The sequence below is a fragment of the Pseudomonas nabeulensis genome, from assembly GCF_004682045.1.
GTDB classification, from domain to species: Bacteria; Pseudomonadota; Gammaproteobacteria; order Pseudomonadales; family Pseudomonadaceae; genus Aquipseudomonas; species Aquipseudomonas nabeulensis.
In genome coordinates this window covers 57,672-98,882 of record NZ_QUZT01000019.1, presented here as the reverse complement: position 1 = coordinate 98,882, position 41,211 = coordinate 57,672, and the positions used below count along the sequence as shown (strand labels likewise).

The 41,211-nt window shown below is 52.2% G+C and carries 31 protein-coding genes, 5 pseudogenes and 1 riboswitch (1 of these 37 cut by a window edge); of the genes and pseudogenes, 20 read left to right on the top strand and 16 right to left on the bottom strand.

Annotation, left to right across the window (positions count from 1 at the left end):
• Positions 1–268 precede the first annotated feature (268 nt).
• Positions 269–2,998, top strand: a complete 2,730-nt coding sequence (locus DYL61_RS12630) for a winged helix-turn-helix domain-containing protein (protein WP_135308564.1) — start codon at positions 269–271, stop codon at positions 2,996–2,998.
• A 112-nt stretch (positions 2,999–3,110) separates the two neighbouring features.
• A pseudogene (locus DYL61_RS12625) lies at positions 3,111–3,545 on the top strand (MBL fold metallo-hydrolase); the annotation flags it as partial.
• A 93-nt stretch (positions 3,546–3,638) separates the two neighbouring features.
• Here DYL61_RS12625 and DYL61_RS12620 read toward each other — a convergent pair.
• A complete protein-coding gene (locus tag DYL61_RS12620) occupies positions 3,639–3,944 on the bottom strand; it encodes a helix-turn-helix domain-containing protein (protein ID WP_135308563.1) in 306 nt (101 codons plus the stop codon).
• 85 nt (positions 3,945–4,029) lie between these two features.
• Here DYL61_RS12620 and DYL61_RS12615 point away from each other — a divergent pair, with 85 nt between their 5' ends.
• The 9 genes and pseudogenes from DYL61_RS12615 to DYL61_RS12570 all read left to right on the top strand — a co-directional run bounded on the left by DYL61_RS12615 (position 4,030) and on the right by DYL61_RS12570 (position 15,179).
• Positions 4,030–4,557: a hypothetical protein gene (locus DYL61_RS12615; protein WP_238704559.1), complete on the top strand. Its 528-nt coding sequence runs from the start codon at positions 4,030–4,032 to the stop codon at positions 4,555–4,557.
• A gap of 510 nt (positions 4,558–5,067) precedes the next feature.
• Positions 5,068–5,511 carry a hypothetical protein gene (locus DYL61_RS12605; RefSeq protein WP_135308561.1) on the top strand — a complete coding sequence of 148 codons (444 nt, stop codon included), beginning with the start codon at positions 5,068–5,070 and terminating at the stop codon, positions 5,509–5,511.
• Positions 5,512–5,564: 53 nt separating this feature from the next.
• Positions 5,565–6,077: pseudogene (locus tag DYL61_RS12600) on the top strand (IS21 family transposase); the annotation flags it as partial.
• A gap of 579 nt (positions 6,078–6,656) precedes the next feature.
• The gene (locus DYL61_RS12595; protein WP_135308560.1) at positions 6,657–9,356 is read left to right on the top strand and encodes an AAA domain-containing protein; all 2,700 of its coding nucleotides are present in this window, start codon (positions 6,657–6,659) and stop codon (positions 9,354–9,356) included.
• Positions 9,353–10,519, top strand: coding sequence for a hypothetical protein (locus DYL61_RS12590; RefSeq protein WP_135308559.1), 1,167 nt, complete (start codon positions 9,353–9,355; stop codon positions 10,517–10,519). The genes DYL61_RS12595 and DYL61_RS12590 overlap by 4 nt, the downstream gene beginning before the upstream one ends.
• Before the next feature lie 3 nt (positions 10,520–10,522).
• Positions 10,523–12,040 (top strand): phospholipase D-like domain-containing protein, encoded by a 1,518-nt coding sequence (locus tag DYL61_RS12585; RefSeq protein ID WP_135308558.1) that lies wholly within the window; start codon positions 10,523–10,525, stop codon positions 12,038–12,040.
• Positions 12,037–13,632, top strand: a complete 1,596-nt coding sequence (locus DYL61_RS12580; protein WP_135308566.1) for a sigma-54-dependent transcriptional regulator — start codon at positions 12,037–12,039, stop codon at positions 13,630–13,632. The genes DYL61_RS12585 and DYL61_RS12580 overlap by 4 nt, the downstream gene beginning before the upstream one ends.
• A gap of 120 nt (positions 13,633–13,752) precedes the next feature.
• Complete coding sequence (locus DYL61_RS12575; protein WP_135308557.1) at positions 13,753–14,133, top strand: hypothetical protein; 381 nt, start codon at positions 13,753–13,755, stop codon at positions 14,131–14,133.
• Positions 14,130–15,179, top strand: coding sequence for a DNA cytosine methyltransferase (locus tag DYL61_RS12570; protein WP_135308556.1), 1,050 nt, complete (start codon positions 14,130–14,132; stop codon positions 15,177–15,179). Before DYL61_RS12575 ends, DYL61_RS12570 begins: the two co-directional genes overlap by 4 nt.
• A gap of 326 nt (positions 15,180–15,505) precedes the next feature.
• Here the strand turns inward: DYL61_RS12570 and DYL61_RS12560 are convergent.
• Both DYL61_RS12560 and DYL61_RS12555 read right to left on the bottom strand, forming a co-directional pair.
• Positions 15,506–15,877: pseudogene (locus DYL61_RS12560) on the bottom strand (GNAT family N-acetyltransferase); the annotation flags it as partial.
• A 94-nt stretch (positions 15,878–15,971) separates the two neighbouring features.
• Positions 15,972–17,341 (bottom strand): IS3 family transposase gene (locus DYL61_RS12555; RefSeq protein WP_420825071.1). Its coding sequence is split into 2 segments (ribosomal slippage): positions 15,972–16,858 and positions 16,858–17,341, totalling 1,371 coding nucleotides; the frame shifts between segments, so codons are not numbered across the junction.
• Positions 17,342–17,426: 85 nt separating this feature from the next.
• Here DYL61_RS12555 and tnpA point away from each other — a divergent pair.
• The 3 genes from tnpA (at position 17,427) to tnpC (ending at position 19,701) form a co-directional block, all read left to right on the top strand.
• On the top strand, positions 17,427–17,759 hold the full coding sequence (tnpA, locus tag DYL61_RS12550) for an IS66-like element accessory protein TnpA (RefSeq protein ID WP_202978028.1): 333 nt from the start codon (positions 17,427–17,429) through the stop codon (positions 17,757–17,759).
• Positions 17,756–18,091, top strand: a complete 336-nt coding sequence (gene tnpB / locus DYL61_RS31585) for an IS66 family insertion sequence element accessory protein TnpB (RefSeq protein ID WP_158273383.1) — start codon at positions 17,756–17,758, stop codon at positions 18,089–18,091. The genes tnpA and tnpB overlap by 4 nt, the downstream gene beginning before the upstream one ends.
• An 83-nt stretch (positions 18,092–18,174) precedes the next feature.
• Positions 18,175–19,701, top strand: coding sequence for an IS66 family transposase (tnpC, locus tag DYL61_RS12540; protein WP_135308551.1), 1,527 nt, complete (start codon positions 18,175–18,177; stop codon positions 19,699–19,701).
• A 13-nt stretch (positions 19,702–19,714) separates the two neighbouring features.
• On the opposite strand, the gene ppa is transcribed toward tnpC, so the two are convergent.
• The 8 genes and pseudogenes from ppa to DYL61_RS12495 all read right to left on the bottom strand — a co-directional run bounded on the left by ppa (position 19,715) and on the right by DYL61_RS12495 (position 28,578).
• Positions 19,715–20,260 carry an inorganic diphosphatase gene (ppa, locus tag DYL61_RS12535; RefSeq protein ID WP_026067438.1) on the bottom strand — a complete coding sequence of 182 codons (546 nt, stop codon included), beginning with the start codon at positions 20,258–20,260 and terminating at the stop codon, positions 19,715–19,717.
• 2 nt (positions 20,261–20,262) lie between these two features.
• Positions 20,263–20,616, bottom strand: coding sequence for a DUF190 domain-containing protein (locus tag DYL61_RS12530; protein ID WP_135308550.1), 354 nt, complete (start codon positions 20,614–20,616; stop codon positions 20,263–20,265).
• A 10-nt stretch (positions 20,617–20,626) separates the two neighbouring features.
• Positions 20,627–21,010: a fluoride efflux transporter CrcB gene (crcB, locus tag DYL61_RS12525; protein ID WP_010924788.1), complete on the bottom strand. Its 384-nt coding sequence runs from the start codon at positions 21,008–21,010 to the stop codon at positions 20,627–20,629.
• A 142-nt stretch (positions 21,011–21,152) separates the two neighbouring features.
• A riboswitch (Fluoride riboswitch) is annotated at positions 21,153–21,214 on the bottom strand.
• A 180-nt stretch (positions 21,215–21,394) separates the two neighbouring features.
• Positions 21,395–21,517 (bottom strand): annotated as a pseudogene (locus DYL61_RS31580) (GNAT family N-acetyltransferase); the annotation flags it as partial.
• A gap of 504 nt (positions 21,518–22,021) precedes the next feature.
• On the bottom strand, positions 22,022–23,722 hold the full coding sequence (locus tag DYL61_RS12510; protein ID WP_135308549.1) for a serine protease: 1,701 nt from the start codon (positions 23,720–23,722) through the stop codon (positions 22,022–22,024).
• 2 nt (positions 23,723–23,724) lie between these two features.
• Positions 23,725–24,723 (bottom strand): lipase family protein, encoded by a 999-nt coding sequence (locus tag DYL61_RS12505; RefSeq protein ID WP_135308548.1) that lies wholly within the window; start codon positions 24,721–24,723, stop codon positions 23,725–23,727.
• Positions 24,724–24,754: 31 nt separating this feature from the next.
• Complete coding sequence (locus DYL61_RS12500) at positions 24,755–26,062, bottom strand: toll/interleukin-1 receptor domain-containing protein (RefSeq protein WP_135308547.1); 1,308 nt, start codon at positions 26,060–26,062, stop codon at positions 24,755–24,757.
• Between the two features lie 635 nt (positions 26,063–26,697).
• Positions 26,698–28,578 carry an ATP-binding protein gene (locus tag DYL61_RS12495; RefSeq protein WP_135308546.1) on the bottom strand — a complete coding sequence of 627 codons (1,881 nt, stop codon included), beginning with the start codon at positions 28,576–28,578 and terminating at the stop codon, positions 26,698–26,700.
• Positions 28,579–29,428: 850 nt separating this feature from the next.
• On the opposite strand from DYL61_RS12495, the gene DYL61_RS12490 reads away from it, so the two are divergent.
• The 4 genes from DYL61_RS12490 to DYL61_RS12475 all read left to right on the top strand — a co-directional run bounded on the left by DYL61_RS12490 (position 29,429) and on the right by DYL61_RS12475 (position 32,107).
• A complete protein-coding gene (locus tag DYL61_RS12490) occupies positions 29,429–29,785 on the top strand; it encodes a hypothetical protein (RefSeq protein WP_135308545.1) in 357 nt (118 codons plus the stop codon).
• Positions 29,786–30,144: 359 nt separating this feature from the next.
• Entirely contained in the window at positions 30,145–30,423 is a 279-nt protein-coding gene (locus DYL61_RS12485) for a hypothetical protein (protein ID WP_135308544.1), read from the top strand.
• Between the two features lie 227 nt (positions 30,424–30,650).
• Entirely contained in the window at positions 30,651–31,037 is a 387-nt protein-coding gene (locus tag DYL61_RS12480; RefSeq protein ID WP_135308543.1) for a hypothetical protein, read from the top strand.
• The gene (locus tag DYL61_RS12475; RefSeq protein ID WP_135308542.1) at positions 31,034–32,107 is read left to right on the top strand and encodes a hypothetical protein; all 1,074 of its coding nucleotides are present in this window, start codon (positions 31,034–31,036) and stop codon (positions 32,105–32,107) included. The genes DYL61_RS12480 and DYL61_RS12475 overlap by 4 nt, the downstream gene beginning before the upstream one ends.
• A 675-nt stretch (positions 32,108–32,782) precedes the next feature.
• On the opposite strand, the gene DYL61_RS12470 is transcribed toward DYL61_RS12475, so the two are convergent.
• From DYL61_RS12470 to DYL61_RS12455, 4 genes are read right to left on the bottom strand one after another with little or no spacing between them, the layout of a single operon-like run.
• Entirely contained in the window at positions 32,783–34,057 is a 1,275-nt protein-coding gene (locus tag DYL61_RS12470; RefSeq protein WP_135308541.1) for a site-specific integrase, read from the bottom strand.
• 4 nt (positions 34,058–34,061) lie between these two features.
• Complete coding sequence (locus tag DYL61_RS12465) at positions 34,062–34,535, bottom strand: hypothetical protein (RefSeq protein ID WP_135308540.1); 474 nt, start codon at positions 34,533–34,535, stop codon at positions 34,062–34,064.
• Positions 34,536–36,746, bottom strand: a complete 2,211-nt coding sequence (locus tag DYL61_RS12460) for a hypothetical protein (protein ID WP_135308539.1) — start codon at positions 36,744–36,746, stop codon at positions 34,536–34,538.
• A complete protein-coding gene (locus tag DYL61_RS12455) occupies positions 36,739–38,628 on the bottom strand; it encodes a hypothetical protein (protein WP_135308538.1) in 1,890 nt (629 codons plus the stop codon). Before DYL61_RS12455 ends, DYL61_RS12460 begins: the two co-directional genes overlap by 8 nt.
• Before the next feature lie 81 nt (positions 38,629–38,709).
• Between DYL61_RS12455 and DYL61_RS12450 the strand changes: the two are divergent.
• Together DYL61_RS12450 and DYL61_RS12445 are read left to right on the top strand one after the other, a co-directional pair.
• Positions 38,710–38,913: pseudogene (locus tag DYL61_RS12450) on the top strand (MBL fold metallo-hydrolase); the annotation flags it as partial.
• 232 nt (positions 38,914–39,145) lie between these two features.
• Positions 39,146–39,907, top strand: coding sequence for a YiaD family glycine zipper/OmpA-like lipoprotein (locus tag DYL61_RS12445; protein WP_135308537.1), 762 nt, complete (start codon positions 39,146–39,148; stop codon positions 39,905–39,907).
• A 237-nt stretch (positions 39,908–40,144) separates the two neighbouring features.
• Here DYL61_RS12445 and DYL61_RS32070 read toward each other — a convergent pair whose 3' ends face one another.
• Positions 40,145–41,211, bottom strand: partial view of a methyl-accepting chemotaxis protein gene (locus tag DYL61_RS32070; RefSeq protein ID WP_135308536.1) — the 3' portion only. Its footprint extends 574 nt past the window's final position; the window shows 1,067 of its 1,641 coding nt (coding positions 575–1,641); its start codon lies beyond the right edge, outside the window — the gene reads right to left on this strand; the stop codon is at positions 40,145–40,147.

The window sequence follows — 41,211 nt, the reverse complement described above, 5'->3', positions numbered from 1 at the left end:
CGGTGTTGCTCCGCGCTGGTGGCGAAGCCGCCCTAAACCCTGGTGCCGCGGTGCTTCGGACAGACCGCGGTGGATGGATTTGGGGCGGCTTCGCCCCCCAGCGCGGGACAAGCCCGCTCACTACAAAAATGTGCTTGCCCCTGATTCCACATTTTTTGTCTCAGTTCTTTTTCAGTCATTTGTTGCAAAGATCTACAATCCCGCCGCTTTTACCGCTAGTCTGCGGACATCTGTAATGCCGACAACAGCCTTCTACAAGAGCCCGGCGATGACTGATCTGTCCCGAATCCAAGGGCCTGCCAGCGCGGTAATCCCGACCCTGGAAGGTCGCTTCTACAGACCACCGCTGCCTGACGGCTATGTGTTGCGACCGCGGCTGTGCCAACGGCTGAGTGCCGGGTTGGACGGGCGATTGTTGTTGGTCAGCGCACCGGCAGGGTTTGGCAAGAGTTCGTTGGCGGTGGAGTTCTGCCAGGACCTGCCGGCGCATTGGCAAAGCCTTTGGCTGGGCCTGAGTGCGCGGGATAACGACCCCGGTCGCTTCCTCGAACGTCTTTTGGATGGTCTGCAACAATTCTTTCCACAGCTCGGCGCCCAATCCCTGGGTCTGCTCAAAATGCGCCAGCGCCATCAACCCTTCGCCTTTGAAGAGTGGCTCGATGGCCTGCTCGACGAGCTGTCCGTGCACCTGTCCACCCGCACGCCGCTGATGTTGGTGCTGGATGACTACCATCTGGCCCAAGGCCCGGTGCTGGACCGTTGCCTGCAATTTTTCCTCAATCATTTGCCCGATGGCCTGGTGGTGTTGGTCACCAGCCGCCAGCGCCCGGACTGGCATCTGGCGCGGTTGCGCCTGTCGCGGCACCTGTTGGAGCTGCACGAGCAAGACCTGCGACTGACCCATGATGAGTCCCTGGCGGTGCTGGATCGCCATAGCAACTCATTGCGCGGTGAGGCGCTCGACAACTTGATCCGACGCAGCGAAGGCTGGGTGGCCGGCCTGCGTTTCTGGTTGCTGGCCGCTTCCGAGGCGGGCAACGAAGACGCCTTGCCGCAAAGCCTGCACGGTGGTGAAGGACTCATCCGCGATTACCTGCTCGAAGAAGTGATCGACTGCCTGCCGAGCGAGGTGCAGGCGTTCCTGTTCGATACCGCACCGCTGGAGCGCTTTTGCAGCGAACTGTGCGATGGCGTGCGTGAAGCCCACGACAGCGCCGAAATCCTGCGTTTCCTACAGGCTCACCAGGTATTCCTGGTGCCGCTGGACGAGCAGGGGCACTGGTACCGTTATCACCATTTGTTTTCCGATTTGCTGCGCACCCGACGGGCCAGCAGTAACGTATTGCCGACCGCCAGCCTGCACCTGCGGGCGTGCCGTTGGTTCAACGCCCAGGGCCTGATTGACGAGGCGGTTGAGCAGGCACTGCGCGCCGGCCATTTGGATGTGGCGGCCAACCTGGTGCAGAACCTGTCCGAAGAGCAGCTGCTGGCCGAGCAGAATGTCGGCATGCTGCTGCGCTGGAAAATGGACCTGCCCGACAGCCTGTTGATCAGCACGCCGCGTTTGATCGTGCTGTATAGCTGGGCGCTGGGCATGGCCTGTCAGCTGGATGCGGCGGAAGAACTGTCGAGCTACCTCAGCCGCTTCCTGCCGGCACCGTCGGCGACGGCGCAAAAATCGATGCTCGCCCAGTGGTTGGCGCTGAGCGGGATTATCGCCAGGGGTCGAGGTGATCGCGAACTGACCCAGCGCTATTGCAGCGAAGCGCTGGAGAGCCTGCCGCAAAAGCGCTATGGGCAACGGCTGATGTGTTTGTCGACGCTCTCCAATCTCGCCATTGTCGATGCCGATTTGTGGCGTGCCCGTGGCTTGAACCGTGAATCCCTGGAGTTGGCGCAACGCGTCGGCAATCCCTTGTTTGAAGCCTTGGCCCATTACGACCGTGCACGGGTGTTGCAAGCACGCGGCGAGATCCTGCGGTCGTTGGACGAGGTGCGCCAAGGCCTGCAACGCCTGCATGGCCTGGCGCCGCAGCGGCTGTACGCGGTGCGCGCACGCTTGTCGCTGTACGAAGGTTACCTGCTGCTGGTGCGGTGCCAGCCCGAAGCCGGCCTGGCGCGTTTGCGCGCAGGCTTGGCCGAAGCCCGCGCCTGCCGCGATATCAGCGTGTTGATCGGCCATTGCGTGATCGCCAACTTCGAAGGGCGACGCCAGGACTTCCCCAAGGCCTTCGCCGAACTGGCCGAGGCCGAGCGCCTGATGCACATTTGGGACGTGCCGCCGATCTACTACCTGGCGATGATCACCCTGATCAAGTGCGAACTGTGGCTGGCCCAGGGCCGCACCGACCTGGCGGACGCTTGGCTCACCCGTCTGGGCCAGACCTACAACGGTGAACACGCTGCTGCCGCGCCGGAATTTCATCCGCACCTGCCGCAACATATCGGCCTGCAACAGGCCGCACTGGACGCCACGCGCCATCAGCCCGTTGCCGCACTGCACCGTCTGGACGAGCTGGCGCAGCAGGCCCACGACAACGGGCGTCAGATGATCGCCCTCATGGCCCTGACCCAACAAGCGCAACTGTTGCTCGACAGTGGCCATGAAGCCAAGGCGCGACCGATCATTGCTCGCGCCTTGGCGGCGGGCGCGGGTGGCGCGCTGCAACCCTTCCAGCGGCTGCTGGACAATCACCCCGACTGGATGCGCGAGCAGTTGGGCAAAGACCCTCATGGCCTGTTGAACCAGAGCCTGCTGGCACTGCTGCCGGCCGTCGCGGTGCCGCAGGCCACGGCCACACACGAAAGCCTGAGCGTCCGTGAGCTGGCGGTGCTGCAATTGATCGCCCAAGGCTGTTCCAACCAGGAAATCAGCAACCGACTGTTTATCTCCCTGCACACCGTGAAGACGCATGCCAGCCATATCAACAGCAAGCTGGGGGTGGAACGTCGCACGCAAGCGGTGGCGCGGGCGCAGGAGTTGCGGTTGATTGGTTAGGGCTCGCTTGGCTCGGGGCAAGCCAGGGTGGGAGCCCGATCTGTTTTAATAGTGCAATTATTCTGGCGATATCCGCTCAAAAATGCCGTTTCACTTGCACCAGAGGCCTCCCATGAATGCCCCAGCACCGACCCTTATCCGCGAAACCTTCCCCGTCGGCCCCCTGCAGTGCAACTGCACCATCATCGGCGATCCCATTACCAAAAAAGCCATCGTGGTCGACCCCGGTGGCAACCACGAACTGATTCTCGCGCGGCTGGAGGCGTTGGGCCTCAAGGTGGTGAGCATCATCCACACCCATGCTCATCTCGATCACTTCCTGGCGTCCGGCCAGTTGAAGGAGAAGACCGGCGCCACCTTGCACCTGCACAAGGAAGATCAATTCCTCTGGGATAACCTGGAAATGCAATGCCAGATGTTTCGTGTGCCCTACACACCGGTGCCGTCGCCCGATCGCTGGCTGGAAGATGAAGAAGAGTTGGCGTGTGGTTGCGGCGTGGCGTTGCACACGCCGGGGCATACACCGGGGTCGATGAGCTTCTGGTTTGCCTAATGTAGTCAAGCGTTTTTAACGAAAAATGAGCAGGGTGGATTGTATCGCTCTCATCCTAGGTGTAGATGCCAGAGGAGACTTGAAGGCTCAAGAATCCTGTGGGGCGGCACTAACATGTGGATCTGCATCAATCTCATGGCGGATGCGCTTAAAAAGTGAATCAAAGTCAGTTCCGGGTTCGGCTATCAAGAATGTCTGGACAAGTAGGCTTAATGGGTGCACCCCCATTCTTCCCGCAAGCTCTGAAGCTTTTTCAAGGGTGACGTTTCGCAGCCCTCTTTCCAAGGTGCTTAAGTACGTCCTACTGCTAATGATCCCGAAGTCTTCTTGAGTCAATGCTCTCTGAAGCCTGGTCTTGCGCAAAGCTATGGCGAAGGCGTTCTTCAGTTCCATTTGAATGACCTTTCAAAAGGAACGATGAAGCCTTTTTGAATACTATAGGGCTACAATCTATAGTGTTCATTTAGGATCGAAATCTATGTTCCAGCATTCATTCGCCACAAACTGTTTGGCTGCCGAGAGTGATAGTCGTCTCCCATCGACGATGCTCATCGTTGCCGTCTTGAATCTCAATGAGCCCGACCAAACCGTGGAGATGGTTAAGTGTTCTTCCGGACAAGCTCTTGCCGACCTATTCAACGAATTGGATCGCCCCTACGCTGAGCAGGCGATCGTCGGTGTGCAGTTTGCGATTCCACCGCAGCTCAATGGTTCAAAACGCTGGACTGTGGAAGCAGTTTTAGACTTTGCAAGAGTAAGGTCGAGGAGTCACGATGACGAGGCCTTGGATATCTATGCCTATCGTCTCGCTTCAGATGCTCTGTTCACCGACAACGCGTTAGTTGAGCTGGCAGACGTCCTCGAGTGGCGAACCCTGTATGGAGCGTCCAATGGTGAGGGAGCGTGTGATTCTCAGTTAATGGCTCACCAAGCATGGCTTTCCATTGTAATTACTACAATGGTAAATGCGGTGAATCTACCCGATGAAGAAAACGACGTTGCCTGAGATGCTTATCTTGCGATGTAAATACCGTGCTTTATCGTTATACCTCAATAGAGCTAGGCAAAATAAGCGCGAATGGTTAGGCAATCGTAATGGTGAGGCTGTGTCATGCGAAAACAAAAAAATAAGCGAAAAAAAAGCAAGTTCGTCAAACCGCTGATGGCTGGAATATATGCTCAAGAAGCGCGTCTTGTATTGGGAGAGCTTTCGGGTCGCGCGAGCAGATTCCTCAATGCGGTATCGAGTACCAACCAGGATTTGGAACCTATCGGGAGCTTAGCAGGAAAGCCGCCGCGTGTTGGATGATGACAGGCGCGAGAATGTTTATTTAGATAAGCTTACCAACGGCCATTGCGCGAAGGTCCTCGCAGGATTAGCTTGGACTTTATATATTCAGCCCTAACCCGTGATAACAGACGCTACAGCATTCCTCGTTGGGATTGATCTGATGGCCCAATTCTTCAATGCTCAACTGAAGCTCTTGCCCGAGACAAAATTTCAGGACTGGTAAGCATGCTGATACCTCAGAAACCTGTCCGCCCCTCCCTACTGCGTGAAGCGAAGATGCTCGCCATGGGTAAAACTCGGATCTTGAACTCTGGTGATTGGCTGACTGCTCAGGAGGTTGCGGAGCTTGCCCAGCTCAAGACAACCAATGCTCGTTCGCAACCCAACAAATGGAAGCGTGCCGGGAGGATTTTTGCCTTGCGCCATGAGGGGGTCGATTACTTCCCCGCCTATGGGCTGGATCCCTTGACTGGCTACAGGCCGCTGGCTGATCTGGCTGAGGTCGTAGCTATTTTAGAGAGCAAGAAGGATGGCTGGGGAATGGCCTTCTGGTTTGGCTCCTCAAATTCAATGCTAGCCGGCAAGCCCCCCAAAGAAGTTCTCAAAGACTTTCCTGAATCTGTGGTGGATGCTGCAAAAGACGAGGTTTGCAGGATATTTCATGGCTGAACGCCGACTGAATTCGATTTCAGGCCGTATTATTGTAAACGTCTGCCCAACATATCTTGCTCAACTTCATCGTCTTTCTGGGAGATGGGAAATTCACCTCGTTGATAGCCAAGCGTACCGGGCTTTCTAGAAACACCATCCGAAAATGGGTCAGAGCGCCCGAAGCCACTCAGCCGGCGTACCAACGGTGCGCAACCTTCAACAAACTCAGCCCTTTCCACGAGACGCTGGAACAGGCGCTCAAGGCCGATTCGTTCCGGCCAAAACACAACCGCAGGAGCGCCAAAGCGCTTTTCGAGCAGATCAAGGCCGAGGGTTACGACGGCGGCTACAGCCAGCTCACGGCGTTCGTGCGTTCTTGGCGAGGTGAGCAAGGCAAGTCTTTACGCGATTTTGTGCCGCTGACTTTTGCCCTCGGCGAGGCGTTTCAATTTGACTGGAGCGAAGAGAGTCTTCTGATCGGTGGCCTGTTTCGACGTATCCAGGTCTCCCACATGAGGCTGTGCGCCAGTCGCGCGTTCTGGTTGGTTGCGTACCCCAGTCAAGGCCACGAGATGCTGTTTGATATCCGTCGCGAGGAATCAATTTGAGCTCGCAATCGAATGGTGCATACGCAGCTGTCCGGTCGTCACCTCATTTCCCTGCAACGCAACAGATCGGTAGCAGTGATCGGCAGTTAATTTTACATAGGTGGTTTATCAGCGATCTCCGGCAAAATGCCACCAAAAATCCGACCAAGCACTCCCCACCCCACAGCATGGCTACAGGAGGATTTCCAATGCTCCAACGAGTCGCGGCAGGAGAGGTTTAGTGAGTCTTCTGAGCGGATTGTGGGTAACAGAATCTGCGTCTTACAGACGCGAAAAAGAAAGTCATTGAGCGCATGAGCGCCAGACGGTCGGGTAGACCATTACTGATAGCAGACGTTGACCAGTAGACCTCAAATTAAAACGCCTCAGATCCCCTAAGCATGGCAGAGACCGAAAACTCTTCAAAAAGGCCAAATACTGCCAATGTATGGCCAAATATGGCCAAATTAAAAAATAATCAAAAAATAAATAATATATAAATCAACAACTTAAAATATTTAATCAACTGGCACGAGAGACGCTAAGGAAGATCTGCCTCACTAAAGGAGTCGCCCCATGGCCAACCACTGCTACATGTCACTATCCGGTATAGGAAAATGGGACAGCGCGCTTAAACAAACGCTGGCCCAGTGGACCCCTTACCGTCGTTACATCGCCACGGCTATCAACGCCGCCGAGCAACGCTCACCCATCCTTGCCTGGCGTTTACCCAGCGTGGAGGAGCTCAACGTAATTAAGCAGCGCACCTCCAAACGGCAGGTTTCCCATAATAAATCCAAACGGCGCCGTGATCGTATCGAATGCAGCGACAGTCACGTCGGTGAATGGATCATCTTGGAACCTCGCCCTGGTTTCGAAGAAGAGCCTGACTCTACCTATGACGCGTTTCTTGACGCTCGGGAAATCCAAGAACGCGAGCCTCAACGGCGTCGGCGGGAACTGATCTGGGACAAGCGCAACAAAATCGCTGTGCTGGACCGGATCCATGAGCAACAGGCTCTTCAGGTTGAACGCCTTCCTCGCGCGCTTGAGAATGGCGACGAATCGGCTCATGCACTCATTTATCTCAAAGCCAATACATGGCCTTTGGTTTGTCAGAAAAACGCTCTTGAACACCTGGAAAGCTATCCGTCGCCGCGCTTGGGTGCACTCGTGCGGCTAGCCTCTACCCGGGCCGACTGGGAAAGCCCCACCCCCCGCGAGATGGTCGAGGATGGTTGGTTTTTCCTGCGCCCCACAGAAGATGGCACCCTTCGCGACGGTACGGCGGAACAACGCGTCTTCGTCAAACGCGCCCTTGGGACTCCAGACTACGCCGTACTGGAAGGCCCTCCAGGGTCAGGCAAGACCACAGCAATCTGCGAGCTGATTCTGCAACTCACACGCGAAGGCAAGCGCGTGCTGTTGGTCGCATCCACCCATGTCGCGGTCGATAACGTGCTTGAGAGCCTCATTGAATGGCAAGACAAGGCAGATCAGAAGTGGGTCATGCCCTTGCGCATCGGCGATGAGGACAACATTGCATCGACAGCTGTTCGGCCATGGGCCTTGAATCGACTGGTACGAACCTGCAAGGGAGAGATTCTCGATTTCCTGGACGAACCAGGAGCAGGTACCCACCTTGGCGTAAACAGTCGCGCTATGCTCGGCGAAGCCCTGCGCGGTGAAAAAGATTCAACGCTGGCCAGCATGATGCTGGATTCTTCCAATCTGGTCTGTTCGACTACAATTGGCATTCTGCAGCATCCGAGCCTCAAGCAGAAGCTAGGCCTGGAACCCTTTGATTACCTCATTCTGGATGAGGCATCGAAAACCACCTTCAGCGAATTTCTGGTGCCTGCGCTTTATGCGCGTCGTTGGGTGATAGTGGGTGATCGCCGCCAACTGTCACCCTTCGTCGACGAAACAGACTTGGCGGTGAATGTTCGCAACCTGCTGTCTCAGGATGTGGCAAACGCTGCGATGTATGGGTTTCGCGCATCGACATCAGTCAGCAAAAATAGCAGCAATACGGTGATGCTCCTCGAATCGCCAGAACAACGACAACTGATGGTCGAAGAAGCCAATGCGCGCGACGTGCCAGCGGTCGATCTCGATACCCGCGACATGTCGCTTCCATGCTTCGAGCTGGCCGGAGCCCACCTCGTCTGTGCCAGCGGCAAAACCCTGCAAGCGTGGGAACACCGGCTGCCTGGTGACCTGATCCCAAGCAACGCCGTACTGCCACAGATGCCCGACTGGGAAGCCCATCGTAGTAGCTACCCGCAAGCTCCTGAAACACTCCAAGAAGCTCTCAGTTGGGCTGATGAAGTGGCCTGGCGCCAGATCCGGGCCTATGAGCTTCGCCAGAACCCTGAGGAGCAAAAACATCTGCTTGGCGAACTCCATGCCTTACTCCCAAAAGGGACAACGGCACAGCAACGTACTCCAAGCCTGGGTGAGAACCTCGAACAGATGCGCCGCGTGGCCATGACGTCGATTCTGGAAATCCTTCAGGTTGGCGCAGGTTGTCTGCCTGACTGGGATCAGCAAACGGTACTGACCCACGGCTTACCACCACAAGCACTGGAATCACGCAGTGTATCGCTGACATTCCAACACCGAATGCATCCGGACATCTCTGCGTTCCCACGGGACCAATTTTATGCCGAGGACAATTTGCTCAATGACTCCAGCAGTCTGGAGCGAGACTGGAACTACAAGCACTACACGCGTCGTGCGGCTTGGCTAGACATCGCGCCCCGCCAGCAGAAAAAAGGCGGGCGCACACAGGGCAATCGCAACCCGGCAGAGGCAGACCAACTCATCAACGAACTGAATCAATTCATCCAGTGGGCTGAGCACGAACCACGCACCGGAAAAGACTCCGGGAAGCCTTGGAAAGTAGCTGTCCTTACTTTCTATAAGGGCCAGGAACATGAATTACGTGTACGCCTCCAGGCTATGAGTAAACAGCACGCAAACACTCGACAGTTCAGCTTGGGAAACGGTCGGATCGAAGTCTCTCTGTGTACTGTCGATCGATTCCAAGGCCACGAAGCCGATCTGGTGCTTCTGTCTTTCGTAAAATCCGGCTCGGCCGGCTTTCTCAATAGCCCAAATCGCCTAAATGTCGCTCTCACGCGTGCCCGTTACCAACTGGTACTGATCGGTCATCGCTTCTGGATGAACTCCAAAAGCTGTCGTTCTGTACTGCTGCGCAACCTTGCTGCATCGACCCACTACGCCAAGAATCTCGGATGGGACACCCCATGATCCAGCTCAAACGCTCTATTAGTGTGAAATGCTTTGAATCCCAAGCTACGGTGGCGGTGGGTCGCCAACGCCCTGAGTTCCTCGCCATTGCGCAACTGGCAGCCGACTTCGGAAGGCCGATCAATGCACAAGACATTCACCACGAACTACTACGTAACTGCCCGGAAGCCATGGTTCGCCTAGTCCTTAAACGCAGCCTTGATCTGGGCCTGCTCGAAAGCGTGGAACAGGAGGGTTATGCCCAACTTTCCATTGCGGGTGAACAGGCGCTGCAAGTAGGCCAGGTGCTGGTACCTGAGGAAGGTGTCTGGCGTTTTTATCTGACCAATGATCGGCTCATTCCTCACAGTTTGCTACATGCACATCGTCTGGAAACTGACAGCGCCCACAAATCGCGTGACGACAACCGCAAGAAGGCAGAAAAAACCGGGCCGCAGCGTGCATGCCCGTTGCCTGATCTGCTCAAGGCCTGCAAGCGCAGCACGGCAGCCCCATCAATCGTCGACGGTCAGCTGCAGCAAATCCGGGAGTTACCCTCCCTTGGGATCAACGTCCGTGACTGCACACTTGAGTTGGCCTACGAATGGACGCCTGACGGCCCCCCTCTGATCAAGCTGACAGGGGACTTGATAGGCATCGGCAAAAAAGACAAGCAGAAGATTGACGCATCACTGCCTCCCTCAACGAAAGTCGCCGACAGCTACGAGCACCTATGGAAGCTACTGGCAGCATTCGCCAGTCAGGCTGACATCACAGAACTGGACCAGTGGCATGACTACACAGGCCATCTCGTCCTTCCGGCAACACTGGCCGACTTGAGCCCCATTGAACGCAAACAGTTCACGCGTGATCTGGCTATACCTGAGTGGAGACGTGGGTACATCGGCACATTCAATCCCACGGTACTCAGTGCTGTCCCACTCGTACCGGCCTCCGATACCGAAGCTAATGAATGGGCAAAATGGCTGCAATGGGATGCGATCCAAGACGATGTCACACCCGCGGATCTGGATCAGATGGGGGATGACATACGCTCGCAGTTTCTCTACCACGACCTGAAGTTGGCCACGCCCAACGAGCTACTTGCCAAGGCACTCCATGGCAAACGCGACACTCGTAGCCCTTACCTACTTGCCCCCTATGACCTCGGACTCTGGAGCTAACTCATGATCATCGACTCCCTTCACTGCCAGACCGTCGTCGACCGAACCCATGAACCTCTCGGCCCGGGCTGGCTGCGCCGTGCCCCCACTCTTCCCGAGCAACGCGAGCAAGTGTCATCCCATGTCTGGCGTACCGGCGCAAACCTGCAGTTTCGTGACACTCTGGTTCAGGCCATCGAACAGGCAAGCGAGCATGTACTGCTGTGCTCATTCCTGCTTGCAGACACACCGCTGGCAGACGCATTGATCCAAGCGTCTGAGCGGGGTGTGCGCGTCTACATACTCACTGCTTCCGAGCAAAGACTGGACAGCCTGATCCGTGACGAAGATGACTTCGGCAAACGTATGGTCGAGCAACATAAAGCACTGCTCGCCCGGCTTGCCGGCAAAGTACGCCTACGCTCGGCTGAACATGTTCATGCCAAATTCTTAGTGATTGACGCCCTTGCACACAAGGCGCCCCGGGCATGGCTGTCCACCGCCAACCTCAACAAAGCCCTGCAAGAGAGCATCGAACTGGGCGTGCAGTTAGAGGAAAACAACGCGCGCGCCCTGGCCGAATGCTTCAACTGGGCATTCTGGTGCGAAGCCCGGCGCGAATTGCACGGCGCCAACCGGCTAGTGGAGATCAAGGGACCGCCAGCGGTGCCCCGGCGCCCGGGCCACGATCAGGTCCTTGCAACTCTGCAGGGTAGCTTCGACCTTCGCGAGGCCGTTATCACCATGATTCGCAGTGCCCAGTATGAAATTCTGGCCAGTAGTTATGGGCTTGATGCAGACCACATCGTGATTGACGAATTAATTCTGGCAGCAAACCGTGGTGTACGCGTAAGTCTGTTGACGCGCCCCCGTCCGGCTGTCGCCAACGCAGTGGCGAAGCTGGCCGCTGCTGGCATCCAGGTGCTGGCCCATGACAAGCTGCACGCCAAGGCGTTGGTCGCCGACGGGGAGGCCTTGGTCATGACAGCCAACTTCGATGCCTTTGGTCTTGACGAGGGCTTTGAGGTCGGGGTCAAACTTGCGCCCGAGCCCGCAGCAGCCGTGGAGCGAAGCCTGCGTGAGTGGATAGCTTGTTTCCCCTGGATGTACAGGGCTAACGCTACCCGCGGTGAACACCTTGGTGATTTCTGCCCCGCTGATAAAGGCGTGCGGGACGGAATTGTACGCGTCGTAGATTACCTTGAACAAAAATTGGCAGACGTCGAAGCACATGACGCACTGAGCCTAGAAAGTACACCTGGCCCTCAAGTGCAACCTACCGATGCCCCCGGCGAACTGGCGCAAAAGGTAGGCCTTGTCTGGAACGTCAAGGCGCCACGCCTCCCACAGGGCGCCACTGAGATCAAGCCGCCGCACAAAGGCGAGTCTAAGACCGCGGGTCTCGTATCACAGCCTTCCACCGTCCCGGTCTACCAGCACAAAGGCGCCAAATACATTGTTGTGGGTCGCACACAAGAGCAAGAACGGGTCCGTGACCTCGCGCAACAACTGGGCGCACGTCTAGTACTGGAGCGCGTATGAGCCGGCCAGCACGCAAGCTCCCTCAAGTGCTGCTCAGTTGGATCAGCATGAACCACGGTGGAGCGCCGATCGTCACAGCGTTACGACCCGCCTCTTGGCCTCGCTCGTTGTGGCCTCTCTCTCAACGTTTCGACTGCGTATACCTGTGCTGGCGTAACGCGCCAGACAATGACTCAGGCCAAAAGGCGCTGGAGAGAACCCGGCAAGACATCGAAAAGGTGTTCCCCAAAGACCTAAAAATCATAGACATCCAGTGGGACACCAACGCTTCGCCCACGGACCATGACGCCATTTACGACTTCGCTCTGAAAGCGCTGTGGCAGGTCCGTACAAAACATCCCGAGGCGTTGATTACTTTGCATCTGTCTCCAGGCACTCCCGCCAGCCACGCCGTATGGCTGGCTCTAGGATCGACTGGGGCCGTGGAGGGCCCCCTGCAATTGATTCAGACTCGTAAGGAGGACCAAGCGCAGAAATACGAATCGCTGGTACAGGTGACGACCTTCAAACTCGACACTTGGCTTCAACGCTACCGTAGGACGCAGCCCGGTCACGCGGGTATTGACGATGCTGGGCACAACATTGAGCCATTGCGAGCACAAAGCCCGGCTCTGCAAGAAGCGATGAAGTTACTTCAACGCTGGGCGCCCTTGCGCGTCCCAGTGTTGCTGCTGGGCGAGCGCGGAACCGGAAAGACCACGCTGGCAAATCTTTTGCGAGCCATGAGCCAATTTCAGAAGGATGATGTAAAGGATTGGCCCTCCGTGGTGTGCGGTCAGTTCCGGGTCAATCCGCAACTGGCTCAAGCCAAGCTGTTCGGCTACGAAAAAGGTGCTTTCACAGGGGCCGTAGAGTTGCACAAGGGGCTTCTTGAACAGGCCAATGGTGACTCTCTATTCTTCGACGAAATTGCAGACCTTGATCGTGACACTCAGCGCATGCTCATGGCGGCTTTAGAAGGAAGAGGCTTCCAACGCATTGGTGGAACACAAACGCAACATTCCAACTTTCGCCTGATTTGTGCGACCAATTGCAGCCTGGGTCGATTGCAGGCTGAACTGCTTGACCCGGATTTTTTTGACCGAGTCGGCACCTTCATCTTGCGAGTTCCTGCACTGAGGGAGTGCATAGAGGATATCCCTCACTTCTGGGCTAAAACTCTTGAAAGCGCGGTCAAGTCAGTCGGCATTTCTGTGGAAGGCTGGCGCCAATACTCCGACCACCCGGCCCTGTTGCGACAGTTGCAGAAACACACCCTACCAGGCAATTTTCGGGACTTACAACGTGTAGCCTTTCACCTGCTCGCCGCCCTTGCAGCCGGATGTGATCAGGATGAGGTATTGAACCAAGCAACTTCGGCGCTCCCCGAGCAGAGTTCCTCAATTGAGCATGAGATTGACCTCACCTCGCTAACACTTCAGTTGCCCGTCAATATCCGAGTCAGGTTAGCGACCCAGGAATTAGCCTGGTTCCGCGCAGCTCTGCAAAGAACTGGGAACAGCAAAACAGAAGCTGCGAAACTGTTGGGTCTGCCACGCAAGACCTTCGAAAACAGACTCGAAACGCTGCTAGACAAAGAGTCTGACAAATGATCAGCCACGCATAGCACCATGTACAAGATTGCTGGCACCGTTGAGGTCGAGATTGGCAATTGACGTAACGCGCCATGTGATCGATCATCGCTCACAACGAGAACCAAGGATGATTCAAAAATGTATTGGATTGAGATCTGTTCTGATGGCAGCTACCTAAACGGCGGAGAGCAGTACCCAATTATGGCCGAAGGCATCGAGCAACACGAAAGCGTTGACGGTGAACGCTCTGGTAACGATTGGGCCAAGACGATCATACCTTTCTCGATTGAAACCCAGCACGGGCTCTTCGCTTGGGAAGTAGAGATCATTGAATATTTGGAGCTAGAGGTCACAAGTTTTTTGGGCTACCGAATCACCGAGTACCCAGAACAAGTCCTTTTGAAAGACGAAGTTATGTTCCGCATCCAAGATGGGTGGGCTTACCCGAAGGAGACGAAGCTCGACTTGCAGCAAAAAGTACATAAAATGCGTTTCGCCCAAAAGAAGACAGACCAATGATTGATGCAGTTGACCTCTTCTGTGGTGCTGGCGGCCTGACTGCGGGCATGCGACAAGCCGGTATCGAAGTACATGCTGGCTACGATATTGAGGCACAGTGTAGGCACGCCTACGAAGTGAACAACCAGGCCGTTTTCGTTGATCAGGACGTTAAAAGCCTATCCAAAGAACAGCTTGAAGCTTGGTATCCACGAGTCGATGGGCGCTACCGCCTGCTCGCAGGCTGCGCGCCATGCCAGCCCTTCTCAACCTATAATCAGGGGAGGGACACGAGCGCTGACAGCAAGTGGCCGCTTCTGTACCACTTCGCACGGTTGATTAGGGAGTTGCAGCCGGAACTTGTGACCATGGAAAATGTACCGGATGTGACAAAACATGAGGTCTACGATGACTTCGTGAAGAACCTTGAAACTCAGGGTTATAAGGTTTGGGCCGAGCCCGTGGCATGTGTTGAATATGGTCTGCCTCAGCTACGCAGGCGTCACGTGCTTCTGGCCTCAAAACTCGGCCCTATCAAGCTAATTGAGCCGACTCACAGGGATGCACCAGTCTCCGTTCAGGAAATGATAGGTGACTTGCCCAGAATTGCTGCAGGCGACTGCGACCCGCATGATCCTATGCATCGCGCAGCTACACTCACCCCTATCAATTTGCAAAGAATCCTCAACTCCCGTGAAGGCGGTACATGGCGGGATTGGCCGCCTCACCTAGTTGCTGATTGCCACCGCAAACCTAGCGGCAAGACTTACGCTAGCGTCTACGGTAGGATGAGTAGGAATAAGCCTAGCCCCACAATGACCACCCTTTGCTACGGTTTCGGAAATGGTCGTTTTGGTCACTATGAGCAAGCGAGAGCGCTTTCCCTGCGCGAGGCGGCGATTCTTCAATCATTTCCACGAAACTATGAATTCATGCCTCCAGATAGAATCACTTTCAAGGCGGTGGGTCGCATGATTGGCAACGCGGTACCGGTGCGTCTAGGAGAAGTGATTGGTCAGAGCCTCATGAGCCATGTCAGGGCCTACGAGCAGCACCTGCATCAATGAATTCTGCTCCAGCTGACTCTAATCGTCCGGGCGACATACATAGACGACCTGACCATGGCTGTCAGTCAGTGCCTGCCACGGAAAAAGTCATTCTTGGCGGACAGCCCGAAATCGTCTTCCCGCCATTTAGGGTCAGTCTCAAACATGTGCGCTGTTCGTCTCTCCTGTTTGAGGTAAGCGAGGGTAGCTAAAAAAGTAAGCGTCCGGTAATTCCCCCCTAGATCTCGAGGCTGCACAGCGCTGCCCATTCAGCACTGACACACCTGAACCAAAGCAACCAACTGAATACCTGAAAGCAGCTGCATTAAGCGGGCTTTCAATATGAGTTATGGTCGGGCCGCTCTGCTGCGGGCCATATGGATGAGTGCTGATCTACGACTATCTTGGGAAATTCGCTCTTCGACGGCAAATGGTAAGAAGCCCAGTTTTGGATAAAGCAGCAAGCCTGCTGTATTTTCGTTGAAGCACGAGATCTGCACCTCTGTGGCGTCGTAGTGGTCGAACGCCAGAGCTGTCATCGTCTCCACGATGAAGGTCGCCACCCCCTTTCCTCGTGCCTCTTGGGCAACGATGACATTGCCGATACAGCACACCCCACCCGTTTTAGCCCGTTGAAAGTTAGCAAAGCCGACGACGCTGTTCTCGGTCTCGACAACCGTCGAGTCGAATCGTTGAGCAATAGCGTTAGACAGCTGAGCTGTAACCGTCCGGGCAACACACCTTCCTGATGCCGTCGCTTAAGGCGATGGTGTCCACCTAAATTTGATCTGACCCCGAAATGTTGGACGCCTTCTATGCCCGCCGAGCTTGAGTCCTGTATTCCACAGGGCTCAGGCCACTTAGCTTCAGCCTGATTCGCGAATGATTGTAGTAGTGTATGTAGCCCTCTATACCTGCTTCAAGCTCATCGAGACTATTGAATTTGTTCAGGTAAAAGAACTCGGATTTCAACGTGCCAAAAAAGCTTTCCATAGCCGCATTGTCATAGCAATTTCCTTTGCGGGACATGCTTGGCTTTACCGCGCGCTCGTTCAGCACGCGGCGGTAGATAGGCATCCGGTACTGCCATCCCTGGTCGGAATGCAAGATTGGTTTATCGCGTGGCCGCAGTCTCTCAAAAGCTTGCCGTAGCATCGCACCAACCATGTCGAACAGCGGGCGCCTCGCGGTCTTGAAGGCGATTATTTCGCCGTTATAGAGGTCAAGGATCGGCGAGAGATAAAGCTTCTGCCCACCGACCCGAAACTCCGTCACATCGGTTACCCATTTCTGGTTCGGTCGTTTGGCATCAAACTTCCGTTTCAGCAGGTTCGGCGCTACCTGACCCTCTTCGCCTCTGTAGGCCCGGTATTTCTTTATGCGCACACGGCTTTTCAACTGAAGCTCGCCCATGAGGCGCTGAACAGTCTTGTGGTTCACGAGATGGCCAGCTCGCCGAACCGCAGCAGTGATACGGCGATAGCCATATCGGCCCTTGTGCTCGTCGAAAATTGAGCAAATCCTGGATTTCAGCACCGCGTATTTATCAACGGATTGCTGCACCTTTTGTTGATAGTAAAAAGTGCTACGGGCCAGGCCAGCCAATTTCAGAAGGCCTTCCAGAGGGTGCTCCTGCCTCAGTTCAATCACGATTTTCGCTTTTTCCGCTGCGCTGATCGTTCCTTCGCTTGAACCAAGGCATCGAGCTTTTTTAAATAAGCAATTTCCATCCGCAACTGGCTCAATTCGGCCAGCAAATCATCACGCGTACGAGCTTCATCGTCCGAAGATTCAAGCTGAATGGACGGGATGGGGTTTGTCATTTTTTTGTGAAGTCCGCTTCCTGGCTGCCGGGACAAGGCCTCCAAACCGCCTTCATCATACCTGCGCTCCCATTCGCCAATGATGTCGGATTTCCGGATATCAAACAGAGCAGCGACTTGGCGATAGGACAGCTCTTCCTCTCGCATGCGCTGCAATACATTCAGCTTGAACTCAGGGCTGTAGTTCTTCTTTCTCTTACTTTTGAGGCCTGCGGCACCAAGCGCCTGATATGCCGCAATCCACTTTCGAAGCGAAGAAGCATTGACCCCGTGACGATGCGCGACCTCTCTGTGACCTGCGCTACCCGAACAGTAATCTTCAACAACCGACAATTTCGCCTGCTCTGTGTACTTTTTCATGACACCCCTCAATGTTGATGTCCAACATTTCGGGGTCAGATCAATTTAAGTGGACACCATTTTTAGCCTTTTTAAGCGGACGCCCATGCCACCAGAACGCCGTTCCTATTCCAACTCCTTTAAAGCCCAGGTCATCGCCGAGTGTGCGCAGGCTGACACCTCGATTGCCAATGTCGCCTTGACCCACAACCTCAATGCCAACCTCGTCCATAAATGGATTCGGGTGCATGGGCAGAAAAACCTGGCACTGCAAACTGCTTTTATTCCGGTCAAGACATTGTCTTCGACAGCGGCCCCTCAAGTTCTTCCGGCCACGATTCGAATCGAAGTGCCTCATTCAAAAGGCGTAGTCGTGGTGAGCTGGCCAGCAGAAAATGCAGCGACATGTTCCGCTTTCCTGCGAGACCTGCTGCGATGATCCGCATCGACACCATCTGGCTCGCCATCGAGCCCATGGACATGCGCGCCGGCACTGAAACCGCTCTGGCGCGAGTCGTGGCGGTCTTCGGTGCGGCGAAGCCGCACTGTGCTTATCTTTTCGCCAACCGCCGCGCCAATCGTATGAAAGTGCTGGTGCATGACGGTGTGGGGATTTGGTTGGCTGCCCGGCGCTTGAATCAAGGTCGTTTCTTTTGGCCAGGCGTGCGGCACGGTTCTGAAGTTGAGTTGGATGCAGAGCAACTTCAAGCCTTAGTGCTAGGCTTACCTTGGCAACGCGTCGGTTCCGGAGGAGCCATCACGGTGCTCTAACTCGTCTGCTATGGCGCGCTTGCCAGCGCAATTGGCCCATTAGTCTATCGCCGCTACTTGCCCTCTCTGGCAAAATCGGCGGCATGACTTCGCATCCTAATCTCGATCAATTAAACCCTGAAGAACTGCGTGCCTTGGCGGCGCAGTTGATTCAGTGCGTCGAGACGATGGACAAGCAAATCACCCATCACAAGTCGGTCAACGAGAAGCTAGCCCACGAAATCGCGCTGCTCAAACGCTTCAAGTTTGCCAAGCGCAGCGAGCAGATGAGACCGGATCAAGCCAGCTTGCTTGACGACTTGATCAACACGGACATCGCCGCCATTGAAGCTGAGCTTGAAGCGCTGCAACCCGCGCCTGTCGAAGCCAAAGTGCGCCTGCAACCCAAGCGTGCTGCGCTGCCACCGCAGTTCCCTCGCAAACTGATCCATCACGAACCAGAAAACAGCCACTGCCGGTGCGGCTGCGCCCTCAAGCGCATCGGCGAAGATGCCAGCGAAAAGCTCGACTACACGCCCGGCGTGTTCACCGTCGAGCGCCACATTCGTGGGAAGTGGGCCTGCGAACAGTGCGAAACATTGATACAAGCGCCGGTACCGGCCCACGTCATCGACAAAGGCATCCCGACGGCGGGTCTGCTGGCCCACGTCATGGTGGCTAAGTTCGCCGACCATCTGCCGCTTTATCGCCAAGAGAAAATCTTTGGCCGCGCCGGGCTGCCCATCGCCCGTTCGACCTTGGCGCAGTGGGTGGGCAACTGCGGCGTGCAATTACAGCCGCTGGTTGATGCGCTGCGCGAAGCCGTGCTGACGCATGGCGTCGTCCACGCCGACGAGACCCCGGTACAAATGCTGACACCTGGCGCGAAGAAAACTCACCGCGCTTATGTCTGGGCTTATGCCACCAGCCAGTTCTCCGATCTGGCGGCGGTCGTTTATGACTTCAGTCCGAGCCGTGCTGGCGAACATGCCCGAGCCTTCCTTGGCCACTGGAGCGGTAAGCTGGTCTGCGACGACTTCGCTGGCTACAAGGCAGGCTTTGAACTGGGCGTCACGGAGATCGGCTGCATGGCCCATGCACGCCGCAAGTTCTTCGACTTGCACGCGACCAACAAAAGCCAGATTGCCGAAAAAGCGCTGCACTACATTGCAGCTTTGTACGAAGTGGAGCGAGAGGTTCGCGAACTTAGATCAGGTGACCGGCAGCGAATACGGCGAGAGAAAGCAACGCCGATCATCGATGCACTTCATACCTGGATGATCGCCCAGAGGCAGCTTGTGCCTGAGGGATCGGCCATCGCCAAGGCGTTGGATTACAGCCTAAAGCGGTGGATAGCGCTGACGCGCTATCTCAATGACGGTGCTGTGCCCATCGATAATAATTGGTGCGAGAATCAAATCCGGCCGTGGGCACTTGGGCGCTCGAACTGGTTGTTCGCAGGCTCGCTACGCAGTGGTAAACGTGCGGCTGCAATCATGAGTTTGATTCAGACGGCACGGCTCAATGGGCATGATCCATATGCATACCTGAAGGACGTCCTCACCCGCCTGCCGACACAGCGGGCGAGTGAGATTACTGAGCTACTCCCGCATAAGTGGGGTCACATCTAACAGTCCAGATTTTCTAGTGAGACACCAGGCTTTTTGGAACGTAGGCTGCTACTGACCTGCGGATTTCTTCCCTAGCCTCATCTGCGCTACCCCAGCGCCCCATCTTCACCCACTTACCCGGTTCCAACGCCTTGTAGTTCTCAAAGAAATGCTGGATCTGCGCAAGCAGAAGTGCGGGAAGGTCCTCGCACTCCTTGATATCGTTGTACATCGAGCTGAGTTTGTCATGAGGAACAGCGATTACTTTGGCATCGGCGCCTGCTTCGTCTGTCATGTACATCACGCCAACCGGACGACTGCGAATGACAACGCCAGGAGAGACCGGATAGGGGCAGACCACCAGTACGTCCAGTGGATCGCCATCATCGCTTAGCGTGTTCGGAATAAACCCGTAATTGGCCGGATAGAACATTGGTGTGCTGAGGAAGCGGTCGACGAAGAGCTGCCCACTTGGCTTGTCTACTTCGTATTTGATCGGAGAGTGGTTTGCAGGAATCTCGATAACGGTGAAAAAGTCATCGGGGATCGCGTTACCAGCTGGAATGTCCGTATAGCTCATGTTCATAGCTCCGAAGCTTCGGAAGGGGCTGCGCTGGAGCGCGTTTTTCCAAGTGTGCCCATCTCGATTGGCGTTTTGGTGAAAAACACCGATATTTCCTCACAGTCCAGTCGCTTGAATAACCGCTCTGCCTCATCCTCCGTGATTGCCAAGCGAATCTCCGTGGGTTGATCAGCCAGCTCAAAAAAGTGCGATGAGTGTAGTTTCCCAGTGTGTCCAAAACCTTCGATTCCAGTACATCGCGTGGCACCGCGCAGCCCCATTTCCTTAGCTACGTCGACGATCCACTCGCCAAGCATCTTTCCTTGATAACGACGGTTTTGTTGGGTGAAGAAAACGACCATATAACCTTTCATTTTAATCTCCTCAGCGAGTACCAATCATTTGGTAGGACAATAGTCCGGCAGCGGTCATCGCTAACGAACCTACGACGTGCAATGAAATTGAGCCGAGCGCCCACAGCAATCTCCCTTCTTGGATTAGGGCAACTGTTTCGGCTGAAAAGGTGGAAAAGGTGGTAAGTCCCCCACAAAAACCCGTGATGATTAGCAGGCGCCATTCGGGGCTTAAGGAGGGAGATGCGGCCAAGAACGCGATGGCTAGGCCGATGATGTACCCCCCGACCATGTTCGCCACCACAGTGCCTGGGGGAATTGTCGGGAAGAGTGCGTTGAGCTTCATGCCCAGGAGCCATCGCAACCAAGCACCAAGTGATGCACCGATGGCGATAACTAATAGTGATTTCAGCATGGCTGCAATTCTCCTCTGGGCTGGTAGAGCCGAGGAGGTGCTGATAATCGCAGATTGCGATAGAGAGCTGATATGAGATTTGGAGTCAAGATCCTGTCCTAAATTAGGGGACAGGGAGGCACACCTACGCACCCTGTCCAGGGTTTACGTAGGCATCATCAGCACGAGGCGGTTTAAAGGAGGAATGCCATCTCCTGAGAAGATCCTATAGCAACAGTACCGATAACTTCAACCTCCACGCACCGAAATCAGTACGGCCTATAGGGACGCTGTCTCTACTGTCATAGTGACCTGAGCCTACCCAGCGACCTCAACGGAAATTCGGAAATAGGTACACCGGAATTCTAATCCAGTTGTTCAAGACGGGTTCGGCAGACGCTTACGCTGAGCTTCAGTCAGAGGGTATTGAGCCTTCGGGAACATATAAAACAGTTCTTGAGCGTTCAGGGGAAAGCTACAGATAATTTTGAAGTCATCAGCCTTCACTGGCCTGTGTTGCAATATCATCGCGCGTCCTTAAGGTCTATGCATCCGGAATTCTAGCTCGCCTGGATTTGCTCAAACACTTTGCCAGGTTACCTGGGCACCCATTGGTTGGGTATGCGTGCGACGCTTCTTGCTATCCGCGAGGAGTTGAGTCGCCGGCGCCATGACCTTGTCCGGGTTCAAGGGCAATGGTTCAAACGTGTGGTAAGCGGTTACTTCAATTACCACGCAGTACCGGGGAACCTGATGCGTCTTGGTGGTTTTCGTTTGGCGGTGTGCCGTTTCTGGCGGCAAGCCCTTAAGCGTCGCAGCCAGCGTAATCGGCTTCAATGGTCACGTTACGGACGCCTTGCCGATCTATATATCCCGAGACCCAGAAATGCACACCCTTACCCTGAGGATCGCTTTGCGTCACATACCCGAGGCAGGAGCCGTATGCGGTAGTTCCGCACGTACGGATCTGTGTTGGGGGGCGGCAGGTAACTGCCGTTCCTACCGCGACCCCATTCTCAGTCTTTTTACAGATCAACCTTCTGACATAAGCGATTGAGTTATCATTCCGCAGGGCGCACGCTCTTCCTGTCCCAACCACGCTCTTTCGATCGCCTGGAGCGAAATGCCCTCGTTCGCCTCGTAGGTTCCACGCCCATTCAATCGCGGCGTTGCGACCGACCCACCGTGGTGCACAGCTATGACTTCCCACTTGGTATTGAAGACAGGACTGCCCGAACTACCAGGGTCGGTGGGAGTGCGGTAATGGACAAGCCGATTGTCGTCGTCGACATCAAGCAGGCGACTGTCCTGTAACGAAATTTGCAACCCACTACCGCGGGGATGTCCGACCACGTATACCCTAGTCTTACTATCCACCAATGGCAGACTTCTGGCCTTTTGCAGAACAATCGCGTCAGTGGGAAGCTCATGCAACCGAACGATTGTGACGTCAAGGTCATGTTTGCCGCCATTCGAAACGCCAAGTGCTCCAGGCGGGGACGTGAAAAGAACCTCCCCAACCTTGTATCTAATCAAGTTCCCCCTGGCGGTGGACTCGACCTCAAAAGTGACGAACGCCTCCTCCGGGGCGATGGCATTGGGCACATCGCTGCTGATTACGTGTGCATTGGTGACAAATACCTGCGTTAAGCCCGCTGCGCGGCTGAAAGTACTACCACACAGCAAAAAACCCGTCCCGACACGTTGACCGCTTGCGGTCATGACGCAGCCGACCGATTCACACGCGTTAAGTAGCATTTTGACCGACTGTAATGACAACGTGGAATCGCCAGAAAAGTTTTTCTCTAAGTTCTGTAACTCACCCTCTGAAAGTCCTTCGATATTCCGCTTAGTTTCACGTACCTCAGCGGAGGAAATGAAAAAGCGATGCTCTGTCTTTGCAATGTGTCTGGTGATGATGACTGACAATCGATCGGCACAGGAGCCACATCCTACAAGTGGACTGCCATTCCATATCTCGCGAATTTGCCTATCGTATGACTCAATATCGAACGGTTTGACCGCCGGATGCAGCAGAAATCGATAGAGCCAAAACTCCGCTTCCTCGCAATCGCCCATAGCGAGATAGGCTTCCGACACGGTCGCTGCGGCGAAGGCGTTGTTTGGATCAGCGATGTATTGATCCGTCGCTGTGCCAAGAACCTCTGTCACCAGTACATCTAAGGGGGGAAGAGCCGAAATATCTAATCCTTCTCGCTCCTCGAGTACTAGCAGCGCCACCGCATTGATACCGTGCCAGAATCGATTTCGACCTTGGCGATACGTATTCAGATATTTTTCGCGAGCTTTGACAAGCCAGCTGGGGTCGCGCGTCGCCACGTAACGCTGCTTAAACACTCTCCCCAACAACCCCTCAAACTCAGGAATCTGCTTGATCGCGCCGGCATCCTTCTCACGCGCACGCAGCTTCGGCAACCCCAAGTTCAGCACCTTTTCGGCCTCATCAAGCGATGTAAGGTTAATAAGCGCCTGTGCATGGTATTTTGAGAGAAGTGGGTCGAAATCGTGGCGCTGCTCCCAGCATTCGGCGATCGTTCGTGCATGATCATAATGACGGTTCTTGATCAGCACCTCGACAGCACTACGCGCATTCGCCACCGGCAGCGACGTGCTTTCGATCTCCTCCACAATCAGCTCAACCGCGGCTCCCAGATCCCAAGGCTGGGCATCCTGAATGACCCCCAGTTTAAGGCTGTCAGCGAGTCTGCCCATGATCACAATTCCAATGCTTCGGCCAGCTTCGCACGCAGCTGCGTTCCGGCTAGATAGTGAGTGATCGTATGTCGCCACTTGCCCCAGTTGGATTCCCTGATGTCCTGTACTACCTTGCCGTCAACCGGACGGTAGTCTTTCGCGAAACGAGGCCCTGCACCACAGATTGGATCAAAGGGATCGTAGATGTTGACCCAACTCCTAAGCGTCGTAGCAGGAAAATCAACACTTTCGCTACCTACTGCGAGTAGCTCTTGCTGAACCTCGCGAATGCCCAATGGTGATCCAAGCGTGATCAGGGTATCGACGGGCGGGCAATCCGGGCAGTTACGAATTACGTCGTATGCGATCATCGTGCCCATGCTGTGGGAAACAATTACGATCTTCTCGGCCTTTTCCTGCAGACACCTGAGATCACGCAAAAGTCGCGAGCGAAGCTCTTCGCGAACGTTGAACCGCTTGCCGTCTGTAGGCCTCACATATTCTTTATTGAACAAAAAGTAATAGGCCTCCATCGCTGCCTTTTTTATCATCGCCTCGCGGACCCGCGAAGGGATGAACCGCGCAATCTCATGGTCGCTAGAACAATCTAACGGGCTTGCAGTCGGCACTGCATCGTCGACAGTTAGGTTGGCGGTGATCGCAGCTTGGAAGCCCTCAAGAAATGCAGCCTCGCGCGGGGTTTTAGGCGCAGGCAGAGGCAAGTCCTCCTCCACACGATCAAGGCCTTCGGCTTGCAGTTCTAGATCCACGCAGCCTTCCATGTAAGACGATATATCCGTCTCGTATTCCACACCATAAAAGACGTCTGCGTAGTAGTTCAGTACATGCGGAACACCTTCAGTCGCGAGGTCTATCCCCTCGTTCGGAGGTGCAAAAACACTCGGCATCGGATTACCGCGGCTCAGTCCCCACTGCCACAACTCAAGTAGTTGTTCGGGAGCTGGCTTTCTCGCTAGACCATGGATGAAGACCACCGCAACCGGACGCTTGGCCGACATTAAACTTCTCCTTAAGTGCGTAAACCGAAATTCAGAGCTGATCGCAATCCGGAAGATTTTCGAACACCTTGCGAATCAATCCGCGCTCAACGGCATTAGGCCCGAGCCTGGCCATTAGGCGGCACGCCTGCTTCCAAGTCGATTTGTGAGAGCCCGTCTGACTGCGCGCAATTGCCACTGCGGCTTCGTAGTTTCTCGCGGCTTCAACATAGTTCCTCTGGATGAGCCACGCCTCTGCCACAGTTGCCGTCATCCAGTAATCGCCAGGACGAGGTCCGGTGCCTACGATCTTCTGAACTTCAAGCGCCAACTGCGCAGCGCACTCTACCTCTTCAAGAAATACGCTCTTCGCGGCGGCATTGATCCCGGTGTAGTAGTCATCACGGGCGATAGCGAACGCTTCAGAGTAAAGATCTCGTGATCGCTCCAAGTCGCCGACCTCGCTTGAGCGCTCGTAACGCTCCATCCATGTCGAAGCATATATGCCAAGAGTCTCGGCATCCTTCTCTCCTGACTCATATAGCTCAGCGAGAATCTGTTGAGCATCTATAAGATCGTTCTGTGAGCCGCCACCACGGGCACGTCGGAGCAACGCGAGCGCATGTAATTGTTTCGGACGAATCGCACGCGGAAACTCCCTTTCTATTTCCAGCAACATCGCCACTGCATCATCGTAGGCTCCCAGTTGCGTCAACCCCTCTGCCGCCCTACAACCAAGTGCGGCGGCTACCCTCCAATGTCCGCCGCGCTCTGCGAACAGCGAATTCAGCCGCTCCGTGGAGCCATCACGTATTGCCATATCGATCTGATTCGCAGCACTCCCTGAAAACTCATCGAAATCAAGAGCGATACGCGCCGCCTCGTCGCTCAGAGGCTGACCAACCACCGCATGTAGTAAGCGCAGAAGCTCGCCACCATTCGGACCACCAGGATATGAGCTAAAATCTAGAAAGGTTCGCGCCGAAGCAAAGCCTGAGGGCTCGCTCGCATCAACGCACACAGGCACAAATTTGAAATCTGTTCGTAGGCTAGCCGTCGCTTCCATCGCCTGGTATCGGCTAACGACACACTTGGAGTTAAAGTCTTTCGTAGAACAAACTATTACGCCTGCCTGGCTCGCGGCAATGGCGCGTTCTTGGGACTCCTGAAGCTGATCTCCCTCAGTTAGGGCTACTTGATCAAGCAGCACCTTATGGCCGTAGCAGCGCAAAACATCATAGAGATTGATCACCCACGCCTGATCGGGAGACCGATAGGAGAGAAAGACACTCCATTGGTCATCGCCTGTCAGCGTCCTCAATGTAGGTACCTGTTTGATCCAGTCCTCGGCGGTACTCATGCTGCCTCCCGTCTAAATTTGTCAAAAAAGTTCTTCTCACGCACAACCTATAACATTTAAGCCGCGAATGATCCGTTCGGAAAAAATCCTCCGACTTCAGCCGGACTCTCCAGGTTCCAGTGAAACGGATATCTGGAGAATTCAACGGAGTCTAGCCCTGCAGAACCCGGCAATTCATACCACCAAGCTGTCGTTGATCAACCTGAAACACATCCTACACTCTCGCGAACAGAGTATTTGCCAGGATTGGAGTACGCACCTCATCACAAAGCCCACCACATTTTTCCATCGATTCTGTCATGGCTGTTTTGGCCGCTACAAAAAATAGGCCCCAACACAACAACTGAGAGAAGCTGCAATCTACCCAATCCTTTCCAAGAGACCGTGAGTCCCACCTGTCAGAGCGACTCACCGTCAAAGCAGCCGAGCGAATGATCGGCAATACCGTACCGATTCGCGAGCGCGAGATGTTCTATTCAGGCCTCACGAGCGATGTCAAGGAAAACGAACAAGGTGAAACCTCCCTAATTTCCAGACGGTGGCAGGCATCTACAAATTAGCCACTAGACACCCACTCCCCAATACAGTCATAAGAATTATTAGAGGAGCAGATGCCAACAGATAGTACGATTCGCTCAAGAATTACGGATTGAAATGAGAGTGCCAAGATGCGCTTTATTGACACTCCTTTCATTCTTTTTGTAGCCAAAAGCGTCACATACAGCTTCAATCTTCTGGCAAAATACATCTGCGTTAAGTGGAATCATCCACAGCTCGCCTTTGGTTGGCTCCTCCCGGTTAGTGTTTTGCCATTGCAGATCATTATTCAAAGGATGCTCAGGCTTGAAGGGATGAACATTAAAAATTTTATGGTCAACTTGGGTAATCCAAGACGCTCCTATTTCCGTGATAGCACCCCAAGACATTTTTGTATTTTCACTAGTGACAAAGAGTACGAATATCTTCTGAGTAGAATAGCTTTCAACAAAGAAGTCTCTCAGATATTCATAAACGCCTTTTCCCTCAGGTACACGGCAGACCTCATCATCACAATTGGTATATAAAATATCTTCAGCTGAAACATTATTGTATATGAGCATCTGATAAATTATATCAGCAAACGATTTATCTGGAGATGTTTGGCTAATGAGTATCCTTTTCTTTTGAGAGTCAATCACTGACTTAAGCCCCAAATCGGGACTATTTTTGTTTAAGGAGTCACTGATAGCTTTCTCAATTGCCTCACGCGACAAATCAGAACCCAGCTTGAACAAATCGTCAGCTGCTTCTTCGCTAGCCCTTTTACGGTAGGCATCAATGTTGCGTCGAAGCTTTGCCTCATTACCCTTTTGTTCATCCTGTTTCTTCTGTTTCTTTCCGGCATTTGCTATATCAGTAAAAACCTCTCGCTTCTTGAGAATTTCTGTGAGAAGTTCTTTTCTAACATAATCCAAAACTGCAACATACCGAGGGTCGTCAGACTTATATCCTTGGCGATTACTTAGAGCCATATCTGGCAACTCGGTCAATTCGAATATATCGACATGCAGCTGCCCTACAACATAAACCTCATTAAGTTTGTTTTGACCAACAACTGGTAGGATGTTGAACTCACCCATCTTTTTATTCGCAAAAAGAGAAATGAAATTATCTGGAAAATCAGACATTTCCGCTTTTCGGCCTCGCGTTGTCTTGTATGTACCAATCCAGCCCGCGATCTTGATCGTGTATTCGTGCTCTATCCCATCATTGCCCATCATAACCCGAGGAATAGCTTTCTCACCCGCGGAGCTAACAAGATCTGATCGCCTTTTCGGATAAGGATTTGGAACGAGCTTAGTCAATGGCGAATACTCATCACCAAGCGTAATCAATGTGCCCAGTTCTGACATAACATTTTTGTCAAAATCGTTGACAATAACCGTCTCCTTCCCCCTGATAACGTGTATGCGAAAATCCGCATTTACCAATGGGAATATTTTCAGTAGGTTGCGTTTGACAGCGGAGAGTGTCTTATGCAACCTATACTGTGGGTTCCGCATGACAATTGCTGAACCATGTTTTTTTACATGTTCAAACGTAATGTCAGACTCACTAATGGCTTTAAGCTTGCTGCCTTCATCCGGGTGACGAGAAAGAACGAAACCTGACTTCTCACCATCCGCCACAGTTAAAATATCGACGTTTTCAGAAACAGACAATGCTGCCAACTTCCCTACGCCCTTGCGACCCATTTTGCGTCGCTTGCCAGACTTGGAGAACGAGTCAGCCTCCTTAACTCTTGAAACGCCAGCTATATTGAGATATTTAGTTATATCACCCTTGTCATAAGACATGCCATGCCCATCGTCCTCAATTCGGATATCATCCGGATTAGCAATAATGTAGACATTTTTTGCATCTGCATCATATGCGTTGGCAATCAACTCCGCTAACACATAATAAATATTTGTATAGAGGTTTGGCCCAAGCAGTTCCAATATACGCGGGTCAACATTCAGCTGATACTCTTTCACCAATTAGTCCCTTTAATAAAAATTTATTTTAAATAACCTACAAATTAATAAAATCGTTAACTTCGCCCATCTGTAGCGAACCAATCGCAGAAAATCTTAAACCAATAGGTTTCTACTATATCAGGATGAACGAACTCACATGTCGCAAGCCTATTAAAGGTGGTGCGAAGGCCACTGCCCCCAGACGCATCCTCAAGCGAATAGGGTTTAAGCGAGACCGAGGCCCCACGATCTAATATCCACAGCCTGGGGGCGTACATCTGCTGGGGGGCGGACGGCAACCAAACACACGCGCCCTCGCGAACGAACCCCAGGGTGGCTGGATAGAGGCGTCTATAGTCTGAGTTGGAAGCCTCTGTTTCTGCCGCAATCCACTGTCTATGCTTAAGCACCATGAACAGGCCTAGATTGAGGTTGTTGCGATAACTGTGGTCATGCACCGTTATAGCCACTTTCTACTCCTTGAAATCATAATCCTCCACTTAGAGACTCATACAGACTGTAGCTCATGCTATTGAAGATTCAGAACCTGAAGGCCACCGAACCGAGCCAACTGAAACAGCGGCGTCTATGTATGGAGAAACGCCACTGCGTAGCTACAACCGTCTGCTATGAAGCGATGTTGGCTACCTTATCCAGTGCCCGCGTCTTGGTAAAGCCATACCTACGGCTTTCTGCCACTACGGACCAGGAGAGCCTCAAGGGACTGGTCTGGGATCCATCACTTAGTCTTCAGGACTGCCTCCACGTCACTTAAACGTTTCAGTTCGAACAGCGGATTGCCGTACAGGAAACTCGGTGCTTTCACATCTCCCTTTCTGTCCGGCGTGGAAATACCCTGCTGCATGCGGTGGGGCTTCATGCGTCTTCAATCGGACTACTGCTGCTAAGCATATCCACAATTGCTGGGGTAAAAATCAGCAATCCGTTCTGGGTCAATTTTCAATCCGCAGGGTGGGTCAGTTTTCAATCAGCGCCAACAGTCATCAAGGCAAACGGCAGCGATCTGGTGCTGACATCTCGCGGAGAGGCCTTTCTGGAGTCTGGTGATCCCGATGAGGTTCTGGACTTGATGATCACCCGGATCCTGGGTTTCGATTATCTGCTCCATGCACTGGCTCAAGGTCCGCGTACTCTCCGCGAAGCCATCCTGATACTGCGCACAGCCAATCCTGGGTGGACCAAAGACTTTGGTCCACCAGTTTGATTAGCTGGTTCAAACACTTGTAGTTGGCGCACGTCGTCGACAAAGAACTGCATCTCACGGGTACAGGTCAGGAGTGGGCTCGGCGAATTGACTGGGAGCCTCAGGCACTGCCGGCCGCGGAAGTGTCCGATTCATTATTGTCACCGCAGAGCCTTCAGGTAGTTTTTTCCCCAACGTCAGTGGCAAGACCTGCGCAGCATCAGGTCATTGACGGTTTTTCCAAAAAGTTCCCGTTCAAAAAAGAGCTGATCGCTCAGCTTGATGCCTGACTGTGGAGTCACAAAAGACGACACCTGGCGGTGCTGACGGGGCTTAGCGGGGCAGGTAAAACGCAATTGGCCCGAGGCTACGCGTTGAGCTTGTGGCAGCTCGAAGCCAACCCTGAAGAAGGCTTGCTGATCGTGCCAGTCCAACCGGGCTTGCACGACTATTCCAGCCTGATGGGCTACGTCAATCCGCTCGACACCGAGTCATATGTGCGCACCCGGTTTCTGGATTTTCTCCTGCAGGCGAGTTCGGCCCCGGGCAGACCCTATACGCTGGTACTGGATGAGATGAACCTGTCTCATCCAGCACAATACCTCGCACCATTGCTGTCTTCGATGGAGACGGGAGATGCAATTGAGCTGCACGGTTAGGCCGATGAGATCAATGGTGTTCCTCCCTGCGTTCCTTATCCTGGCAACTTGGTGATTATCGGGACAGTGACATGGATGAAACCACTCACGGGTTGAGTGCCAAGGTTTTGGATCGAGCCACCGTGATTGAATTTTGGGATATCGATCTTGATAGTTATCCTGGCTGGGAGGCGAGCGTTCTCAGCGATTAGCAGCGTTCGACCATTCGCGCGTTGATGAACGCATTAATGGAGGTGCTGCGTCCCGCGCGCATGCATTTTGGCTGGCGTACATTGAGCGATGTGCTGGGCTATGTGGAGCAAACCCAGGCCAGCGGGGTTATCGGTTTTGAACATGCGCTGGATCACGTCGTTTATGCCAAGCTGCTGCCCAAGCTCAGAGGTGAAGACAGCCCGCGCTTTCAGGCAGTATTTGCAGCGCTCAAAAAGGTCCTGGAAGCAAGGGGACTGACCGATTCGCACCAGAAAGTCCGGGATATGCATGAAGATCTGATGCACACCGGCTCAACACGATTCTGGCGGCGACCGTGCCGATCATTCATTGTTCGAGTGCCGAAGGCATACGATTTGCAGTCGTGCGGGGTGAGATCACTTCGGGGTTTTCCGAGCGCTTGACCTACCATTTCACCGCGACGAAAGGCTGGTCGTTGTTTGTCGACGACGTACGACTGGAGCTCATTCAAGTTGCAGGGGCACCTGTATGGCGCTGGTCGCCCGGGTTCTATGCTGGTGAGGTCTGCGCTGAGCTCGTTGATGATCAAGGAAACTATGTAGGCCACTACCGCCTGGATGTCGCGCCTGATCCCAGCAAGCTGGGAGGCGAGACGTTTTCGGCTATGCTAGAGGCTATCCAGGCCTTCGATCCTGTCTTGCTGTTTGGTACCGAGGAGGCTCAGCGGGGTATTTGCAGTGACGATGCGCTGACCACTCATCACCTTCAATCTGCGCGCTTGCGCCGCTATGGTGATCGGCTGCAGGTGACCCACAAGCCATTAACATCCTTGCGCCGAGATCGGCAGCCTATGGGTGCTCATCAGCTCAAAAGCGTGGACGGGATCGCGATTCGTAGGGCGCTTCGTAACCCATCGGGGCTGGCGTTGTTGCATCCTCAGTCTGTAGAGCGACCACCCCTCAATGCTGTTTATTTCAATGTCTCAAAAGCCTACGAGGATCAGGACAACCTGGCAAATCAGGCGATGGGGCTGCTCTTGTCAGAGGTGATCAGTCGATGTCGTAAGGTCAGCACTGCTCTGACGACAGTCGCGAGCAAGATCCGCATGAGTGAAACGCGATCACCATTGACGCCACGCTTGGAGCGACGCATTGCATACCTGGCCGCTTTGCAACGAAAGCTTGAGCGTCTAGAGCATGTCCAGCCATTCAGGTACCTGAAATCTCGGCATCTGTCTGCGGCAGGATTGAAAGCGATCTCTGCCCATCTGGCTCACGCGCGGGCCTATCGTTACGGCTGGTGTGCCCTACGCTCCGGTATCAGTGGAGAGGTCGGGGAGGAGTCTTTATGGATCAGCCTCACCTGGGAAATCTATGAGCGTTGGTGCTACGTGATGCTGGTGAGCGTGCTTAAGCAGCTGCTGGCTCATTTCGAGTGGAAGTGCCGTCGCTTCAAAACCACTGATCGCGTGCGGTGGCGCGTCAAGCATGAGGGGGTCACGCTTGATATTTAGCTGCAGGTTGTATACCCAGCAGTCGACAAAAGACCTTACAACGACTTTTCGAGTCTGTCTCAACGTCGAGTTCCTTACATAGCCATCACCCTATCGGATGTTACAGGCCCGCAGCGTTTTATAGTTTTAGACGTCAAGTATCGCTCAAGTCGTTTCGCTTTGCTGGACGGGATGGAGTCAGCGCATTTGTATCATGACAGCTTACGCTGGCTGGATCGAAAGCCGGGTGCTGCTCTGCTTGTAATTCCGTGCGGTGGGGCGGTACGACAATTGGAGGGCATTGAATTCCAGCAACAGCATGGCGTAGGTGTCATTGCTATGGGAACACAAGTGGATGCAGAGGCTATAGGCAAGCGTCTGGTTCAAATGCTGGGCATTTTTAAGTGTTGCAACTAACGGTTGACGTGTGACTTTTGGGAGCCAAGCTTCAAGAGGACAGTTTCAGAAAATTAGGCCATACCGTTAAGCTTTAGATTTTCTGGCAGATAGCTATGAAGAAAGAGTACTTTGAAATGAAGAAGATGCTGAGCGTTGGGTCTTGGGCATTAGATGCAACGCGTAATGAGAGCTTTGCTCGTGAATTTTGAATCTCAGCGTATAGTGATGTAATTAATATAAGGGCAATAAGTATAAATAGATCAAGTGGAGTTTTTTAATATTGGCTTTGAGTCGAAATTAGTTTTTTTGATCTTCGAAGGAAGCTAAAGATTTTAATTTAGTTCTAAGGTTTTCATTTTCTTTTTCCAGCCTCTGGTTTTCCAATACAACTTGCTCAAACTCTCGATTTTTTTGATTTTGCCTTCTGTGAACCTCAAGAGTTTGTCTGCGGGAGACGTAGGAGTTGATGGACTCCGGGGACGATTGTCCGAGGGAAAGCGACACGGCGCTTTTTATGGATGCGTCGGAGGTGTCTAATTTGAGTTCTGCCCGAATTGTAGACTGTTTAGCGATTTCATCGTTAGTAAATTTTCGTCGAAAGGCATGGATGCCGACTCTCGTGCTGGGAACATTAATTAATTTGATAGCAGCAGCAAAGATTTCTGAGATAGATTGGTTGTTCAACGGGGCACCCGTTCTTGCGGATAGGAAAATTCTGTCGGAAGTGATTGCATCCTTTATATTTTTGTCTTGAAGAAAGTTTTTACGAAACGTCTTAATAAAAGCGTTGATTCTAAAGGCGAGTAGTAATGGGATCTTGTAGCTTAAAGTATTACTATATTTTTGCTCTGGCGGGGATACGACAAAAAAATCTTCATCAGTCACATTGATTTTGTCATCGTTAAACTGACTGCATAGCAGCGAATTTATAGAGGCTCTCCTAAAGCCTGTAGCATTTGCTATTTCTAGCATCAATGCATTTCGATGTGCTATGTAAATATTGCTATGTTTTAGAAATGCGAGCTCAAGATTTCTGAGGTTTTTCTCGGAGGGTTCGTATTTTGTAGTGTGTTTGCTGAGAGCTCCGATGCGCGGGTAAAGTAAAGGGAATAAGTTTTTATCGCGTAATCTATACGTTGATTTGCCGAGATGGTTTGGAAGTGAGGAATAGATTTGGGAGTTTTTAAGGCCAATTATATTCATTAATCCAAGATGAAGTTGAAGCCACGAATAAAAGTGGTAAATCCTACGTAATCGGTTGTTAACTACAGCTTTTAAGCTTTTTGGGGTCGCTTTGCTGTGCTGTTGCAACCGACTGAGGTCATTATCACGGAAATCCCTGAGGGTTTGCGTATCAGCTTGCGTAAATTTAAGGCGGCGTTTGCGCAGGTGAATGTAAAATAGCGATAAGTGAAATATCTCGTTTTTAATGTATTGATGGCTTAGGATCTCTTCTCTTTGCAAATATATTGCGTAATCCATTAGCTCATTTACAATGATTTTCTTTTCTGTGTCGTAAGGTATTGCTATACTGATTTTTGGGGTATGTTGCCATCTAATTTTTAAGCTCATTGAGTTAGCTCCGATGCTTTTTAAGTTCTTTGATCGTGTTGTTTAGTTGAAAAATTTGCGCGGAGTGTTTTTCCTGCATCAACACGAGTTGCGCTTTTTGCGCAGCTGTGTATTTCTCCAGCGTGTCTATATAATTTTTTAGCTCGTGAATGTGTTGTTTGAATGTTGTTAGTTTTTCTGGTTTAGATTTTTTGTTATTTATATTCAGGCTGATCGATGATATGAGGCTTATTATTTCTTCTCGTAAGTCAGGGTAGCGTCTTAACGTATCATTAGCATTTCGTTTTGTCACAGCGAACTGTTGGCGAACTTTTTCAGAATTTTGAGACAGGTCCCAATTGTTGAATTGCCTAATCGTTAGAGGGTAATACTCATCTTCAGAGACGCTTTCGGTTTGAGTCGACCATTTTCTAAGGACCGATATTTTTTTCATTATATTTTGAAGCGCTTCGCGCTTATTTATCTCTGATCGATTCACTTAGTCACCTGCTAGTTTTTTATGATGATACTCAATTATGTCATAAAGGTTCTGCAGTCTTATCTCAAGATTCTTAGCTATCACGGAGTTTGGGTGTAAGGTCTTTATCTCATTTGCTAATTCAAGTGAATGCTGTTCCAAACCTTTGATATGTTCAATTGATGTGAATGAGAATGGGCACTTACTGCATAGTTGTGGAGTGGCATTTTCTTTATGGAGGGTGTTGTCCGAAAGCTCAAAGCATCTCGAGCGAGACTTAATTCTATTGTTTCCTGCAACGCATTGGGCGTGTCTAAATGGTGTGGGCGCATGGCCTCTAGAAGAAAGCCTCTCAATAAATGCATCAATTCTTTGGCGGTCGTCTAAGCCTTTAAAAATAACGGAGTTCTGTAAGCGCCTGAATAAAACCCTTACCATTTTCGTATACCCGCCGGTCACCCTGTCGTTGGATATTATTCGATATATGATTTCTGAAAATTTTTCTTTAATCGCCTCGTTCATATATTTCGCTATCTCGCTGTTATGGTGTTTATGTATTTTTGTATAGTCTTCTATTTGCCAGTCATAGATTTTACTCAGCGTGGCTGCTTCGGATTGGGTAATCGGGCTAGTTATGTAAATTTGAGTTGTTGCCAAGCAGTCATGTTGGAGTTGGTATGATAGTGCTGGAAGGTGCGGGAACTCGTGTTGGTTGATGAAAATGGTGCAGTAAAGTCTTCTAAACATATGTGGTGTTGAATGTATTTCAAATTTTAAGCGTGAAGAAATGAAATGGTAGGCTTGGCCGGTTTTGTAGGCTTCAAAATTGTAGTCTGTATAGTTGACTAAGAACCCTTTTGCCGAAAAGAGCTTATGTCTAAACAAAGTAATGTTTGAGTCTTTCTGTTTGCCAGTTGAATGAGTTTCATAGTCTAAATGTAGATAGATTAGTTGTAGTTTCTCTAGAGCGTCAACTGCTTTTTGTGTGGCGTTTCCTACATAAAAAGGCAAATAGTCTTTACGGTTTTTTTCTATATAAAACATTAGTTCAAAGATATCGTTTTCTTTATTGTAGATAGTGCAGGCGCCGAGGAATATTCCGAATTTACGGTGCGTTATTTCGTCTCTTCTTCTTGCGTTAAATATGGCTATTATTAGAAAGCAAGCCGTAAGTAGCTCTCTGGTCAAGTCGTTTAGGTTTTTGATTGTGATTGATTTGTAGGTGTTTTCAGTCGTGATGAAAAGATTGATGGATTTTGCATGTCGAGATATATCATTAAGTTTTGTTTTGAGATCTCGGCCATCATTAGTGGATAGGCATGCGTCTGCATAATGCATTGTTTGCAGTATAATGTCGCCCTGTTTGTATAATAAGGACAGAGCTTCCTCTAACATTTTTCCTGCGCCATAACTGTTAATATTCTTCGTTCTTCCAGGTGTCTCCGTTAGCTTTTTGCTTAGGCGGGAATATTCAGGATAAGGTAGATTTTCTAAGCGGTAGAGGTTAGGTGTTCTATACAGATAATTTAATGCTTCCAAAGTGTGGCGTAATGAACTGTAATTCATCCCGGAAATTAATGTATCGTTCTGATTTTTAGCTACCGATGGCCAGCCTTTCGTAGCTTTGAATTTCTGTACTTGTTCGAAGTATAAAAATATTTCCTTTCCTGTTATATTCGTAGAGATTGCTAGTTGAAAGCCAGCACTGCTAATTGATTTTTTGCTGTTGGTGGAAGTGAAAATAGGATGTTTATAGTCGTTTGCTGTTGCAAGGAAATTGCTAAGTCGTTCACTAATATTGAGTGCTTTATGCCAGCCCCCATTTGCTAAATGAGAAGGTAGTTTTTTTAATAAGTGGGTGGAAAGTTCCTTAAGGTTGAATGTGTCGTTCAGCCAAATGTATTCCATGAATTTGATTATTGTTGTTAACATAAATGCAATTCTGTTCGCTTTGCTTTTTGAGGATGGCGTTGTTCTCGAGTATTCGCTAACTGCATAAATGGTCGATAAAAACAAAACTTCGTGATCTACTAATTTCGTCGGGGTTGGATAGACCGAGTTAGGTGGAAGAACAAATCTCTGCAAAGATATCTCTCTGTAACCTTTTTCATCTTTCCTTGCTTCAGTCTGAGTTATTCGAAGTAGAGCATCCGGTGTTACTGAGATATCAGTGTCTAACGGATGTTTTTTTAGCTGTAGCAGTATCGCGTCGGATAGGCTTTTGTTAATCATGATTGATGGTTGCCTCTATCTGCCTTAAAATATAGCCGTAGGCGGAACTACTAATGAAATTGTATAGTGCGTCGTTGAATATGACCCGAGGAGCTATCCGCATAGAGAAGTGCTCATTATTTTCAGCATAGAGCTGCTTCCAGTGGTGGTAGTAGTAGTTCCGAGTACGTACGACTTCAGTTATCCGCATCTCATCAATTTCAATCACACGGTTCGGACAGCCATCACCTATATGGCAGTGATGAGCTTGGCAAATGCTCTCTCCAGATTCATGGCTTTTGAAGGGATGGTTGAACGGGTCGGAGCATAGTGTTCCATCTCCAATAGGAATTAAAGCTAAAGTGCCGGCTGTTTGTGTTTTTGTCATGTTGAATATAATCTTTTTTTCTAATCTCTTTTGGAACTCGAGATTGATAGAAGAGTTTATGTTTCTTGTGAATAGTTGGTCGAGATATTGTCCTGTAGTGCCTATGCTTGAATGTCCGAGTTTGCGTCTTGTATGCTCGGTGCTTCTCGTAGTGTAGTGCTCAAGACTTCCGACTTGCTCTCTGATTTGCTCAAGTGTAAAATTGAAAAGGCTATGTCTTTCAATGAATGCGTCGGGTGTCATTTGAATCATTACAGATCTTTCCGTGTACATATCTTTCGATGTGGTCCATGAAAACCATAAGCGTTGTTCGGTAGCGGGGATAAATTCAAGTACGATTAGCTGGGTTCGATTCCATATAAGACGACGAATGGCATCTTGATATTGTTTTTCATTTCGATCAATAAATACTGGTGGGGTGAAGTCATCAGTTTTTGACTTGTATCCTTGAATTTCGTAATGTCCATATTCTTCGTCATATATGATGTTTTTAATTTCCATGGCAAATAATGACGCTTTGTTCCAGCCTGTTCTACAAAGTAGTAATATGAAGATGGCTTGCAACTCGATAAAACAAGCTCTAAAAGGAAGTGCTAAAATATGTCTGGTGTTGAATTCAGGTGTGGAGGGTATTCCAGCTTGTTGAAGTAGCTCAGATGTCCTGTAACCAACCCATAAACGCGCACCTTTATAAAATAATTTGTCATCCTTGAGTATATTTAAATAAGCGTTTAGTCTTTTTTTAGGGCATATTGTTTCATAGCGCTTGATGTCATAAGAAGTAGGGTAAGGCTTATAAATAAATCGTCTAATTATGATTTCCGTTGATGCACTTCTTTTGGAATCTTCAGCGCTAATAACAAACTTTCGCAAAGCTTTGATGCTGTTGAGATCAGTGATGCATGCATCTATTATTTTTTGCAGGTCAGTGGAGAGTAGATCGATAGACTTAGAAATTAGTTCGTTATAGTTTTTGTGTGGGACAGCTCCTAACGGAATTTCATTACTATGAGTTTTGTCGTGCTGCGCGGAATTGAGTACTGGTCTCGGATAGGTTTGTAATGTTCCTAGGATGGTTTTGTAATTTATAGATTCTCTGCTTATTTCATTTCTGCAGTTAAATGAGGTGTGGATTACAAGATTTCTAAATGAAAAAGATATTTTTCGTCGGGATTCCGCCTTTTTGTCTGTTCGTCTCAATAACCTTCGTTCAAGGATTAAAAAGAGACGATGCATAAGCGGTGCAGTTAGCGTCGATTCTTTTTTGTTTAAGATCTCGATTGCATCACTGTCTACAGATAGTTCATTAAGCGCCTGCTGGATGCCGTAGGTATAGCTGGTTGTCACTTTTTCGTGAATTGAACGCGAACTTATTTGTTTAAGTGCTATAGCTATCCATGCATCTTGGACTATTCCAAGAGTGGCGAGATCGAAGACATTTGTTCGATCGTAAACTCTTCCATTTGACCTAAGAATTGACTTTACAAATATCGAATTTTCACTTTGCTTGAACAAGGTACGAACTCCTGAGCTTGCCTAGGTATAGCAGGATGATTGCCACTCTGCTCATTTGCTCACACTACATTGACATCCGACGCCAAGTTGCTGATTGCCGGTGACACCTTGTTCAAGCGCGGCGTTGGGCGCACGGACCTGTGGGGCGGGGACCAGGCGACCATTGTGCGTTCGATCAAGCAGCGCCTGTACACGCTGGACGAAGGCGCAACCGTGGTGGCCGGTCACGGGCCGGATACCCGCTTGGGCGACGAGATGCGCGAGAACCCGTTTGTCAGGGCCTGAGCCAAGGCTGGGTATTTTTCCGGATACCCAGTGGCGACAGTCGGAAGAGACTTACAGAGAAAATGACACGTCCCGTTCAGGATCGGTCTGCTAGGGTTTTAGTGTGCTCACCTGTTGTAGAGCGGGTGCCTGCCGCCCATGGAATTTTTACCGTTTGTCGTGTTCCAAGCTCGGCACAGGTCCATTGCCAATGTCCTCTGCATCACAGAATGCAAAAGTAGGAGCTTCTCTCATGTTCACTTCGCGTCGTCTGCTTGTTGTCGCCACCGTCGTAGCCCTGTTGAGCGGCTGCGCTAACCAAAACCCTTATGACGGCAGCAGCCAAGGACAGGCCAGTAATGACTCCGGCGGCATGAGCAAGACCGCCAAGTACGGCGGCCTGGGGGCTCTGGCTGGCGCATTGGCAGGCGCCGCCATCGACCATAACAACCGTGGCAAGGGCGCGCTGATCGGTGCCGTGGTTGCCGGCGCGGGCGCAGCGGGCTACGGCTACTATGCCGACCAGCAGGAAAAGAAACTGCGCGAAAGCATGGCCAACACCGGTGTTGAAGTGCAGCGCCAGGGCGACCAGATCAAGCTGATCATGCCGGGCAACATCACCTTCGCCACCAACTCGGACGCGATCTCCAGCAGCTTCTACCAGCCGCTGAACAACCTGGCCAATTCCCTCAAGCAGTTCAATCAGAACACCATCCAGATTGTCGGTTACACCGATAGCACCGGTAGCCGTCAGTTGAACATGGACCTGTCCCAGCGTCGTGCACAGAGCGTGGCCAACTACCTGACCTCCCAAGGCGTCAGCTCTGCCAACCTGAGCGTACGCGGTGCCGGCCCGGATAATCCGATTGCCAGCAACGCCGACGTCAATGGTCGTGCCCAGAACCGTCGCGTGGAAGTGAACCTCGGCCCGATCCCAGGCCAGCAGTACAACCAGCCAGGCGCACAGCAACAGAACAATCAGTTCCAGGGCAATCCGTACTCGCAATACCAGTAAAGCCTCACCCAACAAAAAGGGCGCCGCTCAAGGCCAATGCCAGTCAGTTAAGTGCAAACACCGTACTTGTGGCGAGGGAGCTTGCTCCCGCTGGGCCGCGTAGCGGCCCCAAAGATGGGACTGCTGCGCAGTCCAGCGGGAGCAAGCTCCCCTCGCCACAGGTTAGCGTTTACTCTTTCTAACCCTTAACTTACTGGCATTAGCCGTACCAGGCGCCCTTTTTTGTGCGCGGGTGTTTTACAGGCGGAAGCGCCCGACCAGGGTGTTGAACGAGGTCGCCAGGTTCGACAGCTCCTGGGTCGATGCATTGGTCTGGTGCGCACCGGCGGCGGTCTGTGTCGACAAGTCCTGGATATTCACCAGGTTGCGATCCACTTCGCGTGCCACGTGAGCCTGTTCTTCCGAAGCGGTGGCGATCACCAGATTGCGCTCGTTGATCTGGGAGATTCCGTCGGCGATCAGCTCCAGGGCCTCGCCGGTGGCTTGAGCGAGCACCTGTGTGTCGTTAACCAGGGCCTGGCTTTTGCCCATGGCCCCCACGGCCTGGTCGGCGCTGGCTTGTACGGTGTTGATCATGCCTTCGATCTCCCCGGTCGAGGCCTGGGTGCGTGCGGCGAGGGCGCGGACTTCGTCGGCGACCACGGCAAACCCACGGCCTTGCTCACCGGCCCGCGCGGCTTCAATGGCGGCGTTGAGTGCCAGCAGGTTGGTCTGTTCGGCGATGCCGCGAATCACATCCAACACCTTGCCGATATCCCGCACCTGGCCGGCCAAGTCCTTGACCATGCTGGTCGACGTGTCGATCTCATTGGTGGCGTGGTTGATCGCCGTGACCGCCTTGCGCGCCTGGTCGCGGCCATTGGTGGCCTGCACGCTGGTGGTGTGGGACGCCTCGGAGGTGGACACCGCATTACGTGCGACTTCTTCGACCGCCGAAGTCATCTCGGTGACGGCCGTCGCGGCCTGCTGGATTTCATCGTTCTGGCGCACCAGGCCGCGGCTGCCGTTATCGGTGACTGCCGTCAATTCCTCCGCCGCTGATGCAAGCTGATCCGACGCGCTGGCAATTTGATGGATGGTTTGCTTCAGGCTCGATTGCATATCGGCCAGGGCGCTCAGCAGTTGGCCGGTTTCATCGTGGCCCGTGCTGACGATGGCCTGGGTCAGGTCGCCATCGGCAATCCGTCGTGCGCTGGTCACGGCAGTGGCGATGGGGCGGCTGATCAGGCGGCTGATAAACAGGCCAAGGGCAATGGCTGCGATAAATGCCAGCACGATGCCCGAGTACAGCGTGTTTTTGGCTG

Bases quoted from the DNA above. Each gene is read 5' to 3' on its own strand.
- DYL61_RS12630 (WP_135308564.1), top strand. From the start codon at position 269: ATGACTGATCTGTCCCGAATCCAAGGGCCTGCCAGCGCGGTAATCCCG.
- DYL61_RS12620 (WP_135308563.1), bottom strand. From the start codon at position 3,944: ATGGAACTGAAGAACGCCTTCGCCATAGCTTTGCGCAAGACCAGGCTT.
- DYL61_RS12615 (WP_238704559.1), top strand. From the start codon at position 4,030: ATGTTCCAGCATTCATTCGCCACAAACTGTTTGGCTGCCGAGAGTGAT.
- DYL61_RS12605 (WP_135308561.1), top strand. From the start codon at position 5,068: ATGCTGATACCTCAGAAACCTGTCCGCCCCTCCCTACTGCGTGAAGCG.
- DYL61_RS12595 (WP_135308560.1), top strand. From the start codon at position 6,657: ATGGCCAACCACTGCTACATGTCACTATCCGGTATAGGAAAATGGGAC.
- DYL61_RS12590 (WP_135308559.1), top strand. From the start codon at position 9,353: ATGATCCAGCTCAAACGCTCTATTAGTGTGAAATGCTTTGAATCCCAA.
- DYL61_RS12585 (WP_135308558.1), top strand. From the start codon at position 10,523: ATGATCATCGACTCCCTTCACTGCCAGACCGTCGTCGACCGAACCCAT.
- DYL61_RS12580 (WP_135308566.1), top strand. From the start codon at position 12,037: ATGAGCCGGCCAGCACGCAAGCTCCCTCAAGTGCTGCTCAGTTGGATC.
- DYL61_RS12575 (WP_135308557.1), top strand. From the start codon at position 13,753: ATGTATTGGATTGAGATCTGTTCTGATGGCAGCTACCTAAACGGCGGA.
- DYL61_RS12570 (WP_135308556.1), top strand. From the start codon at position 14,130: ATGATTGATGCAGTTGACCTCTTCTGTGGTGCTGGCGGCCTGACTGCG.
- tnpA (WP_202978028.1), top strand. From the start codon at position 17,427: ATGCCACCAGAACGCCGTTCCTATTCCAACTCCTTTAAAGCCCAGGTC.
- tnpB (WP_158273383.1), top strand. From the start codon at position 17,756: ATGATCCGCATCGACACCATCTGGCTCGCCATCGAGCCCATGGACATG.
- tnpC (WP_135308551.1), top strand. From the start codon at position 18,175: ATGACTTCGCATCCTAATCTCGATCAATTAAACCCTGAAGAACTGCGT.
- ppa (WP_026067438.1), bottom strand. From the start codon at position 20,260: ATGAGCTATACGGACATTCCAGCTGGTAACGCGATCCCCGATGACTTT.
- DYL61_RS12530 (WP_135308550.1), bottom strand. From the start codon at position 20,616: ATGAAAGGTTATATGGTCGTTTTCTTCACCCAACAAAACCGTCGTTAT.
- crcB (WP_010924788.1), bottom strand. From the start codon at position 21,010: ATGCTGAAATCACTATTAGTTATCGCCATCGGTGCATCACTTGGTGCT.
- DYL61_RS12510 (WP_135308549.1), bottom strand. From the start codon at position 23,722: ATGGGCAGACTCGCTGACAGCCTTAAACTGGGGGTCATTCAGGATGCC.
- DYL61_RS12505 (WP_135308548.1), bottom strand. From the start codon at position 24,723: ATGTCGGCCAAGCGTCCGGTTGCGGTGGTCTTCATCCATGGTCTAGCG.
- DYL61_RS12500 (WP_135308547.1), bottom strand. From the start codon at position 26,062: ATGAGTACCGCCGAGGACTGGATCAAACAGGTACCTACATTGAGGACG.
- DYL61_RS12480 (WP_135308543.1), top strand. From the start codon at position 30,651: ATGGAGGTGCTGCGTCCCGCGCGCATGCATTTTGGCTGGCGTACATTG.
- DYL61_RS12470 (WP_135308541.1), bottom strand. From the start codon at position 34,057: ATGAGCTTAAAAATTAGATGGCAACATACCCCAAAAATCAGTATAGCA.
- DYL61_RS12460 (WP_135308539.1), bottom strand. From the start codon at position 36,746: ATGATTAACAAAAGCCTATCCGACGCGATACTGCTACAGCTAAAAAAA.
- DYL61_RS12445 (WP_135308537.1), top strand. From the start codon at position 39,146: ATGTTCACTTCGCGTCGTCTGCTTGTTGTCGCCACCGTCGTAGCCCTG.